Annotated in this window: 42 protein-coding genes, 1 tRNA gene and 1 pseudogene; 24 read left to right on the forward strand and 20 right to left on the reverse strand. The window is 74.4% G+C overall.

Annotated features, from left to right (window positions below; translation table 11 throughout):
* The first annotated feature begins 292 nt into the window (after positions 1-292).
* Complete coding sequence (pepN, locus tag ACFWUZ_RS32145; protein WP_384380912.1) at positions 293-2884, forward strand: aminopeptidase N; 2592 nt, start codon at positions 293-295, stop codon at positions 2882-2884.
* 42 nt (positions 2885-2926) lie between these two features.
* On the opposite strand, the gene ACFWUZ_RS32150 is transcribed toward pepN, so the two are convergent.
* From ACFWUZ_RS32150 to ACFWUZ_RS32165, 4 genes are read right to left on the reverse strand one after another with little or no spacing between them, the layout of a single operon-like run.
* Positions 2927-3829: a LysR family transcriptional regulator gene (locus ACFWUZ_RS32150; protein WP_384380915.1), complete on the reverse strand. Its 903-nt coding sequence runs from the start codon at positions 3827-3829 to the stop codon at positions 2927-2929.
* 10 nt (positions 3830-3839) lie between these two features.
* Positions 3840-4769 (reverse strand): DMT family transporter, encoded by a 930-nt coding sequence (locus ACFWUZ_RS32155; protein WP_384380918.1) that lies wholly within the window; start codon positions 4767-4769, stop codon positions 3840-3842.
* Positions 4770-4811: 42 nt separating this feature from the next.
* Positions 4812-5744, reverse strand: coding sequence for an EamA family transporter (locus ACFWUZ_RS32160; RefSeq protein WP_384380921.1), 933 nt, complete (start codon positions 5742-5744; stop codon positions 4812-4814).
* 57 nt (positions 5745-5801) lie between these two features.
* On the reverse strand, positions 5802-7103 hold the full coding sequence (locus ACFWUZ_RS32165) for an MFS transporter (protein ID WP_384380924.1): 1302 nt from the start codon (positions 7101-7103) through the stop codon (positions 5802-5804).
* Between the two features lie 106 nt (positions 7104-7209).
* Between ACFWUZ_RS32165 and ACFWUZ_RS32170 the strand changes: the two genes are divergently transcribed.
* Positions 7210-7725 carry a MarR family winged helix-turn-helix transcriptional regulator gene (locus ACFWUZ_RS32170; RefSeq protein ID WP_384380927.1) on the forward strand — a complete coding sequence of 172 codons (516 nt, stop codon included), beginning with the start codon at positions 7210-7212 and terminating at the stop codon, positions 7723-7725.
* Positions 7726-7843: 118 nt separating this feature from the next.
* Here ACFWUZ_RS32170 and ACFWUZ_RS32175 read toward each other — a convergent pair whose 3' ends face one another.
* Positions 7844-8083 (reverse strand): hypothetical protein, encoded by a 240-nt coding sequence (locus ACFWUZ_RS32175; protein ID WP_384380930.1) that lies wholly within the window; start codon positions 8081-8083, stop codon positions 7844-7846.
* A gap of 20 nt (positions 8084-8103) precedes the next feature.
* Complete coding sequence (locus ACFWUZ_RS32180; RefSeq protein ID WP_384380933.1) at positions 8104-10125, reverse strand: 4-alpha-glucanotransferase; 2022 nt, start codon at positions 10123-10125, stop codon at positions 8104-8106.
* A 266-nt stretch (positions 10126-10391) separates the two neighbouring features.
* Between ACFWUZ_RS32180 and ACFWUZ_RS32185 the strand changes: the two genes are divergently transcribed.
* Complete coding sequence (locus tag ACFWUZ_RS32185) at positions 10392-13370, forward strand: beta-N-acetylglucosaminidase domain-containing protein (RefSeq protein WP_384380936.1); 2979 nt, start codon at positions 10392-10394, stop codon at positions 13368-13370.
* An 85-nt stretch (positions 13371-13455) separates the two neighbouring features.
* On the opposite strand, the gene ACFWUZ_RS32190 is transcribed toward ACFWUZ_RS32185, so the two are convergent.
* The gene (locus ACFWUZ_RS32190) at positions 13456-13992 is read right to left on the reverse strand and encodes an HNH endonuclease (RefSeq protein WP_384380940.1); all 537 of its coding nucleotides are present in this window, start codon (positions 13990-13992) and stop codon (positions 13456-13458) included.
* Between the two features lie 299 nt (positions 13993-14291).
* On the opposite strand from ACFWUZ_RS32190, the gene ACFWUZ_RS32195 reads away from it, so the two are divergent.
* The 5 genes from ACFWUZ_RS32195 (at position 14292) to ACFWUZ_RS32215 (ending at position 20012) form a co-directional block, all read left to right on the forward strand.
* Positions 14292-15380, forward strand: a complete 1089-nt coding sequence (locus ACFWUZ_RS32195; protein WP_384380942.1) for a mechanosensitive ion channel family protein — start codon at positions 14292-14294, stop codon at positions 15378-15380.
* Positions 15381-15528: 148 nt separating this feature from the next.
* Positions 15529-16773: an ROK family protein gene (locus ACFWUZ_RS32200; RefSeq protein ID WP_384380945.1), complete on the forward strand. Its 1245-nt coding sequence runs from the start codon at positions 15529-15531 to the stop codon at positions 16771-16773.
* 97 nt (positions 16774-16870) lie between these two features.
* Entirely contained in the window at positions 16871-18214 is a 1344-nt protein-coding gene (locus tag ACFWUZ_RS32205; RefSeq protein WP_384380948.1) for an ABC transporter substrate-binding protein, read from the forward strand.
* The gene (locus ACFWUZ_RS32210; RefSeq protein WP_384380951.1) at positions 18211-19170 is read left to right on the forward strand and encodes a carbohydrate ABC transporter permease; all 960 of its coding nucleotides are present in this window, start codon (positions 18211-18213) and stop codon (positions 19168-19170) included. Before ACFWUZ_RS32205 ends, ACFWUZ_RS32210 begins: the two co-directional genes overlap by 4 nt.
* Entirely contained in the window at positions 19167-20012 is an 846-nt protein-coding gene (locus ACFWUZ_RS32215) for a carbohydrate ABC transporter permease (RefSeq protein ID WP_384380954.1), read from the forward strand. Before ACFWUZ_RS32210 ends, ACFWUZ_RS32215 begins: the two co-directional genes overlap by 4 nt.
* A gap of 161 nt (positions 20013-20173) precedes the next feature.
* Here ACFWUZ_RS32215 and ACFWUZ_RS32220 read toward each other — a convergent pair.
* Positions 20174-20374, reverse strand: a pseudogene (locus ACFWUZ_RS32220) (helix-turn-helix domain-containing protein); the annotation flags it as partial.
* Positions 20375-20534: 160 nt separating this feature from the next.
* Between ACFWUZ_RS32220 and ACFWUZ_RS32225 the strand changes: the two are divergent.
* From ACFWUZ_RS32225 to ACFWUZ_RS32265, 9 genes are all read left to right on the forward strand, one after another.
* On the forward strand, positions 20535-21812 hold the full coding sequence (locus ACFWUZ_RS32225) for a 6-phospho-beta-glucosidase (protein WP_384380957.1): 1278 nt from the start codon (positions 20535-20537) through the stop codon (positions 21810-21812).
* The gene (locus ACFWUZ_RS32230) at positions 21803-22816 is read left to right on the forward strand and encodes an N-acetylglucosamine kinase (RefSeq protein WP_384380960.1); all 1014 of its coding nucleotides are present in this window, start codon (positions 21803-21805) and stop codon (positions 22814-22816) included. The genes ACFWUZ_RS32225 and ACFWUZ_RS32230 overlap by 10 nt, the downstream gene beginning before the upstream one ends.
* Before the next feature lie 266 nt (positions 22817-23082).
* Positions 23083-24492 (forward strand): hypothetical protein, encoded by a 1410-nt coding sequence (locus ACFWUZ_RS32235; RefSeq protein WP_384380963.1) that lies wholly within the window; start codon positions 23083-23085, stop codon positions 24490-24492.
* 233 nt (positions 24493-24725) lie between these two features.
* Positions 24726-25667: a glutamate ABC transporter substrate-binding protein gene (locus ACFWUZ_RS32240; RefSeq protein WP_384381026.1), complete on the forward strand. Its 942-nt coding sequence runs from the start codon at positions 24726-24728 to the stop codon at positions 25665-25667.
* 140 nt (positions 25668-25807) lie between these two features.
* Entirely contained in the window at positions 25808-27055 is a 1248-nt protein-coding gene (locus ACFWUZ_RS32245; protein WP_384381028.1) for a hypothetical protein, read from the forward strand.
* The gene (locus tag ACFWUZ_RS32250; protein ID WP_384380966.1) at positions 27052-29970 is read left to right on the forward strand and encodes a tetratricopeptide repeat protein; all 2919 of its coding nucleotides are present in this window, start codon (positions 27052-27054) and stop codon (positions 29968-29970) included. The genes ACFWUZ_RS32245 and ACFWUZ_RS32250 overlap by 4 nt, the downstream gene beginning before the upstream one ends.
* A gap of 3 nt (positions 29971-29973) precedes the next feature.
* Positions 29974-31623, forward strand: a complete 1650-nt coding sequence (locus ACFWUZ_RS32255; RefSeq protein ID WP_384380969.1) for a protein phosphatase 2C domain-containing protein — start codon at positions 29974-29976, stop codon at positions 31621-31623.
* A 156-nt stretch (positions 31624-31779) separates the two neighbouring features.
* Complete coding sequence (locus ACFWUZ_RS32260; protein WP_384380972.1) at positions 31780-33105, forward strand: VWA domain-containing protein; 1326 nt, start codon at positions 31780-31782, stop codon at positions 33103-33105.
* 46 nt (positions 33106-33151) lie between these two features.
* Positions 33152-34150 carry an FHA domain-containing protein gene (locus ACFWUZ_RS32265; protein ID WP_384380975.1) on the forward strand — a complete coding sequence of 333 codons (999 nt, stop codon included), beginning with the start codon at positions 33152-33154 and terminating at the stop codon, positions 34148-34150.
* A gap of 24 nt (positions 34151-34174) precedes the next feature.
* On the opposite strand, the gene ACFWUZ_RS32270 is transcribed toward ACFWUZ_RS32265, so the two are convergent.
* The gene (locus tag ACFWUZ_RS32270) at positions 34175-35164 is read right to left on the reverse strand and encodes a methyltransferase domain-containing protein (protein ID WP_384380978.1); all 990 of its coding nucleotides are present in this window, start codon (positions 35162-35164) and stop codon (positions 34175-34177) included.
* 102 nt (positions 35165-35266) lie between these two features.
* Here ACFWUZ_RS32270 and ACFWUZ_RS32275 point away from each other — a divergent pair, with 102 nt between their 5' ends.
* Positions 35267-35671, forward strand: a complete 405-nt coding sequence (locus tag ACFWUZ_RS32275; protein ID WP_384380981.1) for a globin — start codon at positions 35267-35269, stop codon at positions 35669-35671.
* Positions 35672-35704: 33 nt separating this feature from the next.
* On the opposite strand, the gene ACFWUZ_RS32280 is transcribed toward ACFWUZ_RS32275, so the two are convergent.
* From ACFWUZ_RS32280 to ACFWUZ_RS32320, 9 genes are all read right to left on the reverse strand, one after another.
* Positions 35705-36418 (reverse strand): hypothetical protein, encoded by a 714-nt coding sequence (locus tag ACFWUZ_RS32280; protein ID WP_384380984.1) that lies wholly within the window; start codon positions 36416-36418, stop codon positions 35705-35707.
* Positions 36415-36870 (reverse strand): acyl-CoA thioesterase, encoded by a 456-nt coding sequence (locus tag ACFWUZ_RS32285; protein ID WP_384380987.1) that lies wholly within the window; start codon positions 36868-36870, stop codon positions 36415-36417. Before ACFWUZ_RS32285 ends, ACFWUZ_RS32280 begins: the two co-directional genes overlap by 4 nt.
* Positions 36871-36880: 10 nt before the next feature.
* Entirely contained in the window at positions 36881-38545 is a 1665-nt protein-coding gene (gene ettA / locus ACFWUZ_RS32290) for an energy-dependent translational throttle protein EttA (protein ID WP_384380990.1), read from the reverse strand.
* A 798-nt stretch (positions 38546-39343) separates the two neighbouring features.
* Positions 39344-40615, reverse strand: coding sequence for a hypothetical protein (locus ACFWUZ_RS32295; RefSeq protein WP_384380993.1), 1272 nt, complete (start codon positions 40613-40615; stop codon positions 39344-39346).
* 102 nt (positions 40616-40717) lie between these two features.
* Positions 40718-42196 carry a bifunctional phosphatase PAP2/diacylglycerol kinase family protein gene (locus tag ACFWUZ_RS32300; RefSeq protein WP_384380996.1) on the reverse strand — a complete coding sequence of 493 codons (1479 nt, stop codon included), beginning with the start codon at positions 42194-42196 and terminating at the stop codon, positions 40718-40720.
* 94 nt (positions 42197-42290) lie between these two features.
* Positions 42291-43544, reverse strand: a complete 1254-nt coding sequence (locus tag ACFWUZ_RS32305; RefSeq protein ID WP_384380999.1) for a thioester domain-containing protein — start codon at positions 43542-43544, stop codon at positions 42291-42293.
* Positions 43545-43735: 191 nt separating this feature from the next.
* Entirely contained in the window at positions 43736-44143 is a 408-nt protein-coding gene (locus ACFWUZ_RS32310; RefSeq protein WP_384381002.1) for a single-stranded DNA-binding protein, read from the reverse strand.
* Positions 44144-44242: 99 nt separating this feature from the next.
* Positions 44243-46108: a GTPase gene (locus ACFWUZ_RS32315; RefSeq protein WP_384381005.1), complete on the reverse strand. Its 1866-nt coding sequence runs from the start codon at positions 46106-46108 to the stop codon at positions 44243-44245.
* 4 nt (positions 46109-46112) lie between these two features.
* A complete protein-coding gene (locus ACFWUZ_RS32320; RefSeq protein ID WP_384381031.1) occupies positions 46113-47732 on the reverse strand; it encodes a dynamin family protein in 1620 nt (539 codons plus the stop codon).
* A 332-nt stretch (positions 47733-48064) separates the two neighbouring features.
* Here ACFWUZ_RS32320 and ACFWUZ_RS32325 point away from each other — a divergent pair.
* Positions 48065-48137 (forward strand) — tRNA-Arg (locus tag ACFWUZ_RS32325).
* 455 nt (positions 48138-48592) lie between these two features.
* On the opposite strand, the gene ACFWUZ_RS32330 is transcribed toward ACFWUZ_RS32325, so the two are convergent.
* A complete protein-coding gene (locus ACFWUZ_RS32330) occupies positions 48593-49135 on the reverse strand; it encodes a phospholipase (RefSeq protein ID WP_384381008.1) in 543 nt (180 codons plus the stop codon).
* Positions 49136-49371: 236 nt separating this feature from the next.
* Between ACFWUZ_RS32330 and ACFWUZ_RS32335 the strand changes: the two genes are divergently transcribed.
* A complete protein-coding gene (locus ACFWUZ_RS32335) occupies positions 49372-49902 on the forward strand; it encodes a hypothetical protein (RefSeq protein WP_384381011.1) in 531 nt (176 codons plus the stop codon).
* 38 nt (positions 49903-49940) lie between these two features.
* On the opposite strand, the gene ACFWUZ_RS32340 is transcribed toward ACFWUZ_RS32335, so the two are convergent.
* Complete coding sequence (locus ACFWUZ_RS32340; RefSeq protein ID WP_384381014.1) at positions 49941-50696, reverse strand: thioesterase II family protein; 756 nt, start codon at positions 50694-50696, stop codon at positions 49941-49943.
* 125 nt (positions 50697-50821) lie between these two features.
* On the opposite strand from ACFWUZ_RS32340, the gene ACFWUZ_RS32345 reads away from it, so the two are divergent.
* From ACFWUZ_RS32345 to ACFWUZ_RS32360, 4 genes are all read left to right on the forward strand, one after another.
* The gene (locus ACFWUZ_RS32345) at positions 50822-51520 is read left to right on the forward strand and encodes a 4'-phosphopantetheinyl transferase family protein (protein WP_384381017.1); all 699 of its coding nucleotides are present in this window, start codon (positions 50822-50824) and stop codon (positions 51518-51520) included.
* 355 nt (positions 51521-51875) lie between these two features.
* Positions 51876-52319, forward strand: a complete 444-nt coding sequence (locus tag ACFWUZ_RS32350) for a GNAT family N-acetyltransferase (RefSeq protein ID WP_384381034.1) — start codon at positions 51876-51878, stop codon at positions 52317-52319.
* A gap of 100 nt (positions 52320-52419) precedes the next feature.
* A complete protein-coding gene (locus tag ACFWUZ_RS32355) occupies positions 52420-53589 on the forward strand; it encodes a S8 family peptidase (protein ID WP_384381020.1) in 1170 nt (389 codons plus the stop codon).
* 315 nt (positions 53590-53904) lie between these two features.
* Positions 53905-55200 carry a hypothetical protein gene (locus tag ACFWUZ_RS32360; protein WP_384381023.1) on the forward strand — a complete coding sequence of 432 codons (1296 nt, stop codon included), beginning with the start codon at positions 53905-53907 and terminating at the stop codon, positions 55198-55200.
* Positions 55201-55350 lie beyond the last annotated feature (150 nt).

Here is a 55350-nt window from a genome sequence, read left to right on the forward strand (position 1 = left end):
GCCCCGCGGGGGGGGGCCGCCGTGGGGCGGCGGGGGGGGGGGGGGCCCCCTAATCGTCGGCCCCGGGGGGGGTGGGGGGGGGGGGGGGGGGGGGGGGTGTTGGGGGGGGGGGGCCCGGGGGGGGGGGGGGGGGGGCGGGGGCCCCCCCCCCTCCCCGCGTGTCAGGGCCGGCACCGCGGTGGGCAAACCGGTGGAAGCCCGACGCCGCGTTCGCCCGTGGATTACTCCGGGGACGTGCCCGGGTCCGCGTGGAAGGATGGGCCGGAACGTCACCATCAAAGGAGATGACCGCGTGCCAGGCACGAATCTCACCCGTGAAGAGGCTCAGCAGCGGGCGAAGCTGCTCACCGTCGACTCGTACGAGGTCGAACTCGATCTCAGCGGTGCGCAGGAGGGGGGCACCTACCCGTCCGTGACCACCGTCCGCTTCCGGTCGGCCGAGGCCGGTGCCGAGACCTTCATCGACCTGGTCGCCCCGGCCGTGCACGAGGTCGTGCTGAACGGCAAGGCGCTGGACGTCGCCGCGGTCTTCCGGGACTCCCGGATCGCCCTGAAGCACCTGGCCGCCGGGGCCAACGAGCTGCGGGTCGTCGCGGACTGCGCGTACACCAACACCGGTGAGGGCCTGCACCGCTTCGTCGACCCGGTCGACCAGCAGGCCTACCTCTACACCCAGTTCGAGGTGCCGGACGCGCGGCGGGTCTTCGCCAGCTTCGAGCAGCCCGACCTGAAGGCCACGTTCCAGTTCACGGTGACGGCCCCCGCCGGCTGGACGGTCGTCTCGAACTCCCCGACCCCCTCGGCGGAGGAGGTCAAGGAGAACGTCTGGCGCTTCGAGCCGACCCCGCGCATCTCCACGTACATCACCGCGCTGATCGTCGGCCCGTACCACTCCGTGCACAGTTCGTACGAGGGCCCGGACGGGCAGTCCGTGCCGCTCGGCATCTACTGCCGCCCCTCCCTCGCGGAGTTCCTCGACTCGGACGCGATCTTCGAGGTCACGCGGCAGGGCTTCGACTGGTTCCAGGAGAAGTTCGCCTACGCCTACCCCTTCGCCAAGTACGACCAGCTCTTCGTCCCGGAGTTCAACGCGGGCGCGATGGAGAACGCGGGCGCGGTCACCATCCGCGACCAGTACGTCTTCCGCTCGAAGGTGACGGACGCGGCCTACGAGACGCGCGCCGAGACCATCCTGCACGAGCTGGCGCACATGTGGTTCGGCGACCTGGTCACCATGGAGTGGTGGAACGACCTGTGGCTGAACGAGTCCTTCGCGACCTACACCTCGATCGCCTGCCAGGCGGACGCCGCGGGCTCCCGGTGGCCGCACGCGTGGACGACCTTCGCCAACTCGATGAAGACCTGGGCGTACCGGCAGGACCAGCTGCCGTCCACGCACCCGATCATGGCGGACATCCGTGACCTGGACGACGTCCTGGTCAACTTCGACGGCATCACGTACGCCAAGGGCGCCTCGGTGCTCAAGCAGCTCGTCGCCTACGTGGGCACGGACGCCTTCTTCAAGGGCGTGCAGGCCTACTTCACGGCGCACGCCTTCGGCAACACCCGCCTGTCCGACCTGCTGGGCGCCCTGGAGGAGACCTCCGGCCGCGACCTGGCCGCCTGGTCGAAGGCGTGGCTGGAGACGGCCGGCATCAACGTCCTGCGTCCGGAGATCGAGACCGACGCCCAGGGCGTCATCACCGCCTTCGCGGTGCGCCAGGAGGCTCCGGCCCTGCCGGCCGGCGCCAAGGGCGAGCCGACGCTGCGCCCGCACCGCATCGCGGTCGGTCTGTACGAGCTCCAGGGCGGCTCCCTCGTACGCACGGACCGGATCGAGCTGGACATCGACGGCGAGCTGACGGCCGTGCCGGAGCTCGTGGGCCGGGCCCGTCCGGCCGTCGTCCTGCTCAACGACGACGACCTGTCCTACGCGAAGGTCCGCCTGGACGAGGAGTCCCTGGCCGCGGTCACCGCGCACCTGGGCGACTTCACCGAGTCCCTGCCGCGGGCCCTGTGCTGGGCCTCGGCCTGGGACATGACGCGCGACGCCGAACTGGCCGCCCGCGACTACCTCGCGCTGGTCCTCTCGGGCATCGGCAAGGAGTCCGACATCGGCGTCGTCCAGTCGCTCCAGCGGCAGGTGAAGCTCGCCGTCGAGCTGTACGCCGACCCGGCGTGGCGCGAGGAGGGCCTGGCGGTCTGGACCGAGGCCGCGCTGGAGCACCTGCGGGCGGCGGAGCCGGCCGGCGACCACCAGCTGGCGTGGGCCCGTGCCTTCGCGGCCACGGCCCGCACCGAGGAGCAGCTGGCGTACCTGTCGGCGCTGCTGGACGGCACCGAGGTCCTCGAGGGCCTGGCCGTCGACACCGAGCTGCGGTGGGCGTTCCTGGAGCGGCTCGCCGCCACGGGTGTCGCGGACGAGGCGGCCGTCGCGGCGGAGCTGGAGCGGGACGCCACGGCGGCCGGCGAGCGCCACGCGGCGACGGCGCGGGCCGCGCGCCCGACGGCGGAGGCCAAGGCCGGGGCGTGGGCCTCGGTGGTGGAGTCCGCCGAACTGCCGAACGCGGTACAGGAAGCGGTGATCGGCGGTTTCGTCCAGACCGGTCAGCGCGAGCTGCTGGCCCCGTACACCGCGAAGTACTTCGAGGCGGTCAAGGGCGTGTGGGAGACCCGCAGCCACGAGATCGCCCAGCAGATCGCGGTGGGCCTGTACCCCTCGCTCCAGGTGTCGCAGGAGACCCTGGACGCCACGGACGCCTGGCTGGCCTCGGCCGAGCCGAACGCGGCCCTGCGCCGTCTGGTCCTGGAGTCCCGCTCGGGCGTGGAGCGCGCGCTGAAGGCCCAGGCCGCGGACGCGGCAGCCGCCGCCGCCCGGGGCTGACGCCGGTCCCCGGGGGCGGCGCCGGCAGCGGCGCCGCCCCCGCTACCGCCGGTCGGCGGCGACGGCCCGCAGGGCCTCCAGCACGTGGGCCAGCGCCGGGGCGGACTCCGCGCCCCGGCGGACCGCGGCGATGACGTGCCGGGTGGGGCGGTCGTGGGTGAGGACCCGGACCGCGACGCCCGAGGCGCGGCTCGACACCATCCGGGGCACCAGGGCCACGCCCATGCCCGCCTCGACCATGGCGAGGATCGCGGTCCAGCCGGAGGCCGAGTGGGCCTGCTCGGGTACGAAGCCGGCGGCTTCGCAGGCGCCCCGGGCGATCTCCGACCAGGGGCCGCTGCCCCCGTAGATCCATGGGTCCCCGGAGAGGTCCGCGAGGCGCAGGCCGCGTGCGTGCGCCCGCGGGTGGTCCGGCGGGAGCGCCACGTCCAGCGGGTCCTCCAGCAGCGTGATCCGGGTGAACCGGGGATCCCGAGCGCTCGGCGCGTGGGCCGCCAGCGACAGCGCGAGGTCGACCACTCCGGCGGACAGCAGCTCGTACGACTCCGCGGCCTCCGTCTCGCGGACCCTGACCTCCACCCCGGGACGGGTGCGGCGCAGCGCCGCGACCGCCGGGACCACGAGGGCCGGTACGGCGGTCGAGAAGGCGCCGATCCGGACCTCGCCCGCGTCCCCGGCGAGGTATCCGGCCAGCTCGGAGTCGGCCCGCTCCAGCTGCGCGAAGACCGCCTCCGCGTGCTTCAGGACGAGGTGGGCCGCATCGGTGAGACGCACCCGGCGGCCCTGCGCCTCCAGCAGCACCACGCCCAGCTGCCGCGCGAGGTTCGTCAGCTGCTGGGAAACGGCCGAGGGCGTCATGTGCAGCGCCTCGGCCGTGGCGGTCACGGTGCCGTGCTCGGCCAGGGCCCGCAGGATCCGCAGTTTCTTGATGTCCCACTCGGTCACGGGACCGAACCTACCGCCGGGCACTTCCCAGCCCCACCCCGCCGAGGATGAGCGCCATGCACAGCAGCTGCGCCGGTCCGGTCCGCTCGCCGAGGAGCAGCAGGCCGAGCCCGGCCACGCAGACCGGCTGGAGGTAGTAGACGACGCCGGCGCGGGCCGCGCCGATGGTCGCGACCGCCTTGTTCCAGGCGAAGAAGGCGACGGCCGAGGAGAACACCCCGACGTACAGCAGCGGTCCGAGCGTCCCGGTGCCGGCCTCGAAGCCTCCCTGGACGGCGACGGAGACGGCGTAGGCGGGGGCCAGCATCAGCGCGCCGAGCACGAAGGTGGTGATCAGGAAGGCCGGTCCGCCGATCTCCGCGGGCTTGCGCTTGAGCAGTGCGCTGTACGTGGCGAAGGAGAGGGCGGCGCCGAACATCCACAGGTCTCCGGCGCCGAAGTCGAAGCCGAGGGAGCCGTCCCCGACCAGCAGCAGCACGCCGAGCGCGGCGATCAGCAGTCCGAAGGTGCGCCGGGCGCCGAGCCGTTCGCCGCCGAGGCGGGCGTAGAGCGCCATGACCACCGGCGACGCGGCCATGATCATGCCCATGTTGGAGGCGGAGGTGGTCAGACCGGCCTGGTGGACGAGGGTGTTGTAGAGGGTGACGCCGAACAGCGTGGCGACGGCGATGTAGCCGAGGTGCTCGCGGATCAGCGCCCGCTGCTGCCAGGCCTGGCGGGCGGCGAACGGGGCGACCGCGAGGGTGGCGATGATCCAGCGCCAGAAGACGGCCTGGACGGGCGGGACGTGGTCGGCCATGCCCCGGGTGGCGACGAAGCTGCCGGACCAGACGACCGTCGCGAGCAGGGCGAGGAGGACGCCGAGTCCGGCGGCCCCCTTCTGGCCCGTGGCTGCGGTGCCGACGCGAGAAGCGGTGCGGGCGCGGTCCGTGACGGCCACTGTGCATCTCCCCCTGGGGTGTCCGGTCGATCGTTCGTGGACCTACCGTCGCACCGCCCCATCCCTCAGGTCCATCGAAATGTTTTGATCAGTCTTTTCAGCAGAACTGAACGGTTGGGGAGCCTTGGCGGCGAACAGCTGGCCGGCGACGGTGGCGGCGAAGGCGATCGCCATGCCGACCAGCTGCACGGGGGTCAGCGCCTGCCCGAGGGCCGCCCAGCCGATGACGGCGGCGGTGAGCGGGGAGAGCGGACCGAGGAGGGTGACGGAGGTGGCGGTGAGCTGCCCGATGCCGCGGAACCAGAGCCAGTACGCGATACCGGTGTTGATCAGCATCATGTAGCCGTAGCCGAGGAAGGCCTTGCCGTCGAGCGCGGGCGGTGCGCCCTCGACCAGGGCGGCGATCGGGATGATGAACAGCCCGCCCGCGGTGAGCTGCCAGCCGGTCACGGCCAGCGGCCCGACGCCCTCGGGGCGGCCCCAGCGCTTGGTCATGACCGTGCCCGCCCCCATGGAGGCGGAGGAGACCACTCCGGCGATGACGCCGACCAGGTCGAGCCGGGCCTCGGCGGTGAGGACCACCATGCTCACGCCGAACGCCCCCACCACGGCGGCGAGTACGGTGCGCAGGCTCGCCCGCTCCCCCAGGAGCAGGGCGGCGAGACCCACGACGAACAGTGGTCCGGCGGCGCCGAGCACGGCCGCGACCCCGCCGGGCAGCCGGTAGGCGGAGAGGAAGAGCAGCGGGAAGAAGGCGCCGATGTTGAGGGTGCCGAGGACCGCGGACTTCCACCACCAGGCGCCCTTGGGCAGCGTCCGGGAGAGGGACACCAGCAGCAGTCCGGCGGGCAGGGCGCGCATCGCGCCGGTGAACAGCGGCCGGTCGGGCGGCAGCAGTTCGGTGGCGACGACGTAGGTCGAGCCCCAGGAGACGGGGGCGAGGGCGGTCAGGGCGACGGTGGCGAAGCGCTTCATGAGCGGTGGCTCCTCGGGCGGACGCGGTGGAGGAAGACGGGCGGACGGGCCGGCAGGTCAGGCGGCGGCGGGGACCGGTGGCCGTCGCGCGGCGGGCGCGGCCGGCGGTTCGGCGTGCACGGCGTGCGCGGGCAGGTGCCGCTCCAGCCGGAGCAGCGCCAGGGCGGCGCCGAGCGCGGCGGCGGTCAGCACCGCCCAGGGCAGGCGGCCGTCGACGGAGAGCAGGGCGGTGAAGAGGGCGGGGGCGAGGGCTCCGGCCAGCGAGTAGGAGAGCTGGTAGGTGGCCAGGTAGCGGCCGCGGACGGCTTCGGGGGCGGCGGAGACGGAGAGGGCGCCCCCGGAGGGGCTGTGGACCAGTTCGCCGAGGGTGTAGACGACCACGACGGCCAGCAGGGCGATCAGGGTGGCGGTCTGTCCGGGGCGGAGCGTGCCGAGCACGATCTGGCCGGCGAAGGCGGCGGCGAAGAGCACGGCGCCGAGGGCCGCGGAGCGGGTGCGGCGGGCTCCCGAGCGGCGGACGCGGCCCGCGACCAGGACGCCGGCTCCGGCGCACAGGACGGTGTTGACGGTGAAGGCCGCGCCGGTGAGGGAGGCCGGGGCCGCCAGCCAGGTGGTGAGGTAGAGGGGGAAGAGGACGGACAGGGCCGAGTAGCCCAGCGCGGTGAGGAAGTTGGCGGCGGTGAGCCCGAGGAAGGGCCGGTCCCGCAGGACGGTCCGGTATCCGGCCGCCGGCCGGCCGGGGGCGCCGGGCGCGGCGGACGCCCCCGGCCCCGCGTCCGCACGGGGCGCCGGGCGCACCCGGCTGACGAGCAGCCCGGCGAGGGCGAAGGCCAGGGCGTTGCCCCAGGCGGTGTGGGTGAATCCGCCCGTCCCCCACAGCCCCAGCACCCCGGAGACCAGCAGGGCGCCCGCCCCCATCCCGGCGTTCTGCAGGGCCCGGGTGGAGGCCTGGAGGCGGTCGCGGGCCGCGCCCCGGGCGACCTCCCCGATCAGGGACTGCTGGACGACGCCGAAGGACCGGTCGGCCAGTGCGGTGACCAGGGCGACGGCGGCGAAGGCGGGCAGGGAGTCGGCGAGCGGGTAGAGGGCGAAGCCGAGCGTCCGGATCCCGTAGAGGACCAGGTTGACCCGCTGGGCGCCGAACCGGTCGACGGCCGTGCCCGCCAGCGGCATGAAGACGAGGCCGGCCACCCCGGTGACGGTCATGACCAGGCCGACGAGGGTGAAGGAGAGGCCCGTGACGTGGTGGAAGAAGACGAGCGAGAACGGGATGTACATGCCGATCCCGACCGCGCTGATCCCGATGCCGAGGAGCAGGGACCCCTCCCCCGGCACCCGTGTCCCGTCGACTGCCTTCACGTTGTTCCCCCCAAAAGTAGATCGCTCGCAAGTAGCTTACCGCTAAGCTACTTAGCGTCAAGCTGCTTTCTTGCGAACGATCGAGCGGGAAACGGATACTTCAGTCATGAACGACGCCCCACAGGCACCCTCGGAGCAGCCCGCCGACGCCGTCGATGCGATCACCGCGCAGTGGTACGCGGTGCGCCCCGACCTGGAAACCACCCCCATGGCCGTCTTCGGGCGCATCTACCGGATCGGCCGGGCCATGGGCGACGAGATGGAGCGGACGTACGCGCGCTACGGCATCTCGCGCGGAGAGTTCGACGTCGTCGCCACCCTGCGCCGCTCGGGCGCCCCGTACACGCTCTCGCCCCGCCAGCTGTCGGCCACGCTCATGCTCACCACCGGAGGCATGACGGGTCGTCTGGACAAGCTGGAGAAGGCCGGGCTGCTCTGCCGCAAGCCCGATCCGCACGACCGGCGGGGGCTCCAGGTGACGATCACCGACCGCGGCCTGGCCCTCATCGACGAGGCCGTCACCGCCGGCCTGGAGGTGCAGCGCGCCGCCCTCACCGGACTGAGCGACGAGGAGGTCGGCCTCCTGACGGGCCTGCTCCGCAAGCTGCTGGCCGGGGTCTGAGGGCGCGAGAAGAACACGACGAGGCGCCGAGGGTCCCCGCACGGCCGGTCTGTCGGCGGTGCGGACCCCCGGCGCCCCGGAAGTCTGCGGTGCTGACCCTCAGGTCAGCCGGCCCCGGTCAGGCCTGGTTCTGCTGCTTGCGCGACTTGTCGCCGACCATCACGAGGCCCGTGATGACCAGGAACAGCACGATCGGCGCGGCCACGAACAGGCCGAGCGTCTCGCCGATGCTCAGGCCCGGACCCGGGTCGTCACCGTCGTCGCGGGTCAGCGCGAGGGCGGGAGACGTCATCAGCAGCATCATCAGCGTCGTTCCGGCCGTAACGGCGCCGGCGCGCAGAGCGTTCTTCTTGTCCACGGTGCAAACGTAGCGAACACCTAAACGGAGCGCGCGCCCGGGGGTGCCGTACGGGGACCCGCTCCGGCGCGCACCGCGCTCAGCAGGGCGTTCGCCCGGGGCGAGGCGGTCAGCGCCTCCAGGGTCAGCGGCCGTCCGCCCTCGTCGGCGACCGGCAGCCGCCAGTTGGGGTACTGGTCCCAGGTGCCCGGCAGGTTCTGCGGCCGCCGGTCCCCGACCGCGTCCGGCAGCCACACGCCGACCAGCCGGGCCGGGGTGCGCAGCAGGAACCCGTACAGGGCGAGCACGGCGGCCTCCTCTCCCTTGGTCTCCATCCCGAGCCCCTCCAGCACCTCCAGCCACTCGGCGGTGTCGGCGGCGTCCTCCGCCCGTTCCCGCTCCACGGGGCGCGTCAGCAGGCCCAGCTCGTCGCGCAGTTCGACGTGGGTGCCGGCCAGCTTGGCAGCCGTGGGGGGCAGGTCGTGGGTGGTCGTGGTGGCCAGGCAGTCGGCCCGCCAGTCCTGCGGGCCGAGCGGCTTCCCGCCGCCCTCCCAGTCCCGCTCGAACCAGAGCACCGAGGTGCCGAGGACGCCGCGCCGGGCCAGTGCCTGCCGGACCCCCGGCTCCACCGTCCCGAGGTCCTCCCCGATGACCAGGGCACCGGCCCGGTGGGCCTCCAGCACCAGGACCGCCAGCATCGCCTCGCCGTCGTAGCCGACGTACGTGCCCTCGGCGGGCAGGGTGCCCTCCGGGATCCACCAGAGCCGGAACAGGCCCATGACATGGTCGATGCGCAGGGCGCCCGCGTAGCGGAAGACCCCCCGCAGCAGGGCCTGGAAGGGGGCGTAGCCGGTGTCGGCCAGCCGGTCGGGGCGCCACGGCGGCAGGCCCCAGTCCTGGCCACGGGCGTTGAAGGCGTCGGGCGGGGCGCCCACGGAGACGTGCCGGGCGTGGAAGGGGCCGGTCAGGGCGTCCGAGCCGTCGGGGTGCACCCCGACGGCGAGGTCGTGCACGATGCCCACGGCCATCCCGGCCTCCCGGGCGGCCCGCTGGGCGGCCGCGAGCTGGGTGTCGGTCAGCCAGACCAGCCAGCGGTGGAAGTCGCCGTGCTCCCGCGGTTCCTGCCCGGCGGCGGAGGCGCACCAGGCGGCGTGCCGGTCCAGGGCCGGGCCCTGCTCCTCGCGGAACCGCGCGTAGGCGGCGGCGCGTTCCGGGGTCCGCGGGACGGCGTACAGCAGTTCCAGCGCCTGCCGTTTGAGGTCCCAGACGGCGTCCCGGTCGATCAGCGCGCCCTCCTGCAGCACCCGGCGGCGCAGTGCCCCGCCCCGGGCGGCGAGGGCGTCGAGGGCCTCCCGGTCGGGGCAGTCGGCGTACTCGGGGACGGCCTCGATGCACAGGTGCACCGGGTCGGGGAAGCGGCGCGAGGAGGGCCGGTACGGGGACGGGTCGGTCGGCGTCCCGGGGACGGCCGCGTGCAGCGGGTTGACCTGGATGAAGCCGACTCCGTGGGTGCGGCCGGCCCAGCGGGCGAGCGAGGCGAGGTCCCCGAGGTCGCCCATGCCCCAGGACCGCTCCGAGAGCAGCGAGTAGAGCTGGACGAGGAGCCCGTGGGCCCGGTCGGGCGCTGCCGGGGCCCGGTCGGGGGCGGCGACGAGGGAGGCTTTGGCGGTACGGCCGTCCGGGAGGGTGGCGGTGATCCGGTGGACGCCCAGCGGCAGCTCACCCGGCAGCGGACCGGCCGGGCCGGTCACCCATTCGGCCGCCTCCTGCGGGGCCCCCTCCGGCTCCAGGCGGAGCCGGGTTCCGGGCGGCAGCGCGGCCAGGGCGGGAGGCGGCGGTCCGCCCTGCCAGTGCACCAGTACGGGCGGCAGCAGCCGGGCCGCCGCCTCCTGTTCGGTGGCCTCCCGCCGCGCGCGCACGTCCCCGGGGGTGTCGGCGGCCACGCCGAGCAGGCCGAGCACGGCGGTGACCGTGGCCCGGGGCACCTGGACGGTGACGTCCTTCGCGGGCTGGTAGGCGGTGGCGATGCCGTGCAGGGCCGCGAGCCGGTCCAGATCGTCCATGTGCGGGCACTCCTCCGTGCATGAGGGTGGATCAGAAAGGGGGCGCGGGCCTGGCGGGCGGGGGTGGGACGCGAGCGCGGGACACCGCCGGACGGCACCGCCGTGCGGCAACGCAGGGCGAACACGGCAGCCATACCCACTGGGAGGGACCGCATTCCTGGCGTATCCCGGTCAGATCACCCAGCCGCGTTGACACCCGGGCCGCACGGGTGGTGGGGTCTGGCTCGTTCGTACGAGCGGGGGACGTCCCGGCACGAGGAGGCTCTGTGCAGCTCAGGGGCAGCAGGCGGACGACGGCCGCTGCGGTGGCCGTGATCGGGGCGCTGCTGGGCGGTGCGGTCGCGGCGGCGCCTCCCGCGGCCCTCTCGGCGCCGCCCCTGCCGGCCGGCCCGGCGCACGACCCGGCGGCCGGCACCGCCGCGGGCCCCCTGCTCGACCCCGGCGCGGACCCCGCGCGCGGCGCCGCCGAGGGCCCGGCCGTCTGGCCGCGGCCGCAGTCGATGACCGCCGATCCGGCGCGCGAAGTGCCCCTGGGCCCCGAGGCCGTTCTGGTGGCTCCGGGCGAGGCCGATCCGTACGCCGTCCAGGTGGTGCGGGACGCCCTGCGCGGGGCAGGTGTGCGCTCCCTGCACGAGCGGGCCCCCGGCGAGCCGCTGCCGGCGCGCGGCACCGTCGTACGGCTCCAGGGTCCGGGCGCCGACGAGGCGTTGCGGGCACTGGGTGCGGCGGAGCCGGGCGATCTGCCGGGCGGCGGCTACCGGCTGGCCGCGGGGCGGACCGGCGGCCGGGACACGGTCGCCCTGGCCGGGGTGGGCGAGGACGGGCTCTTCCACGCCGCGCAGACCCTGCGTCAGCTGCTGGCCGGGGGCAGGCCGACGGTGCCCGGGGTGCTGGTGCGGGACTGGCCGGCGGCGCCCGTACGGGGCATCACCGAAGGGTTCTTCGGCCGGCCGTGGAGCCAGCGGCAGCGCCTGGCCCAGGTGGACTTCATGGGCCGCACCAAGCAGAACCGGCTACTGCTCGCGCCCGGTGACGACCCCCACCGGACGACGCAGTGGCGCGAGGACTACCCCGCCCCGGCGCAGGCGGAGTTCCGCGCGCTGGCCGAACGGGCCCGCGGCAACCGGGTGGTGCTGGGCTGGGCGGTGTCCCCCGGTCAGTCGATGTGCCTGTCCTCGGCGGCCGACCGGGCGGCGCTCGCGCGCAAGCTGGACGCCATGGCGGAGCTGGGGTTCCGGGCGTTCCAGGTGCAGTTCCAGGACGTCAGCTACTCGGAATGGAGCTGCCGGGAGGACCGGGAGCGGTACGGGAAGGGGCCCGCGGCCGCGGCGAAGGCGCACGCGGAGGTCGCGGGCGCACTGGCGGCGCACCTGGCCGCCCGGCATCCGGGGGCGGCGCCGCTGTCGCTGCTGCCGACCGAGTACTACCAGGAGGGCGCCACCGCCTACCGGACGGCCCTGGCGGGCGCGCTGGACGGGCGCGTGGAGGTGGCGTGGACCGGCGTGGGCGTGGTCCCGCGCACGATCACCGGGAAGGAGCTGGCGGGGGCGCGCGCGGCGCTGGGCCACCCGCTGGTCACCATGGACAACTACCCGGTCAACGACTGGGACCCGGGCCGGGTCTTCCTGGGCCCCTACACGGGCCGCGACCCGGTGGTGGCGAGCGGCTCGGCCGCACTGCTGGCCAATGCGATGCCGCAGGCCGCCCTGTCCCGCATCCCGCTGTTCACCGCGGCGGACTACGCGTGGAACCCGCGCGGCTACCGGGCCGGCGAGTCCTGGGCCGCGGCGGTGCGCGAGGTGGCCGGGCCGGACCGGCGGGCCCGCCAGGCGCTGGCGGCGCTGGCCGGGAACTCCGCCTCGTCGGGCCTGAAGCAGGAGGAGTCGGCGTACCTGAAACCGCTGGTCGAGCAGTTCTGGCGGGCCCGCGCCGCGGGCGACCCGGACGCCGGGACGGAGCTCCGCGCGGCGTTCACGGTGCTGAGCGAGGCCCCGGACCGCCTCCCCGCCCTGGCGGACGAGGCGGGCCCCTGGCTGGAGCGGCTCTCGCGCTACGGAACGGCCGGCGTACTGTCCCTGGACGTGCTCCGGGCCCAGGCCCGCGGCGACGGAACGGCGGCCTGGCGCTCGGCGCGGGAGCTGGCCGCCGCCCGCGCACGGCTCGCGCAGCCCGGCCCCGTGCGGGTGGACCGGGCCGTCCTGGACCCCTTCCTCGTCCAGGCCGCGGCGGAGGCCGACGCCTGGACGGGCGCCACCCGCAGGACGGGCACGGTGACGCGCGAGCCGCAGGCCTGGACCGTACGGCTGGACGCCCCGCGCCCCGTGGCGGCGGTGACGGTCATGACGGAACCCCTCCCGGCCGGCGTCCCGGCGGCGGTGGAGGCCCACGTGCCCGGCGAGGGCTGGCGCAGGCTCGGCGAGGCCGCGGCGTCGGGCTGGACCCAGGTGGACACGGCCGGGCTGCGCGCGGACGCCGTCCGGCTGTCCTGGCCCGGGGCCGCTCCGGCGGTCCACCAGGTGGTGCCCTGGCTCGCGGACGGCCCGCAGACCCGCTTCGAGCTGGCGGACGGCGCCCGGGCGGACGCCGAGATCGGCGGCGCCCCCCGCCGGGTGTCGGCGCAACTGTCCGCCCTGGGCCCCGGCGAGGTCCGCGGCCCGTTGTCGGCCCGGCCCCCGGCGGGCATCGAGGTGCGCCTCCCGGCCTCGGCGGTGGTGCCGCGCGGGGCGAACGTGTCGGTCCCGGTGGAGGTCGCGGTCGCCGCGACGACCGCGCCGGGCAGCTACCAGGTGCCGGTGACCTTCAACGGGGAGTCGCGCACGCTGACGGTGCGGGCGGTGGTGCGGACGGGCGGTCCGGACCTCCTGCGCACCGCGCGGGCCTCCTCCTCGGCGGACGAGACCCCGGACTTCCCGGCCTCGGCGGTCGTGGACGGCTCGCCGGCCACCCGCTGGTCCTCACCGGCCGTGGACGGCGCGTGGTGGCGGGCGGAGCTCGCCGCCCCGGCCCGCATCGGGCTGCTGGACCTCCACTGGCAGGACGCGCACCCCTCGGCCTACCGCGTGGAGACCTCAGCCGACGGGGTGACCTGGCAGACCGCCGTCACCGTCCCGGCCTCGCGCGGCGGCCACGAGTCCTTGCGCATGGACGTGCCGGGGACCCGCTTCGTCCGGGTGACGTGCGACACGCGGGCGACGCGGTACGGCTGCTCGCTCTGGTCGGCGCAGGCCTACGCGGTCACGCCGTAGGACGTCGCGGCACGGGGCCGCCGGGGTGGGGCGCCGGGCTGCCGCGGTGCGGGTCCGCGGCCGCGACGGGCGGCGGACCCGCCGGTCAGGACGCCGCGACCCCGATCCGTTCCAGCGCGTCGTCGGCCCCGAACGGCTGGAGGTACGGCATCCACCGGGGGTCGCGGTGACCTGTGCCGATGATGCGCCAGGCCAGGCCCGAGGGCGGAGCCGGCTGGTGCCGCAGCCGCCAGCCCAGTTCCAGCAGGTGCCGGTCGGCCTTGACGTGGTTGCAGCGGCGGCACGCGGCGACGACGTTGTCCCACGCGTGCCGGCCACCCCGGCTGCGCGGGATGACGTGGTCGACGCTGGTGGCGACGCCGCCGCAGTACATGCAGCGGCCGCCGTCCCGGGCGAACAGGGCGCGCCGGGTGAGTGGAACGGGCCCCCGGTAGGGGACCCGCACGAAGCGCTTGAGCCGGACCACGCTGGGAGCGGGGACGGCTCTCGTCGCGCTGTGCAGATAGGCGCCGGATTCCTCCAGGGAGACCGCTTTGTTCTCCAGGACGAGGACGAGCGCGCGGCGGAGCGGTACGACGCCGAGCGGCTCGTACGACGCATTGAGGACCAGGACGTGCGGCACGGACTGCCTCCTTGTACGCCGGCGGCGCGTGGCTCGCGCCGGGACGATCTGCCCTCCAGTCTCCCCTTACGGCTGGTCGAAGCGCCACCACGCGCCCGTAACGGGTCCGGGGTGTTTTCAACCACACCGGCCGGGCGGGCGCGGAAGGCATGCCCAGGTGGGCGCGTCCCCGCCCCGAACACCGAACCACGCCGAAGGGATTGCCCCGTTAGTGTGGTCGGCCTGCCCGCACTCCCGCGGACTGTCGTCCGGGGGTACCCGGTTCCGCGGGCAGACCGCTACACCTGGAGGTTCCCGTCGTGCCCTGGCCTGCCGCCCCGCTGCCCCTCGCAGCCGACGCGCCGGACGTGTCCACCACCCTCAAGGACACCCACGAGAGCGTCACCAACGCCGCGAGCTTCATCGAGCAGAACTGGGCCGCCTGGCTCGCCGTCGGCCTGCGGATCCTCCTGATCATCGTGATCGCGGCGGCGCTGCGCTCGGTGGTCCGCAAGGCGCTGACCAAGCTGATACACCGGATGAACACCAGCGCCGAGGCGGTCGAGGGCACCGCCCTGGGCGGGCTCCTCGTCAATGCCGAGCGGCGGCGTCAGCGCTCGGAGGCGATCGGTTCGGTGCTCCGGTCCGTCGCTTCGTTCCTGATCCTGGGCACGGCCGCGCTGATGGTCCTGGCCGCCCTGAAGATCGATCTGGCTCCGCTGCTGGCGAGCGCCGGTGTGGCCGGTGTGGCCATCGGTTTCGGTGCGCGGAACCTGGTGACGGACTTCCTGTCCGGCGTGTTCATGATCATGGAGGACCAGTACGGCGTCGGAGACAAGATCGACGCGGGGGTGGCCTCCGGCGAGGTCGTCGAGGTCGGCCTGCGGGTGACCAAGCTGCGCGGGGACAACGGCGAGATCTGGTACGTGCGCAACGGCGAGATCAAGCGGATCGGCAACCTCAGCCAGGGCTGGGCGACGGCCACCGTCGACGTCCAGGTCAAGCCGACCGAGAGCCTGCCCCGGATCCGCGAGGTGGTCCAGGCGGTCGCCGACACGCTGGCCAAGGAGTCCCCGTGGGACGAGCGCCTGTGGGGCCCGGTGGAGGTGCTGGGCCTGGACGAGGTGCTGCTCGCCTCGATGACGGTGAAGGTGTCGGCGAAGACGATGCCGGGCCAGCAGTTCGCGGTGGAGCGGGAGCTGCGCTGGCGGATCAAGGAGGCCTTCGACGCGGCGGGCATCCAGATCATCGGCGGTCTGCCCGCCGCTGACGAGGACGAGGCCGCGTCGGACCCCTCGGCCTCCGTGGCGGCGCCCTCGGCGCTGGCGAACCCCACGTCCCCGCAGTCCCTGGCCACCGCCCCGATCCCGCCGCCGGCCGCCCCCGGCGCCCCGCGGATCACCAAGTAGCGCCGCGGCCCCTGTCGTTCCGCCCGTACACCGCTGCCCCCGCAGACCTTTCTGCGGGGGCAGCGCCATTGACACGCCGGGAAAGCTGATAGGAAACTTACTTAACAGTTGCTGAAGAGCAGCCGTCGCCCCGAGGGAGAAGCACCCCATGCCCGGCACCCCGCCCGCCCCCGGCACCCCGAGCCTGCTGCGCGTCATGAACGACCGCGCCGCCCTGGACCTGCTGCTGGAACACGGCCCGCTCTCCAGGACGACCATCGGCCGGCTCACCGGGCTCAGCAAGCCCACCGCCTCCCAGCTGCTGGCCCGCCTGGAATCCGCCGGCCTCGTGGTGGCCACCGGCACCGCCGCCGGCCGCCCGGGCCCCAGCGCCCAGTTGTACGCGCTCAACCCCCGCGCGGCACACGCAGGCGGACTCGACGTGACCCCCCAGGGCATCACCGCGGCCGTCGCCGACGTCACCGGCGAGGTCGTCGGCCGCTACGAGCTCCCCTCCCGCGCGGGCACCCCCGCCGTCGACCAGGTCACCGAGGCCCTCGGCGGAGCCGTCAAGGCCGCCGGTCTGCACCACGACGACCTGCACCGCCTCGTCATCGCCACCCCGGGCGCCTTCGACCCGCAGACCGGCCGGCTCCGCTACGCCGGCCACCTCCCCGGCTGGCACTCCCCCACCCTCCTCGACGAACTGGCCGCAGCCCTGCCCATGCCGGTCGGGTACGAGAACGACGTCAACCTCGCCGCGGTGGCCGAGCAGCGCCTCGGCGCGGCCCGCGGCCACCAGGACTTCGTCCTGCTGTGGAACGAGGACGGCCTCGGCGCCGCCCTGGTCCTCGGCGGCAGACTGCACCGCGGCTGGACCGGCGGCGCGGGCGAGGTGGGCTTCCTGCCCGTGCCCGGCCACCCCCTGGTCCGCCAGGTCACCCGGGCCAACACCGGCGGCTACCAGGAACTGGCCGGCGTACAGGTGCTCCCGCGGCTCGCCGCCGAGCTGGGCATCGAGGCCGGCCCCGAACAGGCCGCGCCCGACGGGCCCGGCGGTCCGCAGGTCGCGTACGGCCCGCAGGTCGCCGCCGCCGTCGCCCTCCTCGAACGGGCCGCCGCCACGCCCGAAGGGCCGTACCTGCGCTTCCTGGAGTCCTACGCCACCGCGCTCGCCACCGGCCTCGCCTCACTGGTCGCCGTACTGGACCCCGAGATCGTGATCCTGTCCGGGGCCGCCGTCACCGCGGGCGGCGAGCCGCTGCGCACCCTGCTGGAGAGCGAGATCGGCGAGCTGGCCCCCTCCCGGCCCCGGCTGGTCACCGGTGAGGTGCGCGAACGGCCGGTGCTGCGCGGTGCGCTGGAAAGCGCACTGGCCGCCACCCGCGACGAGGTGTTCGACACCTCCCGCTGACCCGGCCCCCGCGGCCCGCACCCCACTCCACCCCTGCAAGCGACCGTCCGCACCCCTCCCGTCCCGGAAGTCCCGCCGCGCAGAGAGTGACACCGCCATGCCCAGAAACCGCCGCCTCGCCGCCGCAGCCGGCGCCCTCGCCGCGATATCCGTGCTCGCCACCGCGTGTACGGGCCAGAGCGGCGGGGCCGCCGCCGACGACCCGGGGAAGGAGGCCACCCTCACCTTCTGGCACGGCTGGTCCGCCCCGAGCGAGGTGAAGGCGATCGAGGAGAACATCGCCCGCTTCGAGAAGGCACACCCCCACATCAAGGTGAAGGCCACCGGCAACATGACCGACGACAAGGTCAACCAGGCGCTGCGGGCGGGCGGGGACAAGGCTCCCGACGTGGTCGCCTCCTTCACCACGGACAGCGTCGGCAAGTTCTGCAGCTCCGGCGCCTTCACCGACCTGAACCCCTTCCTCCAGAAGTCCGGGATCGACAAGGCGAAGGTCTTCCCGAAGACCCTGCTGGAGTACACCCGGTTCAGGGACAACCAGTGCACCCTGCCGCTGCTGAACGACGCCTACGGCCTCGTCTACAACAAGACCGCCTTCGCCGCCGCGGGCATCACCGAACCCCCCAGGACCTGGAGCCGGTTCACCGAGGTCGCGAAGAAGCTGACGAAACCCAAGGGGGACTCCTACGAACAGGTCGGCCTGATGCCCACCTTCCACGGCTACGAGACCACCCCGATGCGGCTGGCCGCTCAGTGGAGCCCCACGTACTTCGGGGCCGACGGCAAGTCCAACCTGGCCGCGGATCCGGCCTTCGCGAAGATGCTGACCGCGCAGAAGGACCTGGTCGCGGCGCTGGGCGGCTACGAGAAGCTGGAGCGGTTCCGCGCCACCTTCGGTGACGAGTGGAGCGCCGAGCACCCCTTCCACACCGGCCAGGTCGCCATGCAGATCGACGGCGAGTGGCGGGCTCCCATGGCCAAGGCGGCCGGGGTGGGCTTCGAGATCGGCACCGCGCCGCTTCCCGTCCCGGACGACCAGGCCGCCGACTACGGCAAGGGCTACCTCTCCGGCACGATCATGGGCATCGCCTCGGGCAGCAGGAAACAGAACGCCGCCTGGGAGCTGGTGAAGTACATGACGACCGACACCGAGGCCGTGGTGGCCTTCGCCAACTCCATCCACAACGTGCCGTCCACGCTCGCGGCCCTGGAGTCCCCGGACCTCCAGGTGACCCCGGAGTTCAAGACCTTCCTCGACATCGCCCGGCACCCCAGGTCGAGCACCACCCCGGCCCAGGCCGACGGCGGCACCTACCAGCTGACCTTTACGGACTTCGCGTACGCGGTCGAGAAGGGCGACGTCGCCGACATCCCGGCCGGCCTCGCCAGGACCGACCAGCAGATCGACACGGACATCGCGAAGGCGGACCGGCCCCGATGACCCGCACGCACACGAAGCCCGGCGCCGGGCTGCGGGCGAGGCGGCGGCGCTCCGCCCTGCGGACCGCGGCCTTCATGTCCCCCTGGCTGATCGGGTCCGCGCTCTTCTTCGCCTACCCGCTGCTGTCCACCGCCTACTTCTCCTTCACCCGGTACGACGGCTTCCGGCAGCCCGTCTTCAACGGCCTGGACAACTGGAATTACGTCTTCTCGGACTATCCGCTCTTCTGGCCCGCGGTGCGCAACACCCTGTGGCTGGTCGTGGTGATGGTCAGCTGCCGGGTCGTCTTCGGCCTCGGCACCGGCCTGCTCATCACGAAGATCAAGACGGGGGCGGGGGTCTTCCGGACCCTCTTCTACCTCCCGTACCTGGCCCCGCCGGTCGCCGCGACCCTGGCCTTCGTCTTCCTCCTCAACCCCGGCACCGGCCCCGTCAACGCCCTGCTGGACTCCGTGGGGCTGCCCACGCCCGGCTGGTTCACCGACGCCGACTGGTCCAAGCCCGCACTGACCGTCCTCGCCCTGTGGGGGGTGGGCGACCTGATGGTCATCTTCATGGCCGCGCTGCTGGACGTACCGAAGGAGCAGTACGAGGCGGCCGAGCTGGACGGGGCCGGACCCTGGGCCCGGTTCCGGCACATCACCCTGCCGAACATCTCGCCGATCGTCCTGTTCGCGGTGGTCACCGGGGTCATCCAGGCCATGCAGTACTACACCCAGCCGCTCGTGGCGGGGAAGGTGGCGGCCGGGGTCATCGGCGGCTCGGGACAACAGTTCGAGCCGGGCTACCCCGACAAGTCCACCCTGACCCTGCCTCAGCTCGTCCATAACCTCGGATTCCAGCGCTTCGACTACGGCAGCGCCTGTGTCGTCGCCCTGATCCTCTTCGCCCTCTCCATGGCCTTCACCGCGCTCCTGATGCGCCGCCGTGGCGGACTGATCGGAGCCGAGGGATGACCGCGCGCAGGCGGAACGCACTGCACTGGGTCGGCGTGCACGCGCTCGGTGTGGCCGCCGCCCTCTTCTTCGTCCTCCCCTTCGTCTTCCTCTTCCTCACCTCCGTGATGGGCGACCGCCAAGCCCTCACCCGGGACCTGTGGCCGGACACCTGGGAGTGGGACAACTACGCCACCGTGTGGAACACCCCCGGTTTCCTGACCTGGTGGCGCAACACCCTGCTCTACGCCGGGCTCGGCACCCTGCTGACCGTGGCGTCCTCGCTGCCCGTCGCCTACGCACTCGCCAAGTTCCGCTTCCGCGGGCGGCGGCTGTCCCTGCTGCTCGTCATCGCCACGATGATGCTGCCGCCCCAAACCGTGGTCATCCCGATGTACCTCTTCTGGGCGAAGCAGCTCGACCTGTCGGGCACCCTGTGGCCGCTGATCATCCCCCTGGCCTTCGGTGACGCCTTCGCCGTCTTCCTGCTCCGCCAGTTCCTGCTGACCATCCCCGACGAGTACCTGGACGCGGCCCGCGTCGACGGCTGCGGCGAGGTGCGCACCCTGCTGCGCGTGGTCCTGCCGATGGCGAAGCCGGGCATCGCGGCCGTCGCGCTGTTCCAGTTCTTCTACGCCTGGAACGACTACTTCGGCCCGCAGATCTACGCCTCCGACAACCCGGCCGCCTGGACCCTCAGTTACGGCCTGGAGTCCTTCAAAGGGGCGCACCACACCAACTGGAACCTGACCATGGCCGCGACCGTCATGGTCATGGCCCCGGTGATCGTCCTCTTCTTCTTCGCCCAGAAGGCCTTCGTCGAGGGCGTCACACTGACCGGATTGACCTCGTCCTCTCTCTAGGGAGAGGGGATTCCCACCCTCACGGGTGGGGTTTCCTGCTTCACCACGGACCGCCCCGACCGAAAGGAGAACTCCCGATGAGGCCTTACACCCGCTCCACAGGCGGACACCGCCAGCCCGGCGGCCAGAAGATTGATCGCTGCGTTCCCGTCCCGGTCGTGGGCGAGCTCCTCCGTTTTCTTCCACGACGTGAGCAGCGCCGACGTCTGGGCGAAGTTCACCCGCTCCCGTCGCGCCGCCCGAGCCTCTGTACGGGCAGCGAGGCCGAGGTTGTAGACCTTTCGCACGCAGCCGAACGTCCGCGAGAGCTCGGCTGCCTGCGCATCGGTCGGACAGAAGCGGTACTTGAACGCCCGCTTCACAGAAGAAGTCCCCCACGTCCCGGACGCTAGAGCCGGTCACAATCCGAACACAACCCCAGGGTCAGAGCTTCACACAACGGCGCTCCCCCGGTGCGCGGCACCGCGCGGAGGATGCGCTTCCTCCGGCTGGAGCCAGGAGCTCCTACGCAAGGAGATTGACATGAAACTCGCAGTGGTGGGCGGCGGTTCCACCTACACGCCCGAGCTGATCGACGGCTTCGCGCGGCTCCGCGACACCCTGCCGGTCGGCGAACTGGTGCTGATCGACCCCGCCGCCGACCGGCTGGAGCTGATCGGCGCCCTCGCCCGGCGGATCTTCGCCCGGCAGGGGCACCCCGGCCTGATCACCACCACCTCGGACCTCGACGCCGGGGTCGAGGACGCCGACGCCGTCCTGATCCAGCTGCGCGTCGGCGGACAGGCCGCCCGGCTCCAGGACGAGACCTGGCCGCTGGAGTGCGGCTGCGTCGGGCAGGAGACCACGGGCGCGGGCGGGCTCGCCAAGGCGCTGCGCACCGTGCCGGTGGTCCTCGACATCGCCGAGCGGATCCGCCGGGCCGGCCCGCAGGCCTGGATCATCGACTTCACCAACCCCGTCGGGATCGTCACCCGGGCCCTGCTCCAGGCCGGGCACAAGGCGGTCGGCCTGTGCAACGTGGCCATCGGCTTCCAGCGGAAGTTCGCGGCCCTGCTGGACCTCGCACCGGCCGACATCCACCTGGACCACGTGGGGCTCAACCACCTGACCTGGGAAACGGCGGTGCGCCGGGGCGGACCGGACGGCGAGGACCTGCTGCCGCGGCTGCTCGCCGCGCACGGGGACGCCATCGCCGGCGACCTGCACCTGCCGAGGGCGGTACTGGACCGCCTGGGGGTGGTCCCGTCCTACTACCTGCGCTACTTCTACGCGCACGACGAGGTGGTGCGGGAGTTGGGGACCAGGCCCTCGCGGGCGGCCGAGGTCGCCGCGATGGAGAAGGAACTGCTCGGCCTGTACGGGGATCCGGCGCTGGACGAGAAGCCGGCGCTGCTGGCCCGGCGCGGCGGGGCCTTCTACTCGGAGGCGGCCGTGGACCTGGCGGCGGCGCTGCTGGGCGGCGGCGGCTCCGCCGTCCAGGTCGTCAACACGTACAACAACGGCACCTTGCCGTTCCTCCCCGACGACGCCGTCGTCGAAGTGCAGGCACGGGTCGGCGGCGCGGACGGCTCCGGGCCGGTGGTGCCCCTGGCCGTGCCGCGGCTGGATCCGCTGTACGCCGGGCTGGTCTCGCACGTGACGGCGTACGAGGACCTCGCCCTGGACGCCGCGCTGCGGGGCGGCCGCGACCGGGTCTTCAAGGCCCTGCTCGCGCACCCGCTGGTCGGCCAGTTCGACCTCGCCGAGGGGCTGACGGACCGCCTCCTCGCGCACAACGGGGAGCACCTGGCATGGGCGTGAGCCGGGCCGCCGGCACCCCGGCCGTCCTCGCGGTCGACGCGGGCAACAGCAAGACGGACGTCGCACTCGTCGCGGCGGACGGCACCGTCCTGGGCACCGGGCGCTCCGGGGGCTTCCAGCCGCCGCGGACCGGCATCGAGGCGGCTCTGGACGTCGTCGGCGAGGCCGTCGCCGAGGCCCTGGAGGCCGCCGGGCTGCCCGGTCCCGGCGGCGCGCGGCCCGAGGCCCCCTACGCCGGCCTGGTCTCGGCCTGTCTGGCCAACGCCGACCTCCCGGTGGAGGAGCAGCGGCTCGCGGAGGCGATCCGGGCGCGCGGCTGGGGCACGGCCACCGAGGTGCGCAACGACACCTTCGCGATCCTGCGGGCCGGGGTGAACGAGCCCCGCGGGGTCGCCGTGGTGTGCGGGGCGGGCATCAACTGCGTGGGGATGCTGCCCGACGGGCGTACGGCCCGGTTCCCCGCCCTCGGCAGGATCTCCGGCGACTGGGGCGGCGGTGGCGGTCTGGCGTCGGAGGCGCTGTGGTGGGCGGCGCGGGCCGAGGACGGGCGCGGCGGTCCGACGGAGCTGGCGGCAGCGCTGCCGCGGCACTTCGGGTTCGGCTCCGTCTACCGGCTGATCGAGGCCCTGCACCTGGGCACGCTGGAGCAGCGGCGGACCCACGAGCTGGTGCCGGTGCTGTTCGCGGTGGCCGCGGCGGGGGACCGGGTGGCCTCGGCGATCGTGGCGCGGCAGGCGGACGAGGTGGTGGCCCTGGCGGTGGTGGCGCTGGCGCGCCTGGACCTGCTCGGCGAGGAGGTGCCCGTCCTCCTCGGCGGGAGCGTCCTCACCGCCCGCCATCCGCAGCTCAACGGCCGGATCGGGGAGCTGCTGGCCCAACGGGCCCCGTACGCCCGGGTGGAGCTGGTCTCGGCGCCGCCGGTGCTCGGCGCGGGGCTGCTCGGCCTGGACGCCCTCGGCTCCCCGCCCGGGGCGCACGGGACACTGCGTGCCCATTTCGGCTGAACCCGTCCCCGGCGGCGCCGCGTCTGGAACCGTGGCGGCCGGGGAGGCGTATTGACGGTGAAGGGGCGGCGGGGAGGGCGTCCGTACATCGGGCACGAGGCGGCGTCCTGCCGGTCAGGCCGGACCAGGGAGCGGACGAGGTGAGCCCGGCCCGGCCGGCAGCACACCCCTAGGTGCTGTGGCCGACCGGCGATGCGGCCATACTGCTGCGCAGGGGGTACCTCCCGGCGGTAGCCGGGGGCAGTGAGACCGAGGGGGAGGCCACGGTGGCGATCACATCACGCGCGCCCGCGCCCGGCGGCGGCGTTTCCGTGCCGCCCACCGGGCCGCAGGCCCCACCGCCCGACGGGCTGCCCGGACGGGGCACGGCCTGGGCCGAGGGGGTCGAGCGGCTGCGCGCGGCGGCGACGACCGAGCCCGGCCGGCTGCGGATCATCGGCGCCGTACTGGCCGCCCTGATCGTGTTGTTCGGGACGGCGACCGTCTGGGAGATCTCCGGCCGGGCGACGGCCGCCGGCGACGTCGTGGGCCGCAGCCAGCCGCTGAGCGCGGACGCGGCGAGCATCTACCGTTCCCTCGCGGACGCCGACACGGCCTCCTCCAGCGGGTTCCTCGCCGGGGCACAGGAGTCGCGCGAGGTCCGCGAGCGGTACGAGGCCGACATCGCCAACGCGTCGAGGCTGCTGGTGAACGCGGCGGCCAACACCGGGGCCGACGAGGAGTCCCGCCGGCAGATCGCCCTGCTGAGCGAGCAGTTGCCCCGCTACACCGGGCTGATCGAGCAGGCCCGCGCCACCAACCGGCAGGGGCTGCCGCTGGGCGGGGCCTACCTCCGGTACGCCAACGAGCAGATGACCACCCAGCTGCTGCCCGCCGCGCAGCGGCTGTACGAGGCGGAGACCGGCCGGCTCTACACGGACTACGACGACGCCCGGTCCTGGCCGCTGGCCTCGGTCGGCACGGGCCTGCTCGCGCTGGCCGCCCTGGCCTGGGTGCAGCGGCGCAACTACCGGCGTACGAACCGGGTCTTCAACCACGGGCTGCTGGCGGCGACGGCGGCTTCGGTGGTGGTGCTGCTGTGGCTCGCCGTGGGGCACGCGGTCGCGCGGTCGGGCCTGAGCGAGGCCCGCTCCGACGGGCAGGAGTCCCTGAAGGTGCTCAACGACGCGCGGATCGCCTCCCTCCAGGCGCGGGCCGGTGAGAACCTGACGCTGGTGGCGCGGGGGGCCGTGCTGACGGAGGACTCGAAGTCCGACAAGTACGACACCGACTTCACGAACAACCTGGAGCAGTTGGAGACCGGGCTGGCGAAGGCGCTGCGGCTGGCCGACGACGCGGCCGGCCGGACTCCGGTGACGCAGGCGGTGGACGGCGTGAAGCAGTGGAAGCAGCGGCACGCGGCGGCCCGGGAGTCCGACCTGAAGGGGGACTACGAGGCCGCGCTGACCCAGGTCATCGGGGACGAGCAGCACAAGGAGAGCAGCGGGGCCGCCTTCGACACGGTCGACGCGTCCCTGGAGCGGGCGGTGGCCCACGAGCAGCGGGAGTTCACCCGGGCGGCCCGGGGCGGACTGGGTGCGCTGGGCGGTCTGGTGACGGGCGCGGCGGCCCTTGCGGTCGTCGGCGCGGCGGCGGCGCTGCTGGGTATCGGGCGCAGGCTTTCGGAGTACAGGTGACGGCGATGCGGAAACGAGTCAGGGTCTCCGAGGGTTTCGAGCGCTACGCGGGCTGCGCGGGCACGAGCGGCGCGGGGCAGGCCGGCCACGGGCCGGCGGGCTCGGGCGAGCCCGCCGCCGGGCTGTCCGGGCCGGTCGAGCCGGTCGGAGCCGCCGCCGCAGCGGGCACCTCCGGCGGCAGCGGGCTGCGCCGGCTGAGGGGCCGGCTGCGCGGCTGGGGCGGGGTCAGCGCGATGGCCGCCGCCTGCGCCGTGACGGCCACGGCGGTGCTGCTGCCGCTGGCCCAGGCGGCGCCGGAGGCCGGCCGCGCGGGTGCGGGCCGGGCACCACTGTCGCAGGCCGTGGCGCCGGCCGCGCCGGCGGACACCTGCCAGGACCCCGAGGCGAGCCTGCGCCCGTCCGAGGTCGACGGCGCGACGATCGCGCGGATCAAGGCGGCGGGCAAGCTCGTCGCGGGCGTGGACCAGAACAGCTTCCGCTGGGGCTACCGCAACCAGGCCGCGGAGGGCCGCCTCGACGGTTTCGACATCGACCTGGTGAAGGCCATCGCCAAGGACATCCTGGGCGACGAGAACGCGGTCATCTACCGGGCGATCCCCACCAGCCAGCGTGTCCCCGCGCTCCAGGAGGGCCGGGTCGACATCGTGGTGCGGACCATGACGATCAACTGCAAGCGGCTGGAGGACGTCGCGTTCTCCACCGCGTACTTCGAGGCCGGGCAGCAGGTGCTGGTCCCCAAGATGTCGGCGATCACCGGGTACGACGCCTCGCTGAAGGACCGCAGGATCTGCACGGCGGCCGGTTCCACGGCGGAGGCGGCGCTCAAGGCGCAGTCGTACGGCGCGGCGTCCGTCACCGTGCCCAACCAGCTGGACTGCCTGGTCCGGCTCCAGCTGGGCGAGGTGGACGGCATCATCACGGACAACGCGCTCGCCGCCGGTCAGGCGGCCCAGGACCCCTCGGTGCGGCTGGTGGGCTCCCCGTTCACGCGGGAGTTCTACGGCGTGGCGATGAACAAGGACGCGGGCGACCTGGTGCGCCGGGTCAACAAGGTCCTGGAGAACTACCGGGCGGGCGGCACCGAGAGCCCCTGGATGAAGGCGTACCGCAAGCACCTGGAGGCCGTACTGCCCGGCGTGTCGGCGCCTCCCGCGCCCAAGTACCGGGACGGCTGAGCCCGGTGGCGGATCGGGACGTGCCCCCAGCCGCGGGACCGGGCACAGGAACGGCATCGGGATCGGATACGGGTACGGGATCGGAATCGGGCGCGGTGGCACGAGCGGAGGCCCAGTCCTTGGAGGCGTGGTCGGCAGTGATGGACCGGGACGAGGTCGACCGCGCGCTGGCCCGGCTCGCCGCCGAGCACGAGGCGATCGAGACCTCGCTGCTCGCCCTCCAGGACCACGCCGGGCGCAGGCTCCTGGAGGGGGCCGACCTGAGCGGTGTCACCAAGGAGCGGTGGACGGCCACGGACGCGGCCGTGACCCGGCTGTGGACGTACTTCGACGCCTACAGCGGGGCGCTGGCCGCCGCCCGGAAGATCCGGGAGCGGCGCCGCTGGCCGAACCGCGAGGACCTGGTCGAGCTGACCGAACGGCTGCGCGGGCCCGGGGTGACGATCGCCGGGGCGGGCGTGGAGGGCGCGGCCCTCGCGGAGCGGTTCTCCCTCGCCGAGCTGGTGACCCGGATGAACGAGCTGTACGCGAGCGCGCTGGACGTGGTGGTCGCCGCCGACGCCGTGTGGACGGCGCTCCCCGCCCGGATCGACCTGCTCGCCGCCGAACTGCACCGCACCCGGTCCCTGGCCCGCTCGGTGGGGGTGCGCCCGGGTGAGCACCCCTCGGGCGACGACCTGGAGGTCATCACGGCCGAGCTGACGGAGCTGCGGGCCCGGGTGATCGCGGACCCGCTGGCGTTCTGGCTGCCGGTGTCCGGGAGTTCGGCGCCCGGGGGCGGCCGCCCGGACACCGGGCGGTACGACCGGGCCGCGCTCGCGCTGGAGGACGTACGCCGGGAGGTCGAGGCGGTGCTGGCCGTGCGGCAGGACGCCGAGCAGCGGCTGATCAGCCTGCGGGACGTGCTCTCGCGGGCCGACCGGACCCTGGCGGAGGCACGGACGGCGCGCGGCGAGGTCCTGGCGAAGATCGCGGCGTCCGAGGTGCCGGCGGTGAGCGGTCCGCCGACCGCGCTCCAGGAGCAGCTCGCGGCGGCCGCCGAGCACCGGCGCCACGCGCGGTGGCACCGGCTCTCCCCGCTGCTGGAGTCCCTGGAGGAGCGGGCGGAGGAGGAACTGCGCAGGGCCCGTGAATCGTTGACCGCGGTGACGGCGCCGCTGGCGGTACGGGCCGAACTGCGCGGGCGGCTGGACGCGTACAAGGCGAAGGTGGCCCGGCACGGAATGGCGGAGGACCCGCTGCTGATCGAGCGGTACGACGCGGCCCGGCGCATGCTGTGGAGCGCGCCGTGCGACCTGCGCGTCGCCGAGCAGGCGGTCCTGCGCTACCAGCAGGCGGCGGCCGAGGCGTTGCAGGGCACGGGGACTCCCGGAAAGGAGGGCGCATGAGCCTGATCGGAACGGCGTGCGTGCGCCCGGGCTGCCCGGGAGCGTACGAGGACATGGGCGGCGGCGAGCTGTACTGCGACACCTGCGGGCTGGCGCCGATCGGCTCGGTCGCGGCCGGCGCCGAGGAGCTGGTGTCCCCGCCGACGGGGATGACCAGTGCGGCGCGGGGGGCTCTGGGCTCGGGCGGTTCCCGGGGGTCGGCGGGCTCCCAGGGGTCGCGGGCCTCGCACGGGTCGGCGCGTTCCTCGGCCTCGGCGCGGTCCTCCCGGTCCTCTTCGTCCCGGCGTTCGGTGTCGGGGCGGCTGTCGCGCGCCCTGTCGGGTACGGCGTCCACCCGGTCGGTGTCGGTGCGCAGTTCGGGCTCGGCGGCCGCGTCCTCGGGGCGCAGCAGGCTGGGCGCCGGTCTGGTCGACGTGCCGGAGGTGCCGCGCCCCGATCCTTCGGCGGCGGTGCTGGAGAACCCGGAGGTGCCGGAGCGCAAGCGGTTCTGCTCGCGTTCGGACTGCGGTGCTCCGGTGGGCCGGTCCCGCGGGGAGCGGCCGGGCCGCACGGAGGGTTTCTGCACCAAGTGCGGGCACCCGTACTCCTTCGTGCCCAAGCTGCGCTCGGGTGACGTGGTGCACGGCCAGTACGAGGTGGCGGGCTGCCTGGCGCACGGGGGGCTCGGCTGGGTGTACCTGGCGGTGGACCGGGCGGTCTCGGACCGGTGGGTGGTGCTCAAGGGCCTCCTGGACACCGGCGACCAGGACGCGATGGAGGCCGCGATATCGGAGCGCCGGTTCCTCGCGGAGATCGAGCACTCCAACATCGTGCGGATCTACAACTTCGTGGAGCACCTGGACCAGCGGACGGGTTCGCTGGACGGGTACATCGTCATGGAGTACGTGGGCGGCAAATCGCTGAAGGAGATCGCGAACGACCGGCGCCGGCCCGACGGCCGCCGCGATCCGCTGCCGGTGGAGCAGGCCTGCGCGTACGGCATCGAGGCGCTGGAGGCGCTCGGCCACCTGCACAGCAGGAACCTCCTGTACTGCGACTTCAAGGTCGACAACGCGATCCAGCAGCAGGACCAGCTCAAGCTGATCGACATGGGTGCGGTGCGGCGGATGGACGACGAGGAGTCGGCCATCTACGGCACGGTCGGCTACCAGGCCCCCGAGGTAGCGGAGCTGGGCCCGTCGGTCGCCTCCGACCTGTACACGGTGGCGCGGACGCTGGCGGTGCTGACCTTCGACTTCCAGGGCTACACCAACGTCTTCGTGGACGCGCTGCCGGACCCGGAGCACATCGAGGTGTTCCAGCGGTACGAGTCCTTCTACCGGCTGCTCGTCCGGGCGACGGACCCTGACCCGGGGCGGCGCTTCGCGTCCGCCCAGGAGATGGCGGACCAGCTGACGGGCGTACTGCGGGAGGTGGTCGCCCTGCAGACGGGCCGCCCCAGGCCGCAGCTGTCCACGCTGTTCGGACCCGAGCTGCGAGTTCCGGACACCCGGCTGTTCGCGGAGGGCGAGGGCGCCGCGGGCGCCCTGGTCTCCCGGCTCGGCTACCGCGGCGACGGCGACGGGCGGGGCTCCAGCCGGTGGGGCGGGCTCTTCGGCGCCCGCGGCCGCGCCGGGCATGCGGCGCGGGCGGCCGGCGCGACGGCCGGCGGCCCTGCCGGTGCCGGCGGTGCGGCCGGCGCGGGCAGCCCGGCCGGTGCGGGCGTCACGGCCGGTGCGGGCGGCTCCCGCGCGGGGGCCGGTGCGAGTGCGCAGGCCCCGGGGGTCCCGGCGGGCGGCGCGTACGCGCCCGCGTCGCCGGTCCCGCCGACGGGGAGCCCGGTGCGCGGGCAGACCGCGGCCGGGGGCGCGGCGCTGCCCGCGCTCGGCACCACCGCCACGCACGTGGCGGGCGGCGCCGTCCCCGCGCCCCGGCCGGCTCCGGCGGCGGTGCCCGCGCCCCCGCCCGGGCCGGTGCCGGCAGCGGTGCCCGCGCCCCCGGCACCGGCCGGTACGGCGCGGCTCGACGCGCGCGACACCGCGCTGGCCCTGCCCGTACCGCTGGTGGACGCGGGGGACCCGAACGCCGGTTTCCTGACCGGCCTGCTGTCCTCCGCCCCGGCCGACCTGCTCGGCGCGCTGGCCGCCGCCCCCGCCGATTCGGCCGAGCTGCGGCTGCGGGAGCTGCGGGCCCGGCTGGAGCTGGGTGAACTGGCCGCGGCCGGAGCCGCGCTCGCGGAGCTGGAGGCCCGGCACCCGGACGACTGGCGGGTGGTGTGGGCCCGCGGGATCGCCTCGCTGGCCACCGGTGAGAACGAGATCGCGGCGCTCTCCTTCGACGCCGTCTACGACGCCTTCCCGGGCGAGCCCGCTCCGAAGCTGGCCCTGGCGCTGTGCGCGGAGGTCCTGGGGCAGCTGGACAACGCGGCCGAGTACTACCGGCTGGTGTGGATCACCGACCCGGGGTTCGTGAGCGCGGCCTTCGGGCTGGCCCGGGTGCAGCTGGCCGCCGGGGACCGGGCCGCGGCGGTGCGCACGCTGGAGTCCGTACCGGAGGCGTCGATCCACTGCACCGCCGCACGGGTGGCCTCCGTACGCGCACGTCTGCGCGACCGGTCTCCGCACGAGCCGCTGCTGCCCGATCTGGCGGCGGCCTCCGACCAGGTGGAGGCGCTGCGGAGGTTCGGACTGGACCCCGAGCGGCAGGAGCGGCTGGCAGCGGAAGTTCTGGGCTCGGCCCTGGACTGGGTACTGTCGGGTAGCCGGGGTTCCGACCCCGGCCGGACCACGCTGCTCGGCAGTCAACTGGACGAGCGGGGCCTGCGCTTCGGCCTGGAGCGCTCGTACCGCCTTCTCGCACGGCTGGCACAGCGGGGCGAGGAGAGGATCGAACTGGTGGAGCGGGCAAACCGTTTCCGTCCCCGGACGTGGGTGTGATTGATGTCGATGCATCGGCCGTCGGGCTGCCCCAGCTGCGCGGAGCCTCTCGAAGAGGGGGACCGTTTCTGCGGTGTCTGCGGCTACGCCGTCTCCGCCGCCCCTCCGGTCCGCCCGGCCGCCGCGGGCCGTCCCGTGGCGCCGGCCGTACCGGAGCGCACCCCGGAGCCCGCCCCCGGGTGGGGCAGTGTCACCGGCGCCGCGCCGACGCTGGTCGGTGACGCGGGCGGCTGGTCCGCGAGCCCGGCGGAGCAGAGCGCGGCGGCGGCCGCGACGCCGCCGCAGGGCGGTGCGCCCTGGCCCGTGGCCGAAGCCCCGTACGGCGCCGCCGGGCAGGGCGCACCGGAGGGGCCCGCGGCCCGGTACGACCTGCGGGCCGGCGCCGGTACGCCGCCGGAGGGCACCCCGTGGGGCCCGCCCGGGGAGCCGTACGCGGCGGCGCCTTCGCCCCAGGCCCCGTACGGCGCCGCGCCGCAGACCCCCGGCGACGGCCGGCCCCAGCTGGGCGCCGAGCAGCCGGACGCCGAGCAGCACGGTGCGCAGCCGGGTGGTGCGCAGCCGGACCCGGGCCCGGCCGAACCGTCCCCGGCAGAACCGTGCCCGCCGGGCCCCGCCCAGCCGGGCGCGGAGGCCGCGGGCGCGGATCCGCAGGGCGCCGCCGAGGGCGGCAAGACCTGTGTGGCCTGCCGCGCCGGGCGGGTCGACACCGACGGGTACTGCGAGCACTGCGGGCACGCCCAGCCCCGGGAGCGGGACCACGTCGAGGAGGAGCTCGGCAGCGTCGCGGCCGTCAGCGACCGGGGCCTGCGCCACCACCGCAACGAGGACTCGTTCGCGGTGGCTGCCACCGCCCTGCCCGACGGCTCCGCCGCCACCGTGGCCATCGTCTGCGACGGGGTCTCCTCCGCGAGCCGCCCCGACGAGGCCTCGGCCGCCGCGGCGGGCGCCGCCAACGAGGCGCTGCTCGACGCGCTCCCCCGCGGCGCCCACCCCCAGGAGGCCATGCACGAGGCGATCCTGGCCGCGGCGGCCGCGGTGAACGCGCTGGCCCCCGAGACGCCGGGCGCCCAGAACGCCCCCGCCTGCACCCTGGTCGGCGCCGTGGTCAGCGGCGGCCTGCTGACCATCGGCTGGGTGGGCGACAGCCGCGCCTACTGGGTGCCGGACGACCGGGCAGCCTTGCCGCGCCGTCTCACCGAGGACGACTCCTGGGCCGCGCAGATGGTCGCGGCCGGTCTGATGGGCGAGGCGGAGGCGTACGCGGACGTCCGCGCGCACGCGATCACGGGCTGGCTGGGGGCGGACGCGTACGACCTCGAACCGCACACGGCCACCTTCAAGCCGGACCACGCCGGTGTGGTCGTGGTCTGCACCGACGGCCTGTGGAACTACGCCGAGTCCGCCCGGGAGATGGCGCAGGTGCTGCCCCCGGACGCCGCCACCCGGCCCCTGCACAGTGCGCAGGTCCTGGTGGGGCACGCGCTCGACGGCGGCGGCCACGACAACGTCACCGTGGCCGTGGTGCCGTTCGCCGCGGTCCCCGACCCCCGCCCCGCCCCGCAGGCGGAAGCGGGAACCGGGGCAGGGCCGGAGGCCGGTGCGCAGGCCCGGGCGGAAGCGGCTGCCGACCCGCACGCGCACCCCCGGGCCTGAGCCGCCCCCGCCGGAGCCCCGTCCCGGTCCTGACCGCGCCCCACGCCCGAGCCCGACCGCGCCCCACGCCCGAGCCCGACCGCGCCCCACGCCCGAGCCCGGCCGAGCCCGGCCGAGTCCGTCCGCGCCCCGCCCGAGCCCCTAGGAGCCCAACCGATGGCGAACTTCGCCAAGCCGAGCGCCCCGCGCTTCAGCGTGGAGGTGTACCAGAACGAGTTCCTCCCCGAGGGCGGGCGGGACGTCCACGCGATCGTGACGGTCACCTCCAGCGGCGGAGCCACCGCCACCCGCGCGGTGGCGTCCCAGGGCTCGGCAGCCGTCGTGATCATGGTCGACTGCTCCGGATCGATGGAGTACCCGCCCGACAAGATGCGCGGCGCCCGCGAGGCCACGGCCGCGGCCGTCGACACGCTGCGCGACGGCACCTCGTTCGCCGTGATCTCCGGCACGCACGTGGCCAAGGAGGTGTACCCGGGCCGGGGCCGCCTCGCCGTAGCCGACGCCGCCACCCGGGCCCAGGCCAAGGAGGCCCTGCGCGGCCTGGCCTCGGGCGGCGGCACCGCCATCGGGACCTGGCTGCGCCTCGCCGACGGCCTGCTGCGCCAGTCCCCCGCCGCCATCCGGCACGGCATCCTGCTCACCGACGGCCGCAACGAGCACGAGGACCCGGCCGTGCTCCGCGCCACCCTCGACGCCTGTGCGGGCCGCTTCACCTGTGACGCCCGCGGGGTGGGCACCGACTGGGAGGTCAAGGAGGTGACGGGCATCGCGGGGGCGCTGCTCGGCTCCGCCGACATCGTGGCCGACCCGGCCCACCTGGCCGAGGACTTCACGCGCATGATGGAGAACGTCATGGGCAAGGAGGTCGCGGACGTCGCGCTGCGCCTGTGGACCCCGGTCGGGGTGGAGATCCAGTACGTCAAGCAGGTGGCGCCCACGGTCCAGGACCTGACCGCACGGCGCGTCGAGGCGGGCCCGCGCGCCGGCGACTACCCGACGGGTGCGTGGGGCGACGAGTCCCGCGAGTACCACGTGTGCGTGCGCGTCCCGAGCGCGGCCGTCGGCCAGGAGATGCTCGCGGCCCGCGCGACGCTCGTCCTGCCGGGGCCCGCGGGCGCTCCCCCGACCGCCCTCGCTCAAGGCCTGGTCCGCGCGGTCTGGACGAACGACCTCGCCGCGTCCACCGCCATCAACCCGCAGGTCGCCCACTACACCGGGCAGGCGGAGCTCGCGCAGGCTATCCAACAGGGCCTGGAAGCCCGCAAACTGGGCGATGTCGATGGTGCCACCGCCAAACTGGGGCGTGCCGTGCAGCTGGCGAGCGCCTCCGGGAACGCCGACACTGCGAAACTGCTCGCGAAGGTGGTGGATGTCGTCGACGCGGTGAACGGTACTGTGCGGCTGAAAGCGAAGGTCGCCGATGCCGACGAGATGACTCTTGAAACGCGTTCGACACAGACCGTCCGAGTGAAGAAGACCTGAGAGACCTGACGCGATGACGCAGGGAGAAGAAGGGGGAAGCGCCGCCATGCCGACCTGCCCGAACGGGCACCAGTCCGCCTCCGACGACTGGTGCGAGGTCTGCGGCCACCGCATGGCCGCATCCGAGGGCACCTCCGCGGCCCCCGCGTACGGCTACGGCTACCCCCCGGTCCCCGGTGACGCCACCGCCCAGGCGGAACTCTGCCCGCAGTGCCGGACCCCGCGGGAGGCCATGGCCCCGTTCTGCGAGGAGTGCCGGTACAACTTCCTCACGCGTACGGGGACCTCGTACGCCCCGGCGGCCCCGGATGCGGGCGCGGGGGCCCAGGGGTCCGGCGCCACGCCTCCTCCGCCGCCGCCCGTACCGGCTCCCGGGACGTACGCGCAGGACCACTTCGAGTACCAGGGCTCGCGTCCGTCCCGGGTCAACCGGCCGGCCGAGCCGTTGCAGCGCGAGGACGACTGGCTGCTGCCTCCGCCGTCGCACCACCAGCAGCAGCAATCACAGCAGCAGTCTCACCAGACCCATCAGCCGCAGCAGTCCGAGTACCACCAGGGGCCGCAGCAGCCTCAGTACCAGCAGCAGCCCCCGCCGCAGCAGGAGTACCAGCAGCAGTACCAGTCCTTCCCGTCCCAGGGCGGCGGCTGGACCGCGACGATCGGCCCGGACCGCTCGTACTTCATGGCGATGATGCAGCGCAGCGGCCCCGAGGCGGCGGGCCTCAACCTGCCCGCGTACTCCCCCGAGCAGCACCTTCCGCTGTCCGGCGGCCAGATCACCATCGGCCGGCGCCGCGCCTCGACGGGCGAGTCCCCCGACATCGACCTGTCGGTGCCCCCGGAGGACCCGGGCGTCTCCCACCAGCACGCGGTCCTGGTCCAGCAGCCGGACCTCAGCTGGGCGGTGGTGGACCAGAACTCCACCAACGGCACCACCATCAACGGCGGCGAGGACCCGATCCAGCCGTACGTCCCGGTCCCGCTCGGCGACGGCGACCGCGTCCACGTCGGCGCCTGGACCACGATCACCATCCGCCGCGGCTGATCGGCTGATCCGGCCCCCGCAGCTTCACCCGTCCCCCAGGGGCCATACGTAGGGCCCCTGGGGATCGTCCAGCCAGGACCACTGGCCCTCGGCGCTGACCGTGACGCCGAAGCGTTCGCGCGGCGGGCGGCCCTCGCGGCGCCAGAGGTCCAGGGCCTCGCGGGGGTGGAGCGCCCCGGCCGTCAGGACGAGCATGAACTGGAAGCGCTCGTTCTCCACCAGCTCGTACGGGAGCGCCTGCATCGCCCACGAGGCAGCCGGCGGGACCCCCGCGGTGGCCCCGCGCAGGGGGACGAAGTAGGCCGGGGTGTGCAGGAAACGGCCCTCCGCGAACTCCGGGTCCCGGACGGTCAGCGCGATCAGACCGGTCGACAGGGGGGCCAGGATCCGCGCTCCCGGACGGCACTGCCCCAGCCAGGCCCGCGGGACCAGCGGCAGCGTGCACGTCACCAGGATCCGGTCGAAGGGAGCCCGCGACGGGCATCCGCGCGCCCCGTCCCCGGTGACCACGGCCGGGTGGTAGCCGGCCCGGTCCAGGTGGCTGCGCGCCGACTCGGTGATCTCCTCGTCCAGGTCCACGGTGGTCACCAGGTCCTCGCCGAGCCGATGACAGAGCAGGGCGGCGTTGTAGCCGGTGCCCGCGCCGATCTCCAGTACGTTGTCGCCGTCGCGCACGTCGAGGGCGGTGAGCATCTTCGCCATCAGCGAGGGCTGGCTGCTGGAGGAGACCAGCTCGCCGTCGCGCATCCGGGTCGCGAGGGGGGCGTCCGTGTAGACCCCGCGCAGCCAGCGGGCCCGCTGCTCGGGGTCGGGGTCCTCGCCCCAGAGCCGTTCGTGGCCGGCGCCGCGGCCGGTCCAGAAGTAGGGGACGAAGACGTGCCGGGGCACGGCCGCGAAGGCCGCCCTCCAGGCGGGGTCCTCCAGCACTCCGGCGGCCGTCAGTTCCCGCACCTGCGCGGCGTGCGCGGTCCCGCGAAGGTCCCGTACCGCGATGCGTGGGGTGTGAGCGCCCATGTCTCCACTGTCCTGCGGGCGGCGGCCTCGGGCGACCGCGCACGCCCTCGGGCAGGTCCTAGGACCTCGGTACTCCGTCCGGGTGTCTGAGACGATGGTCGGGTGAATGAGATTCCGCGGGGCACACTGCAGGAGCAGACCTTCTACGAGCAGGTCGGCGGCGAGGAGACCTTCCGCCGCCTGGTCCGGCGCTTCTACGAGGGGGTCGCGGAAGACCCGCTGCTGCGCCCGATGTACCCGGAGGAGGACCTCGGTCCCGCCGAGGAGCGGTTCACTCTCTTCCTGATGCAGTACTGGGGCGGGCCCACGACCTACAGCCGGCACCGCGGGCACCCGCGGCTGCGGATGCGGCACGCCCCGTTCCAGGTGGACACGGCGGCGCACGACGCGTGGCTGAAGCACATGCGGGTGGCGCTGGACGAACTGGGGCTGGCGCCCGAGCACGAGGCGCAGCTGTGGAAGTACCTGACGTACGCGGCCGCGTCGATGATCAACACGGCGGGCTGAGACCGTCCGGCCCGGTCCGCGCCCCCGGAGGGATCAGACGGGGCGGACCTGGAAGGCGCCCAGGCCTCCGGTGCTGCCGGGACGGCGGGTGGCGACGGAGCCGTAGGGGGTCCGCAGGCGCAGCCAGGTCCCGGAGGCGAGCAGGGCCACGGGGGCCGGGGTGTCGGCCCCGGGTGCTCCGGCGTGGACGGCGGACCGTATCGGCCGCAGGAAGCCCAGGGACTGCGCGGCGTGCACGGCGCGCAGCGGGAGTTCGGTGTCGCCCAGCGTCCGGGACCAGATCTCACGGCCGATGCGGTCGCGCTCGGAGCGGGTCCGGTGCTGCGCGGGCAGGGCCTCGTCGCGGGACCGGAACTCGGCCACGGCCGCCGAGACGACCGCCCGCATCTCCTCGGGGCCGGGGAGTCCGGGCAGCTCCCGCCAGCCGCCGCGGGGCGGGAGCAGACCCGCCCAGGGGGGTCCGGTGACCGGCGGGGGGACGGCGGCTCCGGCCGCGGCCTCGTCGACGGACTCCAGCAGCTCGCCCGCGGAGACGGTCACGTCCAGCGGTGTGCCGACGGGTGCGGCGAGCCGCACCGTGCGGACGGCCAGGACCTCGAAGGACGGCGGCCGCCCGAAGACCGCGAGCGCCTTGCCGCCCGCCTGGAGGCGGACGGCGGCGGCGCGGTCGTAGTGCACCAGCCGACCCAGGAAGGCCGCGAGGTCCGCGGCCTCCCCGGAGTCGGCGAAATGCAGCGCTCCGGTCATGCCGCGAGGCGCCTTCCGGCTGCCTCGGGCTGGTCGAGGTACTCCTCCAGGAAGAGCCTCTCCTCGGCCGTGATGCGGCGGGGCCGCCCCTCGGCGAGGTTGTACGGGACGACGACGGTCTCGGCGCGCACGTAGACCGTCTCGGGCGCGTCCGCGGTCGCCTCGTCCTTGACCTCGTAGCGGATGGTCAGGGACGCGGCGCCGATCCGGGTCACCCAGGACTCGATGAGGACCGGCTCGTGACGGTGCACGAGGGGCAGCTTGTAGTCGATCTCGTGGCGGGCCACGACGGAGCCGCCGGTGAAGGACTCGCTGCCCTCCCCCGGCGCGAGGCGGAACATGAAGTCGATCCGCGCCTCCTCCAGATAGCGGAGGAAGACGACGTTGTTGACGTGCCCGAAGGCATCCATGTCCGCCCAGCGCAGGGGGCACCGGTACTGGTGTCTGGCCATTGCTCCGGCCTCAGCCTCGGGTGAGCTTCTTGTAGGTGGCGCGGTGCGGCCGGGTGGCGTCCGGGCCGAGGCGCTCGATCTTGTTCTTCTCGTAGGACTCGAAGTTGCCCTCGAACCAGAACCACTTGGACTCGCCCTCGTACGCCAGGATGTGCGTGGCGACGCGGTCCAGGAACCAGCGGTCGTGGGAGACGACCACGGCCGCACCGGGGAACTCCAGCAGCGCGTTCTCGAGCGAGCCCAGGGTCTCGACGTCGAGGTCGTTGGTGGGCTCGTCGAGGAGCAGCAGGTTGCCGCCCTGCTTCAGGGTGAGCGCCAGGTTCAGGCGGTTGCGCTCACCGCCGGAGAGCACGCCGGCGGCCTTCTGCTGGTCCGGGCCCTTGAAGCCGAAGGCGCTGACGTAGGCGCGGGACGGCATCTCGACCTGGCCGACGTTGATGTAGTCCAGCTCGTCCGACACGACCGCCCAGAGGGACTTCTTGGGGTCGATGTTGGCTCGGCCCTGGTCCACGTACGAGATCTTGACGGTCTCGCCGACCTTGATCTCGCCGGAGTCCGGCGTCTCCAGGCCCTGGATCATCTTGAACAGCGTGGTCTTGCCCGCGCCGTTCGGGCCGATGATGCCGACGATGCCGTTGCGCGGCAGCGTGAAGGACAGGTCGTCGATGAGGACCTTGTCGCCGAACGCCTTCGAGAGGTTGTTGACCTCGACGACGATGGAGCCCAGGCGGGGGCCCGGCGGGATCTGGATCTCCTCGAAGTCCAGCTTCCGCATCTTGTCGGCCTCGGCCGCCATCTCCTCGTAACGGGCGAGGCGGGCCTTGGACTTGGCCTGACGGCCCTTGGCGTTGGAGCGGACCCACTCCAGCTCTTCCTTGAGGCGCTTGGCGCGCTTCTCGTCCTTCTTGCCCTCGACCTTGAGGCGCTCGGCCTTCTTCTCCAGGTAGGTGGAGTAGTTGCCCTCGTAGGGGTGGGCGCGGCCGCGGTCGAGCTCGAGGATCCACTCGGCGACGTTGTCCAGGAAGTACCGGTCGTGGGTCACGGCCACGACGGCACCCTTGTACTGGGCGAGGTGCTGCTCCAGCCAGTTCACCGACTCGGCGTCGAGGTGGTTGGTGGGCTCGTCGAGGAGCAGCAGGTCGGGGGCCTCCAGCAGCAGCTTGCAGAGGGCCACGCGGCGCTTCTCACCACCGGAGAGGTTGGTGACGGGCCAGTCGCCGGGCGGGCAGCCCAGCGCGTCCATGGCCTGCTCCAGCTGGGCGTCGAGGTCCCACGCGTTGGCGTGGTCCAGGTCGTCCTGGAGCTTGCCCATCTCCTCCATCAGCTCGTCGGTGTAGTTCGTCGCCATTTCCTCGGCGATCGCGTTGAACCGGTTGAGCTTGCCCTTGATCTCGGCGACGCCGTTCTCGACGTTCTCCAGGACGGTCTTGGTCTCGTCGAGCTTGGGCTCCTGCATGAGGATGCCGACGGAGTAGCCGGGCGACAGGAAGGCGTCACCGTTGGACGGCTGCTCGATACCGGCCATGATCTTCAGAACGGTGGACTTGCCAGCACCGTTGGGGCCGACCACACCGATCTTCGCGCCGGGCAGGAAGTTCAGGAAGACGTCATCCAGAATCACCTTGTCGCCGTGCGCTTTGCGCGTCTTGCGCATGGTGTAGATGTACTCAGCCAAGAGAAACCGTCCGGCAGATCGATGGGTGGGCAGATACATCCCATCTTGCCAGGCGTCCATACCTGCGGGCGAATGGGTAGGTCAGACCCCCTGAGCTGGGGCGCGGCCCGCGGCGCGTCGCACGCTCCGGCCATCGCCGGCCACCGCCGCCGTCATCGGCAGCCGCCCGACGCCCTGCGACGGCCCGCCGGGCGGATGATGTCCGGCGCCGCAGCGGCGGTCCGGGGCGGCGCGAGGGCGGCCGCGGCTCCCACGCAGCCGCTCCTCGCTCGCTCGCCCAGGCCTGGGGGACGGGGACCCGCCAGGTCGGTGGCGGAGTCCGGGAGGACCGCCGGCCACCGCACCGACGCAACAGCGGGATGCGCCGAGGTGGATGGCCCCGTCCACCTGCAGGCCCCTGGGGAACCGCACGCATCAGGAGCGCCGCCGGGCCGGCTCGGCGACCCGCTGCTCGCGTGTCCCTCGCGCTCCAGCCGCTGCCGCCGCCGGCCGCACTGTGCGGCGAACGCTCGATCGGCCCCTGAACAGGCCCGGTTTCCCCGCGCCGGCCCAGAGGCGGCCCGGGCGCCATGAAGGGCCCGGCCTTGCCGTTCCGCGGCAGGCGGGGCGGCGCGGCGTTCCGCGCCGGATGCCAGGACGGCGCGGGGTCCTCGGTGACGTGCGGCGTTGCCTGCGGGGCCTGGGGGCACGGGCCGCGCGCGAGTCCCGGGCCGGGACGACCGGGTTTCGGTGTGCGACGGAGCATGCAGGGGGCGCCGCCCGTGGCGGCGCCCCCTGCGTGGGTCGTGCGCGGCCGGGTCAGGCCTGGGAGCCCCTGCGGCGCGTGCGCGCGGCGAGCACCAGGCCGCCGCCGGCGAGGAGCGCGGCTCCGGCGCCGCCCGCTGCCAGCGCGGTGTCGGAACCCGCGCCGGTGGCGGCCAGCGCGCTGCCGCCACCGTTCACGGTCGGGGAACCGTTGCCGGTGGTGACGGTCGTGCCCGTCGTGCCCGTCGTGCCGGTGGCGCCGGTGGTGCCGGTACCGGTGGCGACGGCGGGCTGCACGGCGGTACCCGTACCCGCGCCGGCGCCGGTCTTTCCGGCCTCCTCGGCGGTCTTGTCCTTGGCGCGGGCCGCGTGCTGGCCCGACATGAGGAAGTCGACGCGGTCCTGCGGGGTGCCCTTGAGTGCGGCCTTGCCCGCGGCCTTCACCTCGGCGGCGCCGTCATTGATGATCTTGGAGATGTGGAGGTAGTTGTCCTCGTCCCGCAGCTCGTGCTGGGTCACCTCGATGAAGCGGCGCAGCTCGGACGGGGTCGGAGAGCCGTTCAGCAGCTTCTCGATCTCCTCGGTCAGGATCGGGCCCGCGCCCTGGCTCATGCGGGCGAGCGTCACGCGGTCGTCGGAGGCCTGGGCCTTGTACTGGCCGGTCTTCAGGAACGCGACGCGGTCCTCGGGGGTACCGTCCATCGCGGCGTTGACGGCCTCCTTCAGTGCGCGGCCGGCCGTCCCCTTGCCGAGGACCTGGAGGATGCGGACCCGGTTGTCGGTGTCACGCAGCTTGTGCTGGGTCACCTCCAGGAAGTGCCTCCGTTCGGCCGGGGAGGCGTCGCGGCGCAGCAGGGCCTCGGCCGCCTCACCGACGCCCCACTCCTTCTCGCCTTCGGCGATACGTGCCAGCGCCACCAGGTCGTCCTCGATGCGGACCCGGTGCTGGCCGGTCTCGATGAAGGCGCGCATCGCGGCGGGGCCGGCATCGATGGCCGCGCTGCCGCGCGCACGCATCTCGGAGCCGTGCGGGGTCGCCGCCATGATGCGCAGGATCTCCTCGAGGTCCCGCTGGGCCTCGGGGCCACGCTCGGGGACCTTCTCGCCGGCCTTGTCCGGGGACTTCTCCGCGGCATTCCCCCCGGCCTGCACGGCCGGAGCCGGGTTGCCGGCGGGCGCCTCGGCCGGGCCCTGGTCAGGAGCCGTGGGCGACGAGGACTGGGCGGGCGCCGAGGCGTGGTCGTCGGCGAGGGCCGGCGACGCGAGCAGAACGGCCGGAGCAATGGCGGCGGCGGTGACCGCCGCGGCGATCCGGGACAACTTCACAGACAGCACCCCTGTTTTTATTTTTCACAAGATCTCATGATCTTGCAGAGGGTCACTGTAAAGGCTTCGGGCGATCAAATCGAACGAGTTCAAATGGAATGATCAGGTCCGGGGGCGGTAGACCGTCAGGGCCTCCGGGAGCTCGTCCAGCACCAGGGCTGAGGGGGCCTTCGCGTACTCACCGTCGTAGGCGAACGGGGTGCCCGCCGGGATGTCCCCGATCCGCAGGCTCCGCAGCCGGGTGGCCACGTGGACCGGAGACCGGCTCAGCGGACCCGCGAAGGCGGCGGCGAGCAGGCGGGGCCCCGGACGGCCGCCGCCGAGGACGAGCCGGACGTCCAGCACGCCCTCGCCGAGGTCGTCCCGGCCGCGCGGGATGGGGCCGGTGCCCTGGTACGTGCCGTTGCCCACGAAGAGCAGCCATGCGCTCAGGGGCCGCCCGGCCACCCTCAGCCGCACGGGCCGCTCGGCCCGCAGCACCTTCCAGGCCGCCAGCAGCGCGGCGGAGGCGCCGCCGATGCGCGGGCCCCAGCGCAGCCGGTGGCGCAGCAGCTCCGGGTACGCGCCGATGCTGAAGTTGTTCAGGAAGTAGCCGCAGCCGTCGCCCTCCGGCCCGGGGCTGAAGCGGCCCACCCCGACGTGGACCGCGTGGCCCGCCTCCAGGGCGCGGCAGGTGTCCTCGACTCCGGCGAGGCCGAGGTCCAGCGCGAAGTGGTTGAGGGTGCCGCCGGGGAACACCGCGAGCGGTACGCCGGCCCGCAGCGCGGCGGTGGCGGCCGCGTTGACCGTGCCGTCGCCGCCGCAGACCCCGAGCACGGTGGCCCGGGCGGCGGCCGCCGCCAGCTCGCCGGAGAGGTCCCCGTCCTCCCATGCGATCACCTCGGCCTTGGGCAGCCGGGTGCGCAGGGCGCCGAGCACGGCGTCGGCGCTCCCCGACCAGGTGTTGACCACGACCGTGAGCCCCTCGCCGCCGGGAAGGGCGGGCGCCCCGACGGCAGCCCGTTCGTCGCCCGGCACGACCCGGGCCTCCTGTACGTCGCGCGCCAGCCGGCGGACGACGAAGCCTGCGGCCACGCCCAGGGCCGCGCCCGCGAGCACGTCGGAGGGGTAGTGCACCCCCGTGTACACGCGGGAGAAGGCCACGGACGCGGCGACCGGGGCCAGCGCGGCGCCCCAGCCGGGGGACTCCAGGGTCAGCCCGGCGGTGAAGGCGAACGCCGAGGCCGAGTGGCCCGACGGGAAGGAGGTGGTCTGCGGCTGGGTCGTCAGCTGCCGGACCGCGGGCACGCCGTCCAGCAGCGGACGCGGCCGGCGTACGGACCACTTGCCGACGGTGTTGATGGTCGCGGAGGCCAGCGCCAGCGAGGCGACCCCGCGCACGGCGGCCTTGCGGGCCCGGGCCGATCCGAAGAGGGCAAGTCCGGCGGCGGCCCCGCCCCAGAGCAGGCCGTGGTTCGCGGCCCGCCCGAGCCTCGGCAGCACCCGGTCGGCTCCCGGCCAGTGGCGCCGGGCCACCATGTCGAACAACCCCCGGTCCCACCGGGCCACCGCGCCTTGCCATGTCAGTTCCTGATCAGCCATCTCAGGCCCCTACCCCGCGCCACGGATCCGAAATCAGTGGTACCCCCGGGCGGGGGCCCTCGTACCGGCCCCGGCACGATCCCAGGGAGACCGGCTAAGCCTGTTCCTCGCCGTCCAGCGGCCGCTTGCGCAGCAGCAGGACCACCAGGCCGCCCAGGACGACCAGGCCCACCGCCAGCGAGGCGATGACGGGGGTGGCCGCCGAACTGCCGCTGGATGCCAGCCGTTCGTCCTGCGGGGAGTCCTCCGAGACCGGGCTCGAGGGGGAGCCCAGCGAGACCACCCCGGTGCCGGTGGTCGTGGCCGTGGCCGGGCTCGCGCCCTCCGCGGTGCCGGCCTCGGCGACCGGCGCCCCGGGCCAGAACGCGGTGGCCGTGGCCGTGGCCGCGGATTCGCTGGAGCCGGCCACGATCTGCGCCTGGGTCGGCACTCCGCTGGTGAAGACCCGTCCGACGGGCACCTTGGTCGCGCCGTGGACGGTGACCGAGGCGATCCCGTCGGGGGTGCCCGCGGGCACCTCGAAGTACAGCCTGCTTCCGTTCGTGGCCGTGGTCAGCGGCCGCCCCTCGGCGTCCACCACCCGTACTCCCATGGCCACGGCCCCGGCGTCCGGGACCACCGCCACGCTCTGCGCTCCGGTGCGTACGGTCACCGGACCGAGCCGGGTGCCCACGGGTCCCGTCACGTCCTCCGGGTCCAGGCCCAGCGAGGCGGGCGGCTCCGGGAGCTTCCCCGCAGTGTGCTGGAGGTAGTCGGCCAGTTTCTCCGCCGCCGGATCGGCGGCTTCCACCCGCACCCCGTCGGCGAGCCGCCAGATGGCCACCTGGGTGCCGGCGGCCGCGCTCTCCGCGGTGAGCGCCCCCGCCCCGGCCGCCTTGGCGAGGCCGGCCAGGTCGTTCAGCTGCGGGTAGGAGTGTTCGAGGATCCAGCGGATCCGGCCCGCCTCCCCGTTCCCGGCGAGCGGACTGCCGCTCCAGCCGCTCTCGGTGTACCGGGCCTGGGGGTGCGCCTGGCCGGCCACGCCCACCCCGTACGTCTGGAGCATGCCGCCGCCGTCGACCCGCATCTCGTAGAGCCCTGCCGGAATGTGCCGGACGGAGCCGTCGCCGGAGTGCAGGACCGCCTGTCCGTACGTCTTCAGCCCGTCCAGCACGGCGCTCGCGCCCTCCGGTGCCCGGGACTCGGCGGGACCGGAGTCGGCGGACGCCCGGGCGCCGGGCGCGGCGGTGAGGGCCGCGGCCAGCAGGGCGATCGCCAGCGGCCGCCGCGCGGAGGCCCGGCCGGCGGCGCCCCTGAGGGCCGGGCCGGAAGCCGGGCCGGGAACCGTGCCCGGCGCGGGTCCGGACACCGGTCGGGACGCGGAACCGGGCGCGGGTCCGGCAGCGGAGCCACCGGCAGGACGAGGAGCGGAGGGAGGAGCGGAGAGAGGAGCGGAACGAGGAGCGGAGGATGCGGGAACGGCAATCGACACAGTCTTCCCCTTCGGGCCAAAGACCCAGGTGCCCGTGAGTACCGGGGAATCCTAACCGCCTCGAACACTCAGCCCACCGCCGCCTTCTGAGTGGTCATCAGCGGCGCGTCCACCTTGACGACCCGGCGGAAGGCAGCCGTCCCGCGGCTGAGGTCGTGCCCGACGGCCGTGGCGTCGATCTCCGCCGACACCCACCGGGTGCCCTCCCCGTCGGGCGGGTCCTCCCGCACCCGCAGCCTTCCGTGCACCACGAGCGGTTCGCCGACCGCCACGGATCCCGCCAGGTTCACGGCGAGCGACCGCCGCGCCCACACGGTGTAGAAGCTGGTGGCCCCGTCGGTCCAGGCCTCCTTGCGCCGGTCGAAGTACCTCGGCGTCACCGCGAAACGGAACCTCGCCGACGGTCCGTTCACCGTCTCCTTGTAGTCGACCTGCGTCGCCACATGGCCCACCAGCGTGACCTGGGTGTCGTTCATCCCGGCCGCCCTCCCCCGTGATGCGTACCCGTACGGACCATCCGCACGAGGTACGCCCATGCTGGCCGCCGGCCGCCGGATCCCGCTCCGGCCTGTGGACTACTGGCGGGTTGTGGACAACCTGCTCCCCCCTCCGGCGACCGCCGCATACTGCTCGCGCACCTCCCGGTAGCGCAGCAGCTCCGCCGCGACCGGCTCCAGGACCCTGGCCCGCCCGCATCCGGCCGCCGCCTGCCGCAGCCGCCGCTCCGCGTCCTGCCCGTACCGCCGGGCCGGACCGCGGGCCGCGATCGAGCAGGCCCATTCCACCAGCGGCCCGCCGATGATCCCGGCCACCATCAGCAGGACCGGCGGCATCAGCTTCGGCTCCAGGACCCCGACGATCTGCCCGACCAGCCACAGCCCGCCGTAGATCTGCAACAGCGTCATGGCCGCCTGCCCGAGGACCGCCACGGGCCACCACGTGGGCCTCGGAGGCCTGACGGCCGGCACCGCGACCGCCGCACCGAGCGTGACGGCCAGCTCGTCCAGCGCCTCGGGGAGCCGTTCGGCGCCGCGCACCGCGGTCTCCCGTACGGCCTGCGCCCAGGGCTCGGGCAGACCGGTGACGGCCTCGTCGGCGACCACCCGTACGGCCTGTTCCACCCGCTGACGCGCGGTCACCTCCTCCTCGACCGGAACCTGCTCGGTCACGGAGGTCCTGCCGCCGATCGCCGCCAGGGCGGCCAGGCCCGCCAGGGTGCGCGGGGCGCGCCGGCCCTCGTACCAGCGCCACAGCCGCAGCCACGGGGTCCCGCAGGCCTTCCCGGCATTGCGCCGCCAGGCCCGCTCGGCGGCGAGCCCGGCCGCGTACGCGCCGACGGCCTCCGCGAGCCGGTCCTCGAACTCGGCGCGCGCCGCCTCCCCGATCTCCGGGCCGGAGTGCCCCTCGGCCACGTACAGCGGGCGCAGGCGCAGCGCGGCGCGATCCACGTCGGCCGAGATCCGCCGGGTCGCGGCGCCCTTCTCCTGGGTGAACTGTGCGAGCAGCTCGCGCAGTTCCCCGACGCCTTCGCCGGTGAGGGCGGACAGTCCGAGGACGGTGGCGCCGGGTTCGCCGTGCTCGCCGAGCGCGATGCCGTCCTCGTCGAGGAGCCGGCGCAGGTCGTCCAGGACGAGGTCGGCGGACTCGCCGGGCAGCCGGTCCACCTGGTTGAGGACGACGAAGGTGACTTCCGCGTGTCCGGCCAGGGGCCGCAGGTAGCGCTCGTGCAGCACCGCGTCCGCGTACTTCTCCGGGTCGACCACCCACACCACCGCGTCGACCAGCGCCAGCACCCGGTCCACGTGGTCGCGGTGCGCGCCGACGGCCGAGTCCAGGTCCGGGAGGTCCACGAGGACCATGCCGCGCAGCGCCTCCGCCTCCGAGGTCTCGCGGGGCCTGCGGCGCAGCCGGCCCGGGATCTCCAGTCGGTCCAGGAGTCCGGCCGCACCGTCCGACCAGCTGCACGCGATGGGTGCGGCCGTCGTGGGGCGGCGCAGACCGGTCTCGGAGATCTGCACCCCGGCGAGTGAATTGAAGAGCGTGGACTTGCCGCTTCCGGTGGCTCCGGCGATCGCGACGACGGTGTGCTGCGGTGACAGTCCGCGCCGGGCCGCGGCCTCGTCGAGCACGCGGCCCGCTTCGGCGAGGGTCTTGCCGTCGAGCCTGGTCCGGGACAGTCCCACCAGCTGCCGCAGCGCGTCGAGGCGGGTGCGCAGGGCCCGGCCCTCGGGGCTGAGCGGGGGCGCGGGGACCTTGCCCCCGTCGTTCCCGGCGCCGGACACCGTGCCCGAGACGGCCCGGACGAGCGCGTCGTCGCCCTCGTCTGCTCTGTGTCCGCCGTCGTCGCCGTCGTCCAGGTCCTGTCCGGCGGCCTTGTGGCGCGAGCGCGCGATGAGTCCGTCGTCCCATCGGTCGTCGGTGCGGTCGGTCAGGGCGGTCACCGCGTCACCTCTCCTTCTGCAGTACGGACAGCGCGGCGATCAGTTCGGCCTGTGGTTCGGGGGTCACTTCGAGCGCCTCCAACGGCGCGAGCCGGCGGTCGCGTTCGGCGCGCAGCACCTGGTCGAGGTGGTCGCCGACCAGCTCGGCGCCCCGGTCGCGCAGGCGCAGGGCCGCCTGGGCGCCGATGCGTTCGGCGAGCTTCTCGCCCGCGGGCCGGGCCCGCTTGCCGCCGAGGAGCGCGGCCACGAGCAGGGCGGCGACCGCGTCCGGGTTTGGCGGGGGCTGCTTGTCGAGCCGGGCGACCTCTTCCTCGGCGAGTTCCTCCAGTACGCGCCGCCAGCGCCGTACGGCCATGCCGATGCGTTCGCCCGCCTCCCGGTCGGGGGCCGGCACGGGCACCGCGCCGGCGGCGGGCTCGAGCCGCCAGGCGGCGGCGATCCGCTCGTCGGCGGCGGCGACGGCGCACTGGAGCAGGGCGGCGAGGGACTCCGCGAGCGAGTCCAGCAGTTCGTCGGCGCTCGTGTCGAGGGGGTAGCCGCGCCACCGGGTCAGGGCGTCCCCGGCCAGGACGGCGCCCCGGTCGAGCCGGTTGCGCACCCGCTTGCCCTCCCGCTTGTACGCGTCCTCCACGGACGAGGTCAGCCGTACGGCAGCGGCGTACTGGGCGGCGACGGCGGAGGCGAGCTCGGGCATCCGGCGGCCGAGGGAGTCCAGCGCGCCGAGCGCGGTCCGCCCGACGGCGTACTGGCGGGCGGCCGGGTCCTGGGCGTGGTGGGCGAGCCAGGCGTACAGGGGTGCGACGGCGCTGGCCGGCAGGAGTCCGCCGCCGCCGGCCGACTCCGGGAGTTCGGGGACGGTGAAGCGCGGCACCTCGCCCAGTCCGGCGCGGGTGAGCAGGGCCCCGTACTGCCGGGAGACCTCGGCGAGCACCTGGTGCGGGACCCGGTCGAGGACGGTGACGAGGGTGGCCTTGTACTGCTTGGCGGTGCGCAGCAGGTGCCAGGGGACGGCGTCGGCGTACCGCGAGGCGGTGGTGACCATGACCCAGACGTCCGCGGCGCAGATGAGTTCGGCGGCGAGGGTGCGGTTCTCGACCACGAGGGAGTCGATGTCGGGGGCGTCGAGGATGGCGAGGCCGCGGGGCAGGGTGGAGACGGTCTCGATGCGCATCTCGCGGGTCGCGTGCCCGCCGGTCGCGGGGCCGCGGTCGCCGTGCCGGCGCCTGGCCGCCGGGACGGGCTCCTCCTCCCCGTGCGGCACCCAGACGCGCATCAGGTCGGGGAGCACCCGCATGCCGGCGAACCAGTGATGATCATCCGGATGGCAGACGAGCACCGGGGTGCGCGTGGTCGGGCGGAGCACTCCGGCTTCGCTGACCTGCCGCCCGACGAGGGAGTTGACGAGGGTGGACTTGCCGGCCCCGGTGGACCCGCCCACGACCGCGAGCAGGGGCGCCTCGGGCGCCTTCAGGCGGGGTACGAGGTAGTCGTCGAGCTGCGCGAGCAGCTCTGCTCTGGTCTGGCGGGCGCGGGGGGCGCCGGGCAGAGGCAGCGGCAGACGCACGGACGCGACCCGGTCGCGCAGGGCGGACAGGGCATCGAGCAGCTGGGGCCGTACATCCAAGGTCACCACATGCGAAGAATGCCCAATTTAGGACCATTTTTGAAGCTTATAAGTCCTCTGCGCGCCGATGGCGACTCCAGAGAGACATTCCAGACACGGCGGACGAGTGGGGCGCAGGCATAACGAGTGCACAACACCGGGGGCGCCACGGCGCAAAAGCGGTGCGCGAATCGCACCCGCCTGCGATTATCGGGACCGCTTCACCGAACCTCCACATCGTGGCCCGCGAGTGAAGCAACCGGGACAAGGCAACCGGAGCCCTATCCTTGACCCGGCACGGACCCCAGTCCCACCCCCACCACGGGGCTCCAGGCCACCACGGCCACCTTCCGGCCCCCGTAGCTCAGTGGATAGAGCAGGTGCCTTCTAAGCACTTGGCCGCAGGTTCGAGTCCTGCCGGGGGCACTCTTTCCCCATCACCCCGAGCCCTCCCCCGCGGAGGGCTTTCCTGCAGGTCAGAGCAGCTTGTCGGAGGGCCGTAGCGCCGCGGCAGGGGCCGGACCGCCGCGCGGGAAGGCCCGTTGACGGTCCGGCTGCCCGAGGCGGATTCCCTCGAACGACGGACGCGGCGGGGGCGTGGCCTCCCCCGGCAGCGCCTCCGGCACGCGCGGGCGGCGCATGCCGGACCCGTGTCGGTCCCGTGGCGGTCCCGTGTCCGCCCCGTGTCGGTCCCGGGAGCCGTCCGGTGCCATTCCGGAGCAGTTCCGGAGCAGTTCCGGCCGCGGTTCGGGAGCCGTTCCGGCAGCGGTTCGGGAGCAGTTGCGGAGTCGGGGAGGCGGCCGGATCCCGCCCCTGGTGCCGTGTCGATCCACCCGCTGTGCCCGGATGCCGGCGGACTGCCCCGCAGGCCCGTACCGGACTCACTGCCCGCGCACCTCCTGCGTGCGGGGGTCGGCGGTGGTGGGGGCGGCGGCGGAGGCAGGGGCGGCCTGCTGGGGGACGCCGAAGACCCTGATGGCCTGGTAGTAGGTCCACGCGGTGCCTTCGCAGGAGGTGCGGCGGGCGCCCGCGTACCGGGCGCAGACACTCTTCAGGTCGGCGTGGAAGGCCTGGTCCAGGCGGGACTTGGCGGCGGGGAACGAACCGGCCGCCTGGTGGTTGCGGTAGCCGAAGTCGTGGCGTGCGCAGGCCAGGGCGAAGGGGAAGCCGAGGGGGTTGTCCGGGGAGGCGGTGCAGTAGTCGGTCGACCAGTCGAAGGCGTACGCGGCCCAGAGGTCCCGTTCCCCGCGCGCCCGGGCCCAGGCCTGGTAACTGGCGTCACCGGTCTGCGTGAAACGGCTCAGCACCTGCGGCTTGTCCGCCGGGACCGGCGCCGGGACGGCCGCCGACGCGGTGCCCGCCGACGCGAGGAGGAAGGCACCGGCTGCCGCCGATGCCAGAACGGGTGCGGTACGGCGGCGCATGGCATTCCTCGGGGCGGGGCGGGCGGGAGGCTCGGTCGCTCCGGCCAACGCGCCCGGGGGGCACCGGGTTACTGGCCTGCCCGGGGGATCCGCCGCGCAGTGGCCCTCCCCCTGCCCTCCCTCCTGAGAGGGACGGCCGGGACTCAGGTATGAGTGCGTGTGCGACTTGCGGCCAGCATCCGGTTCGTCCTGTCGGGGGACGCGGCGGCGCGGCCCCGCCGCCGAGACTGGAGGGCATGAACCGCCGACCGCTCGTCATCGTCTCCGCCACCCTGGGCGCCCTCGCCTGCGCCGCGTTCGCCCTCCCCAACCTCCCGCCCAACCCCGTGTCCGAGACGATCGACGAGCAGGTGTTCCAGGAGAAGGGCAGGCGTTTCGCGAGCGCCGCCGACGCCCCCACCCGGGGGAGGAACCCCTTCGCGCTGCCGTCCTGGATACCCAGGGACGCCACCGACGTCCGCATACGGGTGCACTCCGAGGGCGAGGCCCGCCTGATCCGGTTCACCCTCGGGGCGACCCCGCTCGACGGCCCCCGGTGCACGGCGGCCGCCCCGAAGCCGATGCACGGCCCGAAGCCTGCGGCCAGGTGGTGGCCCGGCGACACCGGCGGCGAGGAGCGGGCCGAATGCCGGGGCGTGCACCAGTACCAGGTCGTGGTGCGCGGCAAGCACGTGTACGCCTGGACGGACGGCACCCGTTCGCCGGAGGCACCCCGTACGCCCGCAACGCAGGCCGGCGGCCGCGCCGCGGTGACGGCCGGCTACTGAGGGCGCGGTGACGGCCGGGTCCGGTGCGGGCGGCCTCGTCAGCCGACGGGGTCCAGCTGCTCCGCGATCCCGCGCACCAGCGCCTCGTGCTGCTCCACGAGGTAGAAGTGGCCGCCGGGCAGCACCCGCAGCTCGAATCCGCGGGGCGCGACATCGCGCCAGGCCTCCATCTCCGCCACCGAGGTGGACGGGTCCGCGTCGCCGATCCAGGCGTGGACGGGGCAGCCGAGCGGGACGGCGCTGCGCGGGCCGTAGGTGCCCACGATGGTGAAGTCCCCCCGGACCGCCGGCAGCACGATCTCCCGGAGGTCCGGATCGTCCAGGAGGGCGCTGTCGGTCCCGCCGAGCCTGCGCAGTTCGGCGATCAGGGCCTCGTCGCCCTGCAGGTGGAGGGGGCGCGGGGCCAGCCGGTGCGGGGGCTTGCGGCTGGACACGTGGACGGCGGCGGGCCGTACGGCGTGCCGGGCCTCCAGACGCAGCGCCACCTCGTAGGCCAGCGAGGCTCCCATGCTGTGCCCGAAGAGGGTCAGGGGTACGTCCGCGAAGGGCAGCAGCGCCGCGGTGACCTCGTCGGCGAGCACCTCCATGCGGTCGATGCACGGTTCGGCGAGCCGCTCCTGCCGCCCCGGGTACGTGGCCACCAGGACCTCCGTACCGGCGTCGAAGGCGCGGCCCCAGGCGTGGAAGAAGCTCCCGGCACCGCCTGCGTGCGGCAGCACCACCAGCCGGCGCCGGGGCGCGGCCGGCGCGGGGTACCTGCGGAACCACCTGTTGCTGTCCCTGCCTGTCGTCATGCTCGTGCGCACCTCGTCGTCGGGTCGGTCGGCTGTCCGTGTCCCCCGCAGTCTGCTCCAGGGACCGGCCGGGCGTCGCCCCGCACCCTCCTGCGCCCGGCAGGCCGCTCGTCTAGGCTCATCAGGTGATCGAATACGTGAACCGGCTCGACGACGACGCACCGCGGACCGGAGCCGTCCCCAGGGGTGCGGAAGCGGCGGTGTGGTCCCTGGACATCACGCAGGACGTGGTCGGCGGGCACCCCCTCGGCGGGGCGACGGCGATGCTGGACGCGGCCGAACGCGACCGGGCGGGGCGGCTGTTGCGGGAGGGGGACCGGCGCCGCTACCTCGCCTCGCACGTGGGACTGAGGGTGCTGCTCGGCGGCTACCTGGGCCTGGCCCCGGAGAAGGTCGCCCTCGTCCGGGAGGACTGCCCGTGCTGCGGCGGACCGCACGGCCGTCCCGCCGTGGCCGGCGGTGTGATCCACTTCTCCCTCTCGCACAGCGGGGACCTGGCCTTCTTCGCCTTCGCCGGGGCGCCGGTCGGCATCGACGTGGAAGGGCTCCCGAGCGCCTCCGCCGTGGCCGACATCCTGAACACCCTCCACCCGGCGGAGACCGCCGAGCTGACCGACCTGCCGGAGCCCGACCGCCGGACGGCGCTGGCCCGGGTGTGGTCCCGCAAGGAGGCGTACCTGAAGGCCACGGGCACCGGGCTGGCGCTCGGCGTGGCCGAGCCGTACGTCGGCTCCGCCGCCACCCCGGCCCGCGTCCCGGGCTGGACCCTGGCGGACCTCCCGGCCCCGGCCGGCTATGCGGCGGCCCTCGCCCTGCGCGCGTAGCCGTATCGGCCCGGCGGCGGCAGCGGTGCTCCGCGGCGTCGCGGAGCCGAGGTCCCGTACCGCCCGTCCGGACGGAGCCGAGCCCGTTCATCCCGGCGCGGGCCGGCGCGTCCCGAGCAGGGGACCGCGTCCGGGCCCGTCCCCGTCCGCCTCGTACGCCTCGTCCTCGTACGCCCCGTAAGCCTCGTACGCCTCGTCCCCGTACACCTAGGCCCCCGTACGCCTCGTTGTGCCCCTCGGCGGGCACCGTGCCCGTCGCGAGGCTGCCTGCCGTCAGCGCCTCGCAGGCGAGCGGGAGGGTCCGCCGGACCGGCTCGGGCGCCGTCCGCCATGCCGTACCGAAATCCGGTGCCCCCTGGTCCGTGCCGCCGATATCGTGGCCGCCATGGACATCCGCCGGGCCGGTACCGTCGCCGAACTCGAAGCCGCCGAAGGCCTCTTCGACGGCCCCGCCCGGGCGGAGTGGTGCGAGCGCTTCCTGGCCGCGCCGGGGCACCTGATGCTCCTCGCCTACGTGGACGGCCGTCCCGTCGGCATGGTCTCGGGCGTCGAGATGACCCACCCCGACAAGGGCACCGAGATGTGCCTGTACGAGCTCTCCGTGGACGAGGGGCACCGGCGCCTCGGCATCGGCCGCGCCCTGACGCTGGCGCTCGCCCAGGAGGCGAGGACGCGCGGCTGCTACGGCATGTGGGTGGGCGTGGACACCGACAACGAGGCCGCCCTGGCCACCTACGCCTCGGCCGGCGCCCGCGACGAGGGCGTCTTCTCGATGCGCGGCTGGCCCGTCACGCCCTGAGGGCCGGAGCCGTCCGCCGTAGCCCCTGCGGCGGCGTGTCGTGCGCCCACACGGCGCACCCTCCGCGCGCCTGCGGCACCACTCGCCGAGCATCGGCCGCATGACCGCATTGACCGCGCTCCTCCCGGCCGCCGCCCTGCTGGTGGCGGCCACCGCCGTGGCGCCCACCACCGCCGCCGAGAGCGCCGCCGAGAGCCCCACCGCCCCCTACGTCGTGATCCTCGCGGACGGCACCCCCCGCGCCCCCACCCGCGCGCTCGGCGCCGAGGCCGCGGAGGCGGGGGACGAGGTCGGCCCCGTCTACGACACCGTCGTGCACGGCTTCGCCGTCCGCACCACCGCCACCCGCGCCGCGGCCCTCGCCGCCGACCCGCGGGTGGCCTCGGTGGAGCCGGACGCCGAGTTCCGCACCACCGGTACCCAGCCGCAGGCGCCCTGGCCGCTGGACCGCATCGACCAGCGCGGGCTCCCGCTCGACGGCTCGTACACGTACCCCGGCAGGGCCGAGGGCGTCACGGTCTACGTCGTGGACACCGGGATCAACATCCGCCACCAGGAGTTCGGGGGCCGCGCCCGCACCGGCTACAACGGGGTGTTCCTCTCGGGTTCCGGGGACTGCAACGGCCACGGCACGCATGTGGCGGCGACCGCGGGCGGGGAGACGTACGGGGTCGCGAAGGGCGTCTCGCTCGTCTCCGTGAAGGTGGCCGACTGCCGTGGCGCCGCGCGGCTGTCGGCGATGGTCGGCGGGCTCGAATGGCTGGTCAAGGACGCCGCCAGGGCCCCGGCCACCCCGGCGGTGGCCAACATGAGCCTGGGCGGCAGCCGCAGCTTCGCCCTGGAGGCGGCGGTGAAGCGGGCCGTCGCCGCCGGGATCACCGTCACCGTGGCCGCCGGGAACGACGGCAAGGACGCCTGCGGGGGTTCGCCGGCTGCGGTCCCCGAGGCCCTGACGGTCGGCGCGACCGATGCCGAGGACCGGCGGGCGCGGTTCTCCAACCACGGCCGCTGCGTGGACCTCTCGGCGCCGGGCGTGGCCGTCACCTCGGCCTGGAAGGGCTCCGCCACCGCCACGGCCCGGTCCTCCGGCACGTCCATGGCCGCCCCGCACGTGGCCGGAGCCGCCGCGCTGGTCCTGGCGGCGGGCCCTGCGGTACGGACCCCCGCGCAGGTGGCCGAGGCGCTGCTGCGCGGCGCCGTGCCGGACGCGATCACCGCCCTCCCGGCCGGCACGCCGAACCTGCTGCTGCACACGCCCGCCGAGCGGTGACCGGAGGCCGGGCCGGAGCGCTCCCCGTCCCCGGCCCCACGGCCCCACGCCACCCGCCACCCGCCGCCCGTCCCCCGCACTGCTGCCGCCGCCCCGGCCCGGGCCCTCCCGCCGCCCGTCGTCCCTCCCTTCCCAGGGATAGCTCCGTCGCACGGACCCGACCTGATGGGACATCAATGTGTGTGCGCTTCGGGCGAAAACAATCCATTGACTTCTCATCACCGCGACGCGTCAATATCGGCCACCGCACCGGCTCGGCCTCCCCCACACAGCGGGTGGGGGGAGGGTTCGTCATGACGAAGGAGTCGCGACCCTGTGAGTACGAGAATGCTCAGACGAAGAGTGCTGGCCGGGGCCGGGGCCCTCTCCCTGGCCCTGACGGGCGGTGTGGTGGGTCTGTCGGGGACCGCGCAGGCGGCGACCAAGACCACCCCCGTCTTCGAGAACTGCGACGCCCCGGCGCCGCAGCCGGACGGTTCGGGCAACCAGAACTTCACGGTCACCCTGCCCGACGGGGCCAAGGCCGGTGACGTCGTCCCGATCACGATCGACGCGGGCCCGAGCCCGCTGATCCCCAGCTTCTCCGTCACCACGGTGAACACCACCAAGGTCACCCTCAAGGTCGGGACGACCACCCAGGTGGTCACCAGCCCGCCCGAGACGGTCACCGTCGTCGCCGGGCAGCCCCTCGACCCGGCCTCGTTCTCGGGCACCATCACGATCCCGGACGGCACCGAGGGCACCGCCGTGCCGGTCGCCCTCGACCAGGCGGTGACGGACGCGGACCTATCCGGTTCGGTGTTCACCACCACCTGCATCCCCGCCCCCCGCCCGAGCGCCGCCCTCGGCTCGGTCGCCGTGGAGGCGCTGCCCAAGGACCCGGTCACCACCAAGCTGACGCCCAACAGCGGCAAGGCGGGCACCGAGGTCACCGTCACCGGCGCCAACTTCCCGGCCGGTCCCGTCACCTGCTCGGCCCTGCTCGCGGGCGCGCCGACCGGCGACGAGGGGAACGGCACGGCCACCGCGGCGGGGGCCGCGACCTGTGCGCTGACGGTCACCGAGAAGGCCGACCAGATCAGGATCGACGGGGCGATCACCCCCTACAAGGACTTCGTCTTCCTGGAGGACCAGCCGGGCGTGAAGAACCCGGTCGACGTCGAGGTGCTGCCCGGTCCGCTGGCCATCGGCCCGCAGAACGGCAACCCGGCCGTCAGCTTCGGCAAGGTGACCATCAACGGCAAGCCGCAGTCGGTCGTCGGGCAGTTCACCGCGATGTCCGTCCAGGACTTCCGCGGCGGCACGCTCGGCTGGGACGTCACGGCCACGCGTACGCCGTTCCTGAACGGGACGACCGGCCACACCATGGCCACGGCCCAGATCGGCATCCAGCCGTCCTGCACCGTGACCAACGCGGACAGCCCGAGCACCTGCACCACCGGTACGCCGGGGGCCATCACGGCCACCCCGATGAAGGTCGCCTCCCAGGCTCCGGGCGGGGAGGAACTGACCGGTGGTGAGTTCGCCGTCGGCGGCGCCGGGGTGATCCAGCTCCCGCCGTTCATGTTCGCCGACACGTACCAGTCGGTGGTCACCTTCTCCCTCGCCTGACCCGTACGGCCCCGCTCCCCAGGGTGGGGGGGGGGGGGCGGGGCCGCCCCCCCCCCCCCCCCGGCGCCCCCCCCGCCCCCCCCCCCGGGCCCCCCGCCCCCCCCCCCCCCCCCCCCCCACCCAAAGAGGAGGGGGCCGGCCACCAAGCCG

Source organism: Streptomyces sp. NPDC058646, assembly GCF_042716875.1.
Lineage (GTDB): Bacteria > Actinomycetota > Actinomycetes > Streptomycetales > Streptomycetaceae > Streptomyces.

Excerpts from the sequence above, each read along its gene's own strand:
- ACFWUZ_RS32160 (WP_384380921.1), bottom strand. The coding sequence starts at position 5,744 with ATGAAGCGCTTCGCCACCGTCGCCCTGACCGCCCTCGCCCCCGTCTCC.
- ACFWUZ_RS32170 (WP_384380927.1), top strand. The coding sequence starts at position 7,210 with ATGAACGACGCCCCACAGGCACCCTCGGAGCAGCCCGCCGACGCCGTC.
- ACFWUZ_RS32180 (WP_384380933.1), bottom strand. The coding sequence starts at position 10,125 with ATGGACGATCTGGACCGGCTCGCGGCCCTGCACGGCATCGCCACCGCC.
- ACFWUZ_RS32200 (WP_384380945.1), top strand. The coding sequence starts at position 15,529 with ATGCCCGGCACCCCGCCCGCCCCCGGCACCCCGAGCCTGCTGCGCGTC.
- ACFWUZ_RS32205 (WP_384380948.1), top strand. The coding sequence starts at position 16,871 with ATGCCCAGAAACCGCCGCCTCGCCGCCGCAGCCGGCGCCCTCGCCGCG.
- ACFWUZ_RS32210 (WP_384380951.1), top strand. The coding sequence starts at position 18,211 with ATGACCCGCACGCACACGAAGCCCGGCGCCGGGCTGCGGGCGAGGCGG.
- ACFWUZ_RS32215 (WP_384380954.1), top strand. The coding sequence starts at position 19,167 with ATGACCGCGCGCAGGCGGAACGCACTGCACTGGGTCGGCGTGCACGCG.
- ACFWUZ_RS32225 (WP_384380957.1), top strand. The coding sequence starts at position 20,535 with ATGAAACTCGCAGTGGTGGGCGGCGGTTCCACCTACACGCCCGAGCTG.
- ACFWUZ_RS32230 (WP_384380960.1), top strand. The coding sequence starts at position 21,803 with ATGGGCGTGAGCCGGGCCGCCGGCACCCCGGCCGTCCTCGCGGTCGAC.
- ACFWUZ_RS32240 (WP_384381026.1), top strand. The coding sequence starts at position 24,726 with ATGGCCGCCGCCTGCGCCGTGACGGCCACGGCGGTGCTGCTGCCGCTG.
- ACFWUZ_RS32245 (WP_384381028.1), top strand. The coding sequence starts at position 25,808 with ATGGACCGGGACGAGGTCGACCGCGCGCTGGCCCGGCTCGCCGCCGAG.
- ACFWUZ_RS32250 (WP_384380966.1), top strand. The coding sequence starts at position 27,052 with ATGAGCCTGATCGGAACGGCGTGCGTGCGCCCGGGCTGCCCGGGAGCG.
- ACFWUZ_RS32255 (WP_384380969.1), top strand. The coding sequence starts at position 29,974 with ATGTCGATGCATCGGCCGTCGGGCTGCCCCAGCTGCGCGGAGCCTCTC.
- ACFWUZ_RS32260 (WP_384380972.1), top strand. The coding sequence starts at position 31,780 with ATGGCGAACTTCGCCAAGCCGAGCGCCCCGCGCTTCAGCGTGGAGGTG.
- ACFWUZ_RS32265 (WP_384380975.1), top strand. The coding sequence starts at position 33,152 with ATGCCGACCTGCCCGAACGGGCACCAGTCCGCCTCCGACGACTGGTGC.
- ACFWUZ_RS32270 (WP_384380978.1), bottom strand. The coding sequence starts at position 35,164 with ATGGGCGCTCACACCCCACGCATCGCGGTACGGGACCTTCGCGGGACC.
- ACFWUZ_RS32280 (WP_384380984.1), bottom strand. The coding sequence starts at position 36,418 with ATGACCGGAGCGCTGCATTTCGCCGACTCCGGGGAGGCCGCGGACCTC.
- ACFWUZ_RS32285 (WP_384380987.1), bottom strand. The coding sequence starts at position 36,870 with ATGGCCAGACACCAGTACCGGTGCCCCCTGCGCTGGGCGGACATGGAT.
- ACFWUZ_RS32300 (WP_384380996.1), bottom strand. The coding sequence starts at position 42,196 with ATGGCTGATCAGGAACTGACATGGCAAGGCGCGGTGGCCCGGTGGGAC.
- ACFWUZ_RS32310 (WP_384381002.1), bottom strand. The coding sequence starts at position 44,143 with ATGAACGACACCCAGGTCACGCTGGTGGGCCATGTGGCGACGCAGGTC.
- ACFWUZ_RS32330 (WP_384381008.1), bottom strand. The coding sequence starts at position 49,135 with ATGCGCCGCCGTACCGCACCCGTTCTGGCATCGGCGGCAGCCGGTGCC.
- ACFWUZ_RS32335 (WP_384381011.1), top strand. The coding sequence starts at position 49,372 with ATGAACCGCCGACCGCTCGTCATCGTCTCCGCCACCCTGGGCGCCCTC.
- ACFWUZ_RS32340 (WP_384381014.1), bottom strand. The coding sequence starts at position 50,696 with ATGACGACAGGCAGGGACAGCAACAGGTGGTTCCGCAGGTACCCCGCG.
- ACFWUZ_RS32355 (WP_384381020.1), top strand. The coding sequence starts at position 52,420 with ATGACCGCATTGACCGCGCTCCTCCCGGCCGCCGCCCTGCTGGTGGCG.